Raw genomic sequence first — 56,369 nt, 5'->3', positions numbered from 1 at the left:
ACCGGGCGGGTGCGCGCGACGCCGACCTGATCATCGCCGCAACCCATTCGGACGAGGTGAACATGGTCACCTGCCAGGTCGCCCATTCCGTCTTCCAGGTGCCGCGCAAGATCGCGCGCCTGCGCAGCTCGGCCTATCTGGACGCGATCTATTCCGATCTCTACCGCACCGATCACCTGCCGATCGACGTGGTCATCAGCCCCGAGCGCGAGGTGGCGCGGGCGGCGATGCAGCGGCTTTCGGCACCCTCGACCTTCGATGCCGAGACGTTTCTGGAAGGGCGGCTGCATCTTTTGGGGATCTCGCTGGAATCCGACAGCCCGGTACTGAACACGCCGCTGCGCCAGCTCAACGACATGTTCATCAGCCTCAGCGCCATCGTGGCCGGGGTGCGGCGCGGCGGCAAGCTGTTCGCACCCGAGCCGGGGGATCAGCTGTTCGAGGGTGACCAGGTCTATGTCTTCACCCTGACCGAGGACGTGCCGCGGACGCTGGAGATCTTTGGCAAACCGATGGCCAAGCAGGAAAGCGTGGTCATCATCGGCGCCGGCAATGTGGGCCTTGCCGTCGCGCAATCGCTGGAGGCGCGGCCCGAACGGATTCGCGTCAAGTTGATCGAGCGCAGCCGTGCCCGGGCCGAGGATGCGGCCGACGCGCTGAACCGCACCATCGTGCTCAATGGCGACGGGCTATCGGCCGAACTGCTGGAGGAGGCCGCCGTGCCGCGCGCCGATGCGGTTCTGGCCATCACCGACGACGACAAGACCAACATCCTGGCCGCGGTGCGGGCCAAGCAGGCCGGGGCGAAGCTGGCGATCTCGCTGGTCAACGACCCGACCCTGATGTCGCTGATGGAGCCCCTGGACATCGACGCTTTCATCAACCCGCGCGCCAGCACCGTCTCGACCATCCTGCGCCACATCCGGCACGGGCGGGTGCGCGACATCTATTCCATCGGCGATGCCGAGGCCGAGGTGATCGAGGCGCAGGTGCTTTCGACCTCGCCCATCGCCGGCCGGGCGGTGCGCGACATCGACTTTCCCGAAGGCGCGCTGATGGGCGCCGTCCGCAAGGGCGGGCGGGTGGTCAAGCCGACGGGCGACCTGCGCATCGAGGAGGGCGATATCGTGGTGATCTTCGCGCTGGTCTCCGACATTCCCGAGGTCGAGCGCCTGCTTCAGGTCTCGATCGACTTCTTCTGAGGCCGGGGATGAAGCTGCTGCTGCGCCTGCCGCTGATCGTGATCCTGGGGGGGATCGGCGCGCTGGCGATGGTGCTGCCGGGGCTTTATGCCCATGCGCTGGAGAGCCACAAGATCGGCTCGATCTTCCTGGGGGCGGCGGGGCTGTTCGTGATCCTGGCGGCAATCCTGGGCCTCGCCACCGCCGGCCGGCCCGAGGGGCCGCGGGCGCGCAGCGTGCTGCTGACCATGCTGGGCACCATGGCGCTGTTGCCGGCCATGCTGGCCGCGCCCTTTGCCATGGCCCTGCCCGATACCGGCTTCTTCAACGCCTGGTGGGAGATGATCTCCTGCCTGACCACCACCGGGGCCTCGCTCTATTCGGCCGATCTGCTGCCGGCGCCGCTGCATCTGTGGCGGTCCATCGTCGGCTGGCTGGGCGGGCTCTTCATGCTGGTCGCGGCCATCGCGCTGCTCGCGCCCCTGCGGGTGGGGGGCTTCGAAATCATGTCCTCGCCCTATGGCCGCAGCGAGCGGTTCGAGCGGCTGCCGCGCTCGGCCGACGGGCTGCGCGGCGCCGGCTATCTGTCGCATCCCGCCTTCCAGACCGAACTGGCCGATCCGGCCCACCGGGTGGTGCGGGCTGGGCGGGTGGTGCTGCCGGTCTATGCCGGGCTGACGCTGTTGATGTGGATGCTGCTGCTGATGCTGGGCGAGACCGGGCTGGTGGCGCTGACCCGTGCCATGGGCACGCTGTCGACCAGCGGCATCAGCCCGGTCGACGGCCCGGCCGGGCAGGGCAGCGGCATCGCCGGCGAGGTGGTGATCTTCCTGTTCCTGATCCCGGCGCTGTCGCGCCGCTTCTGGCCGGGCGGCGGCGAGCTGAAGGCCAGCGAAAGCTGGATCGAGGATCCCGAGCTGCGCATGGCCGCCGGCGTGGTGCTGCTGGTCTCGGTCGTGCTGTTCGCGCGGCATTTCGCCGGCGCCATCGGCGTCTCTCCGACCGGGGCCAAGGGTGTGCTGGACACGCTGGACAGTGCCGCCTCGGCCGCCTGGGGCGGGATCTTCAACGGGCTCAGCTATCTGACCACCACCGGCTGGAACTCGGTCGAATGGCAGGGGGCACGCAACTGGTCGGGGCTCAGCTCTCCGGGCCTGATGCTGGCGGGGCTGGCGATGATGGGCGGCGGCGTCGCCACCGCCGCGGGCGGGGTCAAGCTGCTCCGGGTCTATGCGCTCGCGCGCCATTCCGAGCGCGAGCTGGAGCGGATCGTGCATCCCAGCTCGGTCGGGGGCGGCGGGCTGATGGCGCGGCGGCTGCGGCGCGAGGGGGCCTATCTCGCCTTCATCTTCTTCATGCTTTTCGCCAGTTCCATCGCCGTGACGGTGATGTTGATCTCCCTGCAACGGATCGAGTTCGATTCGGCCACCATCCTGTCGATCGCGGCGCTGACCAATACCGGCCAGCTGGCGGGCGCGATTCCGCTGACGCCGACCTTTCAGGGCTCGGCCGGCATGGCGGGGGCACCCTGGGCCGGCTGGGCCGGGCTGCCGGGGCTGACAAAAGCCGTGCTGGCCGGCGCGATGATCGTCGGCCGGATCGAGACGCTGGCGCTTCTGGCGCTGCTCTCGCCCGAATACTGGCGGCGTTAGGGCGGACACATGCTTGCAAGCCGCTGCCCGCTCGCCTAAGTCTTGAAAACCAGCGATAAGAACAAGGTGCCCCGAATGGCCGGCGACAAACAGAACCTCCAGGACGCTTTTCTGAACCATGTGCGCAAGGGCAAGGTCCCGGTCACGATTTTCCTTATCAACGGTGTGAAATTGCAGGGTGTCATCACCTGGTTCGACAATTTCTGCGTGCTCCTGCGCCGTGACGGCCAGTCGCAGCTGGTCTACAAGCACGCCATTTCGACCATCATGCCGGGGCAGCCGATCAGCCTCTATGACGGCGAGGACTGATTGGCCGAGCCGTCGGAAACCCGCGAGCGGCCGACCCGGGCCTATGTGATCCATCCCGATCTGGGCAATTCGCGCACCCGCCGCTCGCCCGAGCTGGCGCTGGAGGAGGCGGTGGCCCTGGCCCATGCCCTGCCCGCCATCGAGGTGGCCGGGGCCGAAGTGGCGCGGCTGCGCAATCCCGATCCGGGGATGCTGTTCTCCAAGGGCAAGCGCGAGGAGATCGGCCAGCACCTCAAGGCCGCCGCCGAGGGCGAGGGGGCCGAGCTGGTGCTGATCGACGGGCCGGTGACTCCGGTCCAGCAGCGCAACCTGGAAAAGGAATGGGGCGTCAAGATCCTGGACCGCACCGGGCTGATTCTCGAGATCTTCGCGGATCGCGCCCAGACGCGCGAGGGCGTGTTGCAGGTGGAACTGGCGGCGCTGGCCTATCAGCGCACCCGTCTGGTGCGGGCCTGGACGCACCTGGAACGCCAGCGCGGCGGCTTGGGCTTCGTCGGCGGTCCCGGCGAGACCCAGATCGAGGCCGACCGCCGCGCCATCGACGAGCAGGTGGTGCGCCTGCGCCGCCAGCTTGAGCGCGTGGTCAAGACCCGCGAGCTGCATCGCAAGGCCCGCGCCAAGGTGCCCTATCCGATCGTGGCGCTGGTCGGCTATACCAATGCCGGAAAATCGACGCTGTTCAATCGTCTGACCGGGGCCGAGGTGCTGGCGCAGGACCAGCTTTTCGCCACGCTGGACCCGACCATGCGGCAGATGGTGCTGCCGGGCGGGCGCCGGGTGATCCTGTCGGATACGGTGGGCTTCATCAGCGACCTGCCGCATGAACTGGTCGCCGCCTTCCGCGCCACGCTGGAGGAGGTGCTGGCCGCCGACCTGATCCTGCATGTGCGCGACATCAGCCATCCCGAGACCGAGGAGCAGGCGGGCGACGTGGGCGAGATCCTCGATTCGCTGGGCGTCGAGGAGGACGTGCCGCTGATCGAGGTCTGGAACAAGATCGACGCGCTCTCGCCCGAGACCCGCGCGGCCTTGCTGCGCACCGATGCGCGGACCGAGGGCGTGCAGGCGATCTCGGCATTGACGGGCGAGGGGCTGGACGCGCTGCTCGCCGCGATCGAGGCGCGGCTGGCCGAGGCGCTGGATGAGCCACGCCGCGCGGCGGAACTGGTGCTGCCGCATTCGGACGGCCGCCGCCGGGCTTGGCTGCACGAGCAGGGAGTGGTCACCGCCGAGGACGTGGCCGAGGACGGCGTGCGGTTGCGCCTGCGCTGGACGGATCGGCAGAGGGCGGCCTTCGAGGCGCTTTGAACGGCTGCCTCCCGTCGGTAGCGCAGGGGGATGCGGGCCATGGGATCGATCCGGACGATCTCCCTCCGGGGCGGATAGCTTGCCCGATTTCGCGCCGCTTGGCGCCGACCATGATGCGCAGCAGCCAAGCGGGCCGATTTGTGGTAAAGGCCTTTGCAGCCGCCCGCCGCTGTGGGCATGGGCGCTCCTGCGCCCGTCGTGCCTGGTCCGCTTCGCCGCCCGCGCGTCCCGTTCCGTCGGCAGCGTCGTTCCCGCCGTAGTGTCCTGCCTACCGTTCACCCTGCCATTTTTTTCAGCCGCTGCCCGCCATGCGAAGCAACGCCATTGTAGGTTTCTGGCATAAATAATTAATTTGATGGATATCTTGAATTTCCGCTACGCAGGACGTCGCGGCGATGGCGGAAGCGGTGGGATTCGAACCCACGGTGGGGTCTCCCCCACGCTGGTTTTCAAGACCAGAGCCTTAAACCACTCGGCCACGCTTCCAAGCCGGGCCGGGATAGGCTGGCGCGCGATGCGAGGCAAGGGGAATCTAGCCGCGCCGTGCAGCCGCCGCGGCCGGCAGTCGCAGGCCCGCCCCCAGTCCACCCAAGGCCGCCCGATCCAGCGTCAGCTCCCCGCCATGCAGCGCGGCCAGATCGGCGACGATGGCAAGGCCAAGGCCGGTGCCCGGAGGGCCGGCCTCGTCGAGCCGCGCGCCGCGGGTCAGCGCCAGGGCGTGATCCTGGTCCGACATGCCGGGGCCGTCGTCCTCGATCAGGATGCGCAGCTGGTCGCCTTCGACCCGGGCGGTGATGCGGAGCGCGGCCGAGGCCCATTTCACCGCGTTCTCGACCAGATTGCCGATCATCTCCTCGAGATCCTGGCGCTCGCCGGCGAAGGCGGGTTCGGCATCGGCGCGGACCTCGACGTGCAGGCCCGCCTCACGGATCGGGCCGCCCAGCACCAGCAGGATGTCCTGGATCACCGGCGCGACCGGCGTGCGCTGGCCCAGAAGTCGCGGCGCGGCCGAACTGCGGGCGCGCCGCAGATGCCAGCCGATCTGGCGGTCCATGCGGGCGATCAGCCCGTGGCCCGGATGCTCGGCCGGAAGCGCATTGTCCAGCGCAGCCAACGGCGTCTTCAGTGAATGCGCCAGATTGCCGACATGCTCGCGCGCGCGGGCCAGCACGGCGCGGTTCTGCTCCAGCAGTGCGTTGATCTCGGTGGCCATGGGGCGCAGTTCGGCTACGGCGGGCAGGGGCAGAGCGTCGGCCTGGCCGGTGCGGATGCGGCGCAGGTCGCGGCCGAGCCGGTCGAGGCTGCGCAGACCCGCCGCCACTTGCAGCAGGCTGGCCGCCGCCAAGGCCAGTCCCAAAACGACGAGCGAGACCGCCAACGGCCGGCGCAGCCGTGCCATGGCGGCGTCGATCTCGGCCCGGGGCGCGGTCACGGTCACGGCCAGGGCCGAGGCGGAATCGGGCAGGGTGAAGGCATGGCCCGTCACCCGCAGCGGCTCCGCCGCCGGGCCCAGGCCGGGGCCGCCCTGGAAATCCGCCTCGGGCGGGTTCAGCACATTGTCGAAAAGCGAAGGCGATTTCGCCATCACCCTACCGTCCTGCGTCAATTGCCAGAACCAGCCCGAAAGCGGCATCTGGAAACGCGGATCGGCCGGGGCGGGGCCGGCGGCCAGCTTGCCCTCGGCGTCGATGGTGGCGCCGGCAATCAGCGCATCGGCCACCGCCTCGGTCTCGGCGTCGAAGCGGCCGGTGATGAAATCCTCCAGGATCGCGGCGATGGCGAGATAGCCCGCGACCAGCGCCACGCCGGTCAGCAGCGCCGCCAGCCCGATCAGCCGCGCGCGGATCGAATCGCGCGGCGGGATCAAGCGGCGGTCCTCAGCACATAGCCTTCGCCGCGCCGGGTCTCGATCAGGCCCTCGCCGATCTTCTTGCGCAGCCGGCCGATCACCACCTCGATGGACTTGAAGTCGCGGTCGGCGGCGGAGTCGTAGAGGTGGTCGGACAGTTCGCTGCGGCTGACGATGCGGTTCTGGTGGTGGATCAGATAGGCGAGGATGCGGGTCTCGAACGCGGTCAGCTTCAGCGCCAGCCCGTTGCGGGTGATGACGCCCAGCTGGGTGTCGAGCCGCAGCGGCCCGGCCTTGATGACCGCCTGGGCATGGCCGGCGGCGCGGCGCACCAGCGTCTGGGCGCGGATCACCACCTCTTCCAGGCGAAAGGGCTTGACGGCATAGTCGTCGGCCCCGGCACGAAAGCCGGCCACCTTGTCGGTCCAGTCGCCGCGCGCGGTCAGGATCAGCACCGGCATGGTCACGCCGCCCTCGCGCCAGCGCGTCAGCACCTCGATCCCCGGCAGTCCGGGCAGGCCGAGGTCGAGGATCGCCAGGTCATAGGTCTCGGTCGAACCGAGGAATTCGCCCTGGGTGCCGTCGGCGGCGATGTCGCAGGCAAAGCCGCCGTCGCGCAGGGCTGCGGCCAGTTGCGAGGACAGCATCGGATCATCCTCGACGATCAGGCATTTCATGGCTTGGGACCCTTCTTGCGGGCATCGGTCAGCCCGGCGCCCGCCACTTCCAGAAAATCGCCACTATGTGCGTCCAGGCGGATCAGCAGCACGTCGCGCTTTGGCGTCAGCAGGCGCAGCTCATGCACCAGGATCACGCCGCGCGCGCGTTCCTCTGCGGTGGGCGGCACGATGCGGGCCGCGATCAGCCGGCCGCGGAACCGTTCGCCGACGATCTCGACGGCGCGGTTGAGCGGCAGGATCCGGAAGTCGTGCCGCCCAAGGCTGTCGAATTCGGGCGCCCAGTCTTCGGGCCAGGGCGGGCCGTGGCCGCGCTTGCGCTCGTCGCCAAATGTGGCGGGGGCCAGCGCAAGCGCAGCAAGAAGCGGCAGGGATATGATGCGCAAGCGGTTCATCGGCTCTATGTAATGGGCGAAATCCAAACGAAAGCCAAACGGGTCGTTGGTCTTTGGTTGGCCGGGCAGGGGCTATCACCCGATTCGTCCGGGGCCGCTAAGGATGTCCCGATAAGGAAGGAACCAGAGATGAGCAGAAAACTCTCGACCTCGATCGCGCTTTCGGCCCTGCTGGCGGTGCTTGGGGCGCCGGTGCTGGCGCAAGAGACGCCCGCCGTCCCGCCGCCGCCTGCGGCCGAGGCCCAGGCACCGCTGGTGCTGCCCAAGGTGTTGCAGGACGCCGGGCTGAGCGAGGTTGTCAGCAAGCGCGGCCCGCGCGGCTCCACCCGGATCGAGGGCAAGCTGCCCGACGGCACGCAGATCGACGCCATGCTGGACGACAAGGGCCAGTTGCGCGGGATGCGCGCCAGGGGCGATGCGGCCCTGCCGCAGGCGCTGGTCGATCAACTGGTGCCGCAAGCGGTGCGTGACAACGCGATCTTTGGCGAGCTGGGCACGCTGAAGGCGGTGTTCTCCGGCGAGCGCGGCGTGATGCTGGCCGGGCAGGACGGTGAAGAGAACACGCTCCGCGCCGCCTTTGCCCAGGACGGCACGCTGCTGCGCTTTGGCCGGGGCGATGCGGGTCGCGACGGCTGGCACGACAAGCGGGCGCATGACCGCCGCGACAAGGGCCGCGACGACCATCGCGGGCATGACCGGCGGGACGGCCATCGCGACGGCCACCATGGGCCGCGCGGGGACCGGGGCTGGGATCGCGGAGACCGGGCGGCGCCGGGGCGCGACATGCCGCCGCCGCCCGCCGGCACCGCGCCCGAGGCCCCTGCCGCGGACGCACCGCAGCGCCAGGGCGCGCTGTCGCCCGTCCAGATCGACCGGGGCGAGGTGCGCATGGCGCTGACCTCGGCCGGCTATAGCCGCATCGGCGAGATCATGCAGGACGGGCCGCGCGTCGTGGCGCAGGCCGTGAACCCAGAAGGCGAGCCGGTCGCGGTCGAGCTGAATCCCCAAGGGCAGGTCATGCGGGAAATCAACCGCTGAGGCAGGTTACAGGCGCTTCGGGCCGCGCGGGCTTTCCAGCCGGCGCGGCCCTTTCGCGCGGCGATTTCGATCAACTCTCGGCAAGAGCCTGCCTTCCGGCGCGAAAAGGCTTGCCTGATCTGCGCGGCAATGCGAAATCCCCACGGAATTTCCGGGCTTTCCTGCCCGAAACATGGGGTCGGTCGATGCGTCGTCGCGAATTTGTCATCTCTGCCGGAGCGGCCATGACGGCCGTCAGCGCGCTGTCATCCTCGCTGGGGGCGGCCTTGGCGCAGGAAAGCCCCGAAGCCCAGCCGGAAGCCGCCGCCGAACCGGCCGAGCAGGCCGCGCCCAGGCCCTTCGGCTTCGAGGACGTGGCGGAAATGGCCAGGGAGCTGGCCGCGAACCCCTATGAATATCGCGATGCCGAACTGGTCGGCACCTTCGCCAACCTGACCTATGACCAGTATCGCGGCATCCGCTTTCGCCGCGACCGCGACCCCTGGGCCGGCGGCCGCGATTTCGCGCTGGACCTGCTGCCGCCCGGCGCGATCTTCCATGAGCCTGTCGATATCAGCCTGGTCGATGACGGCGTGGTGATCCCGGTCCGGTTCGACCCGCATATGTTCGATTTCGACCCGGTGCAATTTCCCGACGGCGTCGATTACGAGACGCTGGGCGACATGGGCTGGTCGGGGTTCCGCATCCGGGCACCGCTGAACCGGCCCGATGTCATGGACGAGATCGCGGTCTTCCAGGGCGCCAGCTATTTCCGCGCCGTTGCTCGCGGCACGCTTTACGGGCTGTCGGCGCGTGGCCTTGCCATCGGCACCGGCAGCGCCGAGGGCGAGGAGTTTCCGCTGTTCCGCGGCTTCTGGATCCACAAGCCCGGCCCGCAGGACCGCTCGGTGCTGGTCCATGCGCTGCTGGACAGCCGCTCGGTCTCGGGCGCCTTCGAGTTCCGGATCACGCCGGGCGCCGAGACGGTCTTCGATACTCGCGTCTCGCTGTTCCCGCGTCAGGACATGCGCAATGCCGGCATCGCGCCCCTGACCTCGATGTATTGGTTCGGGCCGACCGACCGGTCGCGCGTCGACGATTACCGCCCTGCCGTCCATGACAGCGACGGGTTGCAGATGCTGACCGGCAGCGAGCAGCGGCTGTGGCGGGTGCTGTCGGGACACAGCACCTTGCAGGTCTCGGCCTTCATGGACAACGATCCGCTGGGCTTCGGCCTGGCGCAGCGGGCGCGGGACTTCGAATCCTACAAGGATGCCGAGGCGCGCTATGAAAAGCGCCCCTCGGCCTGGATCGCGCCGCAGGACGACTGGGGCAAGGGCACCGTCACCCTGATCGAGATCCCGGTCGAGAACGAGTTCAACGACAATATCGTCTCGTTCTGGCAGCCGGCCGACGCGCTGGTGAAAGGCAATCGCTACGACTTCAACTATATTCTGGCTTTTGCGGCGGAAGTCCCTGACAGTGCGCCGATTTCCCGTGTAATCGAAACCATGTCGGGCAGGGCGATCAACAATCCCAACGGCCGCACCTATATCGTCGACTTCGATCTGGGGCTGTTCGGCTCCGAGGATCCGGTGCCGCAGCTGCGCGCCTCGGCCGGGCGGATCGGGCACAGCTACCTGCTGCGCCTGCCGGAACAGGGCCGGATGCGGCTGGCCTTCGAATACCTGCCCGAAGGCGCCAAGCTGGCCGATCTCTCGGCGGTGCTGAACGGTCCGAACGGCCCGCTCAGCGAGACCTGGATCGCCCGCTGGACACGCGAGTGAGCGACGTGAGCACCAGAAGCGGCCAGCCGGGCCCGTTCCCGGCCAGCGAGACCCGCACCCTGCCGCTTTCCGCCGAGGAAAGCTGGGAGGTGCTGGACCTGCCACAGCCTGGTGGGCCGGCCACGCCGCCCGAGGCGCCGCTGGACATGCCCGAGCAGGATTTCCGCGGCCGCCCGCCGCTGGGGCCGGACAGCCGCTGGCCCTCGCTTGGCACTATCGCGGCGCGACTGGTCGCCTTTGGCGGGGCCGCGGCGATCGCCTGGGCGGGCTGGCGGCAGATGGTCCTGACCTTCGGCTCGAACATGACCTGGCTGCAATCGGTGCTGCTGGTGCTGTTCGCGCTGACCTTCACCTGGGTCGGGTTCTCCTTCACCTCGATGGTCTCGGGGCTTTTCGCCCGCCGCTTGCGCACCCCGGACGGCCCGAACGAGGCAAAGGTCGCCGTGGTCATGCCGGTCTATCACGAGAACGCGGCTGCCACGGCGGGGCTGCTGGCTGCCTTGGCGCGCGACCTCTATCGCGTGGGGCTGGGCAACAGGGCCGAGATCTTCGTGCTGTCCGACAGCCGCGAGCCGCGCGCCGTCTTCGAGGAGATGGCAGCGATCAGCCGGTTGCGCGACATCTCTCCGGTGCCGGTCTGGTATCGGCGCCGCAGCTCCAACAAGGGCCGCAAGGCCGGCAATGTCGGGGAATTCGTGCGCCGCTGGGGCGGGCGCTATGACCAGATGGTAGTGCTGGACGCCGACAGCGTGGTCGGTGCGGCCACGATCAAGGCGCTGTCGGCGCGGATGAATGCCGATCCGGCGGTGGGGTTGATCCAGACCATGCCGATGCTGGTCGGCGGCCAGACCATCTTCGCCCGGCTGACGCAATTCGCCGGCCGCATCTATGGCCCGGCCATTGCCCGCGGTGTCGCGGCCTGGTCGGGCGACAGCGGCAACTTCTGGGGCCATAACGCGATCATCCGCGTCGGCGCCTTTGCGCAATGCTGCGGGTTGCCGGAACTGCCGGGCAAGCCGCCCTTCGGCGGCACCATCCTGAGCCATGACTTCGTCGAGGCCGCGCTGCTGCGCCGCGCCGGCTGGAAGGTGCGGCTGGACCACGATCTGCGCCAGAGCTTCGAGGGCTGCCCGCCCACGCTGCTGGACATGGCCGTGCGCGAGCGCCGCTGGGCGCAGGGCAACCTGCAACATGCGCGGCTGATCTTTTCGCGCGGCTTCGCCTGGATCAGCCGGGTGCATTTCGTCATCGGCATGCTGGGCTTTCTGATGTCGCCGATCTGGCTGGCGATGATCCTGGTCGGGTTGGCGCTGTCGGCCAATGTGCTGCTGTCGCGGCCGGATTACTTCCCGCAGACCTATCAGCTGTTCCCGACCTGGCCGACCTTCGATCCGGTGCGGATGCTGTGGCTGTTCATCGCCGCCATGTCCTTCCTGCTGGTGCCGAAGTTCATCGCCATCTTCCGCGCCTGGCTACGGCCGCTGGCCAAGGATTCGGGCGGCAACGTGCGGCTGCTCGCCTCGGCCATGTTCGAGATCGTGCTTTCGGCGCTGATCGCGCCGGTGCAGATGCTGATCCAGACCCGGCAGATCATCGAGATCCTGCGCGGCCGCGATTCCGGCTGGGAGGCGCAGGTCCGCGCCGGCCAGATGCCGCCCTGGCATGTCGTGCTGCGCCGCCATGCGCTGCATGTCGCGCTGGGGATCGCCACGCTGGTCGTGCTGGCCTTCCTGTCGCCCTGGCAACTGGTCTGGCTGTCGCCGATCCTGGCCGGGCTGATCCTGTCGCCGCTGACCTCGCGCTGGTCGGCCAGCCCGGTCTTCGGCCGCTGGGCGCGCCGGCAGGGCCTGCTGGTCACCCCTGAGGAGCGCGAGCCGCCCGAGGTGCTGACCGCCGCCAATGCGCTGGATTTCCGCATCGCCGGCATGCTGCCGCGCGGCGGCCTGGAGAGCCTGGGCCGCGATGCCGCGCTGCGCGCGCGCATCCTGGCGCTTTTGCCCGACAGCCCACGCGGGCCGGTCGAGGAGCGGCTGGATGCCATTTCGGCCGAGGCCAAGATCGGCCATGCCGCCTCGCAGGCGCAGGCACTAGGCTTTCTCGGTCCGGCCGAGCAGCTGGCGCTGCTCGAGAACCGTGCGCTGATCGAAGTCTTTTCGAAGTTGCCGCAATGAATCGTATCGTCGCCCTGGACATGCTGCGCGGCTATGCGCTGGTCTGCATCATGCTGGACCACATGCCGATCGGCGTGCTGCGTAACCTGACGCTGACCAATTTCGCCGTCTTCGACGCCGCCGAGCTGTTCGTGCTGCTGTCGGGCTTTCTGGTCGGCATGGTCTGGGTCAAGGTCGAGGCGCGCGAGGGCCGGCGGGCCGCGCAGATCCGCTTCCTGCGCCGTGCCGCGCAGGTCTGGCTGGCGCTGATCGCCGGGGCGATCCTGCTGGCGCTGTTCTCGGCGCTGCTGTTCAAGCTGCACATGAACCATACCGCGGTCTGGTTCCAATATGCGCGCTGGATCGTCGAACATCCCATCGGCTATGTCGCCACCGTCGCGCTGATGTGGATGCAGCCGAACCTGCTGGACGTGCTGGCGCTTTACGTGCTGCTGATCGCGACCGTGCCCCTGACGGTGCCCTTCATGCTGCGCTGGCCCTGGCTCGCGATGGCGGTGTCGGTGGTGGTCTGGATCTTTGCCCAGCCCCTGAACGCGCTGATCCCGAACCAGCGCCCGGGGCCGGGATTGCTGTTCAACCCCTTCGGCTGGCAGATGCTGTTCTTTGCCGGCGTCGCCATGGGCGCCTTCCGCGAGCGGATCATGCCGGTGCTGCGGCGGCATTCGGCGCTGCTGACCTGGGTTTCGGTCGGCGTGCTGCTGTTCGGCCTGACCATCGTGATCGCCTGGAAGATCGGCGCGCCGGCCAAGCCGGTCAGCCAGTTCCTGCGCCAGATCACCGGCGGCATCGACAAATGGTCGCTGGATTTCATGCGCTTCATCGCCATCCTGGCGGCAAGCTGGATCGTGGCGGTGCCGCTGGCGCGGCCTTTCGCCTGGATGGCCGCCACGGTTCCGGGCGAGGCGCTGGCCGAGATCGGGCGCGGCGGGCTGTTTTCCTTCGTCGTCTGCGTGATGCTGTCGATCTGGGGCGATGCGCTGGATATGACGGTGCCGCCGGGCGCGGCGAATCTGTGGCTGCGGCTGGCCATCGACCTTTGGCTGGTGACCGCCTTCTGGGCCATCGCGGCGGTCTATATGCGGCGCGAGAGCTGGCTGCCACCATTGCGGGCACGCCTCGGGCTGGGCTAGGGCGTGCCGTGGGGCTTGCCTTGGCCGGCCCCAGCCGCTCAACTGTCCGCCGCAGACCGAGGAGGGATCATGAAATCGGATATCCAGATCGCCCGCGAGGCGCAGAAGCTGCCCATCGCGCAGATCGCCGGCCGGTTGGGGCTGGGTGAGGCCGATTTCCTGCCCTATGGCCATGACAAGGCCAAGATCGCGCATGACGCCATCGCCGGGCTTGCCGGGCGCCCGCAGGGCCGGCTGATCCTGGTCACCGCGATCAACCCCACGCCGGCGGGCGAGGGCAAGACCACGACCACGGTCGGCCTGGGCGACGGGCTGAACCGGATCGGCAAGCGGGCGACGGTCTGTATCCGCGAGGCCTCGCTGGGGCCGAATTTCGGCATGAAGGGCGGCGCGGCCGGGGGCGGCCATGCGCAGATCGTGCCGATGGAAGACATGAACCTGCATTTCACCGGCGATTTCCATGCCGTCACCAGCGCGCATAACCTGCTGGCGGCGATGATCGACAACCATATCCACTGGGGCAACGCGCTGCGCATCGACCCGCGCCGGGTGACCTGGCGGCGGGTCATGGACATGAACGACCGGGTGCTGCGCCAGGTGGTGGTGGCGCTTGGCGGTCCGGCCAACGGCGTGCCGCGCGAATGCGGCTTTGACATCACCGTCGCCTCCGAGGTGATGGCGATCCTGTGCCTGGCCTCGGATCTGGCCGATTTGCAGGCACGGCTGGGCCGTATCGTCATCGGCCAGACCTTCGAGCGCAGGCCGGTGACGGCGCGCGATCTGGGCGCCGAGGGCGCGATGACGGTGCTGCTGCGCGACGCCTTGCAGCCGAACCTGGTGCAGACGCTGGAGAACAACCCGGCGCTGGTGCATGGCGGACCCTTTGCCAATATCGCGCATGGCTGCAACTCGGTCATGGCGACGCGCACGGCGCTGGCGCTGTCGGATTACGTCGTGACCGAGGCCGGCTTCGGCGCCGATCTGGGGGCCGAGAAGTTCCTCAACATCAAGTGCCGGCTGGCGGGGCTGCAACCTGCCGCCGCCGTGCTGGTGGCCACGGTGCGGGCGCTGAAGATGAACGGCGGCGTCGCCCGCGCCGATCTGGGGGCCGAGAACGTCGCGGCGTTGCGGGCGGGCTGCGCCAATCTGGGCCGCCATATCGAGAACCTGCACCGCTTCGGTCTGCCGGTGGTGGTGGCGATCAACCATTTCGCCGGCGATACCGAAGCCGAGATCGCCGCGCTGACCGGCTATTGCCAAGGGCGCGGCGTGCAGGCCGTGCTGTGCCGGCATTGGGCCGAGGGCGGCAAGGGCGCCGAGGATCTGGCCCGTGCCGTGGTCGCGCTGGCCGAGGGCGGCGCGGATTTCACGCCGCTCTATCCCGACGACATGCCGCTGGCCGAGAAGATCGAGACCGTCTGCCGCCAGATCTATCGCGCCGATCAGGTCGAGTTCCTGCCCCATATCGTCGAGCGGCTGGAGGAATGGCAGCGGGCGGGGCATGGCCATTTGCCGGTCTGCATGGCCAAGACGCAATATTCCTTTTCCGCCAATCCGGCGGCGCTTGGCGCGCCCGAGGGCTTCACCATCCCGGTGCGCGAGGTGCGGCTGTCGGCGGGCGCGGGTTTCGTGGTGGCGATTTGCGGCGACATCATGACCATGCCGGGCCTGCCGCGCGAACCCTCGGCCCTGCGGGTGGGGATCGATGCGGACGGCCATGTGCAGGGCCTGTTCTAGGGGATGCGGGCGGGGTTTCCCATCGCACGGCCGGGCATGACGGTCGGCCTGCTGGGCGGGTCCTTCGATCCCGCGCATGAAGGCCATGTGCATATCACCGACGAGGCGCTGCGCCGCTTCGGCCTCGACCGGATCTGGTGGCTGGTCAGCCCCGGCAACCCGCTGAAGCCGCACGGCCCGGCGCCGCTGGACCAGCGTATCGCGCGGGCGCGGCGGGTCATGCGCGATCCCAGGGTCGAGATCACCGGCATCGAGGCGCGGCTGGGCACCCGCATGACCCGGGACACCATCGCCGCCCTTCAGCGGCTTTACCCGGGCGTGCGCTTCGTCTGGCTGATGGGGGCCGACAATCTGGTGCAGTTCGACCGCTGGGACCGCTGGCGGGACATTGCCGCCCGGGTGCCGATCGGCGTGATCGCCCGGCCCGGCTGGCGAATGCCGGCGCGATTTTCGCGCACGGCGCGGCTGTTGTGGCGCGCCCGACTGCCCGAGTCGCGGGCCCGTGAACTCGCTCGCGCTAGGCCTCCGGCCTGGGTGATGATAAACCTGCCGCTGAACAAGCTGAGCTCCACCGCGATCCGTGCGCTGGGGCCGAAAGGACGTGTATGAACGGATGGACGCGGCGCGGTTTCATGGCGGGGCTGGGGCTTCTGGCCCTGGCGCCCGGCATGGCACCGGCGCAGCAAAGGCCGGCCGCGCGGCCCACGGGCTTCGACCCCGAGGCGCTGATTGCCGGCGCGAGCCTGGGCGGGGCGGTGGCCTATGCGGTGATCGACCCGGTCTCGGGCCAGGTGCTGGCCCAGCGTGGGGCCGACCAGCCCATGGCCCCGGCGAGCACGCTGAAGGCGGTGACGGCGCTTTACGCGCTGGATCGGCTGGGCGAGGGGCACCGTTTTGCGACCCGCGTGATCCGGGCCGGCAATACGCTGATCCTGGCGGGCGGCGGCGATCCGGTGCTGGACACCGATGCGCTGGACGAGCTGGCCGCCGCGACCGTTGCGGATGAACAGGCCGCCGGCCGCACGGCGCCGACCGCATTCGCCGTCTGGGGCGGGGCGCTGCCGCGCATCGGCCGGCTAGACCCGGCGCAGGACGAGCATCTGCCCTACAACCCCTCGATCTCGGGGATGATCCTGAACTTCAATCGGGTGCATCTGGACTGGCGGCGCGGCGACAAGGGCTATCAGCTTTCGTTGCAGGCACGGGGCCGCAGGCTGTCGCCCAGGGCCTATACGACCGCCATCGCGGCGGTGGACCGGGGGCTGCCGCTCTTTACCTATGAGGCGGGCAAGCTGGAAAGCTGGACCATCGCGCGGCGCAGCCTGGGCAAGTCCGGCAGCCGCTGGCTGCCCGTGCGCCGCCCCGAACTTTATGCGGGCGACGTATTCCAGACCCTGTGCCGAGCCCGCGGCCTGGCGCTGCCCAATCCCGAGGTGATCGAGATCCTGCCCGAGGGAACCGAGATCGCGCGCCACGAAAGTCCGGACCTGCGCCGGATCGTGCGGGACATGATGGAATATTCGACCAACCTGACCGCCGAGGTGATCGGGTTGGCGGCCAGCCGGGCGGGCGACGTGGCGGCCTCGGCCGCGGCCATGGCGGACTGGCTGCGCGGGCAGGGGATCGGCGGCGATTTCGCCTTTCACGATCACTCCGGCCTGTCGCCCTCGAATCGGGTCGGCGCGGGCATGCTGGCGACGCTGATGGCGGGGCCGGGGCAGGCGCGAGACCTGCGCGGGCTGATGAAGCTGATCCCGCTGAAGGACGCACGCGGCAAGCGCAAGGACAGCGACATCCGCATCGAGGCCAAGACCGGCACGCTGAACTTCGTGTCGAACCTGGCGGGCTATGCGCAGGCGCCCGAGGGGCGGGCGCTGGCCTTCGCCATCCTGACCGGTGACGAGCCGCGCCGCGCCGCGAGCGAGGGCCAGGAACTGCCCGAGGGCGTGATGGGCTGGACCAAACGCTCCAAGGCGCTGCAACAGGCGCTGATCGAGGGCTGGCTGGAGGAATACGGCCTTCCCGCCCCCGTCGCCGCGGCGCAGGGGGCGACGCTTTAAAGCAGGCGGTGGCGGGCCCGGGCGGCCAGTTCGATGGCGGCCGCGTGCAGGCGGTCGATGTCGAGCTGGTCGCGGATCTCGGCCAGCATCTCGGCCTCGATCTCGCCCAGCCGGCCGTCCGAGGCCGCCACGTCGCAGGCCAGCACATAGGCGGTGTCGAACAGCTTTTCCGGCAGCGCCGCGCGCACCAGGCCGAACAGCGCATCCAGCCCGTCCTCCTCCTCGAACAGCGTCACCACGGTCTGCGACACGGCACGGATGCGGTCGATGTCGTAATCGGCGAAGACGGGCGTGTGGTTCACCGCGCGCTCGATGGCGACCAGCTCGGCCGTGCGCGGGTTCTGGTCCGAGGCCGAGACCGCCACCATGACCGCGACCAGCGCGTCGCAGGGCGAGAACGAGGGCAGGCTGTCGGGCATGGCAATTCTCCTTGCGTTTCCGGGGGTAATTATTGACCATCCGCCAGCGTTTCAATACGGGGAAGTTTCGAGCCAATGGAGACCCGAAAATGACCGCCCTGCGTGACGCCGCGATGAAATCCAAGGCCTGGCCTTTCGAAGAGGCCCGCCGCGTGCTGAAACGCTATGAGAAGAAGGACCCCGAAAAGGGCTATGTGCTGTTCGAGACCGGCTATGGCCCCTCGGGCCTGCCGCATATCGGCACCTTCGGCGAGGTGGCGCGCACGACCATGATCCGCCGCGCCTTCGAGATCATCTCGGACATCCCGACGCGGCTGTTCTGCTTTTCCGACGACATGGACGGCATGCGCAAGGTGCCCGACAACGTGCCCCAGCAGGAGATGCTGCGCCAGCACCTGCAAGAGCCGCTGACCACGGTGCCCGACCCGTTCGGCGAATATGACAGCTTCGGCGCCCATAACAACGCCATGCTGCGCCGGTTCCTGGACACTTTCGGTTTCGAATACGAATTCATCAGCGCGACCGAGTTCTACAAGTCCGGCCAGTTCGACGAGACGCTGCTGAAGGCGGCCGAGAAATACGACGCCATCATGGCGGTGATGCTGGCCAGCCTGCGCGAGGAGCGCCAGCAGACCTATTCCTGCTTCCTGCCGATCAGCCCCAAGTCGGGCAAGGTGCTTTACGTGCCGATCAAGCATGTCGATGCCAAGGCCGGCACGATCACCTTCGACGACGAGGATGGCGAGGAGCTGACGCTGCCCGTCACCGGCGGCCAGGTCAAGCTGCAATGGAAGCCGGATTTCGGCGCCCGCTGGGCGGCGCTGGACGTCGACTTCGAGATGTACGGCAAGGATCACTCGACCAACACGCCGATCTATGACGGCATCTGCGAGATCCTGGGCGGGCGGGCACCCGAGCATTTCACCTATGAGCTGTTCCTGGACCAGCACGGTCAGAAGATCAGCAAGTCCAAGGGCAACGGCCTGTCCATCGACGAATGGCTGACCTATGCGGCGACCGAGAGCCTGAGCTATTTCATGTTCCAGAAGCCCAAGACCGCGAAGCGGATGTATTTCGACGTCATCCCCAAGGCGGTGGACGAATATCACCAGCAGCTGCGCGCCTATCCCGGCCAGACGGTCGAGCAGCAGCTGGCCAACCCGGTCTGGCACATCCATGGCGGCGAGGTGCCGGAATCGGACATGGTGGTGCCGTTCCAGATGCTCTTGAACCTTGCTTCGGTCGCCGGGGCCAAGGACAAGACCGGGCTTTGGGGGTTCATCCGCCGCTATGCGCCCGAGGCCAGCCCCGCGACCAACCCGGCGCTGGATCAGGCGGCCGAGTTCGCCGTGCGCTATTTCAACGATTTCGTCGCCCCGACTCGGACTTACCGCGCGCCGACCGAGGTCGAGCGGCGGGCGCTGGAGGATCTGGCCGGGCGGCTGGCGGCATGGGAGCAGCCGGCGGATGCCGAGGCCTTGCAGACCATGGTCTTCGCCATCGGCCGCGAGCACGGGTTCGAGCCGATGAAGGACTGGTTCCAGGCGCTCTATCAGGTGCTCTTGGGCGCCGATCAGGGGCCGCGCTTCGGCGGCTTCATCGCGCTTTACGGCGTGGACGAGACCCGGGCGCTGATCGAGCGGGCGCTGGCCGGTGAACTGGTGGCCGAGCCAACCGCCTGATCCGGTGCAGGAATTTCATGTTGCGCGCGGTGGCGTTGCCGCGCGCGCATGGTTAACGACCGGTTAACGCGTCATTGCCAAATTCTTACCGGACCGCGCGGGCATCCGCCTCGCATGATCTGGAATAGGGAGAAATTGGCATGACCATTGCGATTATCGGCAACCAGTCGTTGATGCCGCGCGCCTTCCGGCTGGGCCTAAATCAGTGGTCCCAGACTGATGGCCGGGCGGGGTCTCCGACCTGGGCGGGGGCGGCGAATGCGGCCATCGTACCGGCGGACGAGGATTTCGGCAGCTGCCTCGAGATCCTCAAGCAGGACGCCGTGACCTCGATCCGCTACATGCAGCGCACGCCGATCAACCCGGGCAGCTACCTGCGCATCTCGGCCCGGCTGAAGGCCATCGCCGGCAACCTGCCGCAGGTGCGCATCGCGGCCTTTGCCGGCAATGCCGCCGGCAACAACGTGTCTGGCGTGCCACAGACCGGGCCTTCGGTCGCGCTTCCGGGCTATGGGCAGGTGGTCGAGGTCTCGGCCATCGTCGGCACCGGCCGGCGCGAGGGCGTGGACATGCCCTGGGGGCGCAATGCCACCTTCGGCCATTTCGGCTTGGACCTGACCGGCGACAACAACGGCTCGATCCGCATCGAGAGCCTGGTGATCGAGGATGTGACGGCGGCCTTCGTGCCGGGGATGCTGGATTGGGTCGATGTGCGCGATTTCGGCGCCATCGGCAACGGCACGGCCGATGATCGCGGCGCCTTCATCGCCGCCGATCAGGCCGCCGCCGGCCGTCAGGTGCTGGTGCCCGAGGGCAATTATGTCATCGGCTCGGATCTCAGCATGTCCTCGCCTGTCCGCTTCGTTGGTACCCTGAGCATGCCGCGCGCGGCACGGCTGGCGCTGACGCGCAGCTTCGACTATCCGACCTATGCCGCCGCCTTCGGCGACGAGACCGAGGGGATGAAGCGGGCGTTGCAGGCGCTTCTGGGCTTTACCGACCATTCGGTGCTGGATCTTTGCGGGCGCAACGTGCACCTGGTCGAGCCGATCACCATTGCCGGCGCGGCGCCGGGCATGACCAGCTTTGCCAACCGCCGGGTGATCGCGAACGGCCAGATCAGCATTGTCCCGGGTTCGGCCTGGGACACGCGGGTGGTGACCTCGGCCGCGACCTACAATCCGGCGCAGTCGATGACCCTGTCGGCGGTCGGCAACATCGCCAATATCGAGGTCGGCGCCCGCGTGACCGGCAACGGCGTCGGGCGCGAGGTCTATGTCACCGCCAAGAATGTCGCGGCCGGCACGCTGACGCTGTCGCAGCCGCTTTATGGCGGGCCGGGGACGCGCAGCTACAGCTTCACCCGCTATCGCTATGCCTTTGATTTCTCGGAGATGGAGCATCTCAGCCGCTTCAATTTCGACGATATCGAATTCCTGCTGGAGGGCAGCGCCAGCGGTGTCATGCTGGCCAAGACCGGCAACATGAACTGTTTCCGCGATTGCTATTTCACCCGGCCCAGGGATCGCGGCATCACCTCGATCGGTTCGGCCTGCCAGGGGATGCTGGTCGATCGCTGCGAGTTCCTGTCGAATGAGATGGGCGATCTGGCGCAGAACCGCACCACCGTCGCGTTGAACGTGAACAACAACGACAGCAAGATCCGCCACAGCCGCTTCATCCGCTTCGCGCATTTCGCGGTGATGAACGGCGGCGGCCATATGATCGAGGGCAATCACTGGTTCCAGGGCGACAATGCCCAGAACGGCGTGCGCTTCGGCGGGCTGGTGCTGACCCAGACCAACGTGCAGGCGACGGTGACCGGGAACTATATCGACAATTGCTCGATCGAGTGGACGAACGAGCACGATCCCTATCCGAATTTCGACGGCGAGGAATACTCCTTCGGCGGGCTGACGATCACCGGCAACACCTTCCTGGCCTCGAACACGACGCTGGGCTTCAACTGGCTGGTGGTCAAGCCCTATGGCACCGGCCATTTCATCCATGGCCTGACGGTGATGGGCAATGTGTTCAAGTCGCTGTTCAACAAGATCGCCCGCATCGAAAAGGTGGACACCACATTCGCCGACCTGAACTACCAGCGCATGCGCAACATCCAGTTCCAGGGCAACATGTTCAACGGCGTGAACACCTATGTCGCCAATCCGGTGGATGTGGCGCATAGTCAGGCCACCGCCTCGAACCGCTGGCTGCTGACGGTGGACCAGGTGCTGCCCTTCAACGGCTGGGTGCGCAATGTGCAGTCGATCATCGCCACCAGCCAGATCACCAATGCCGCCAATGCCCGCGTGTCCGAGATGCCTTGGGTGCAGGCCGGGCTTGGCCCGTCGCGGCAGCAGGTGGCGCTGAACTGGGGCACGGCGGTCCGCGGCTCGGTCAGCCTGCGCCTGCGCATGGACAACCCGGACTGAAGCCGCCCTTATGCCGGCTTTCGCCCTCGGCGGATCATTCCGCCGGGGGTTTCAGCATGTCCGGCGGCAGCAGCCGGAACGCTTGGCCGAATCCGGCATTCAAGAGGCCCGAGAGCGGCTCGATGCGCCAGAAGCGGAAATCCGGCAGGTCGAGATAGACCCTGGCCTTGGGGTCGTGCTCCAGCCAGCGAGCCCGGCGCCCGTCGTCCGGCTCGGCCGGCACGGCGCGGCCCAGGATCGACAGGCGCGCATGGGTCATGGCGTCGCCCTTGGCCGCATCGGCGGTGACCAGCAGCCCGGCGCGCGGGTCGGTGGCCAGCGCGCGCGTATGCGCCGCCAGTCCCGAGAGCAGGGCAAGCGGCGCGCCATCCGCATCGGTCTGCAAGGCGATGCGGGTGACAAGGGGCACGCCCGTCTCGGGGTCGAGCGTGCCAAGGCTGGCATGGCGCGCGCCCTCCAGCAATTGCCGGGCCAGGGCGCGGGCCTCGTCGGTGGTTTCGCGAATCGGGTCCATCTTCATGCCCGCATGCTGCGCCGGTTCCGATGTGTCCGGCAACGGTATTTTGACAGAAACAGTCAGGCGTTTGTCGCCAGTTCCTCGGGGCGCAGCGCGCCGGGGAAATGGCAGGCGGTCAGATGCGCGCCGCCCTCCAGCGCCGGCCGCTCGGTCGCGCAGAGGCCTTGCGCGCGCGGGCAGCGGGTGCGGAAGACGCAGCCCGAGGGCGGGTTCATCGGCGAGGGCAGCTCGCCCCGCAGCGGGATCATCCGCTTGTCGCGTTCCAGCTGCGGGTTAGGGATCGGCACGGCCGACAGCAGCGCCTGCGTATAGGGATGGCGCGGCTCGGCATAGAGCGCCTGCGATCCGGCCAGCTCCATCACCCGGCCCAGATACATCACCAGCACCCGGTCGCTGATATGCTTCACCACCGAGAGGTCATGGGCGATGAAGATCAGCGCCAGGCCCAGGTCGCGCTGCAACTCGTCCAGCAGGTTGATGACCTGCGCCTGGATCGACACGTCCAGCGCCGAGACCGGCTCGTCGCAGATCACCAGCTTCGGCTCCACGATCAGCGCCCGGGCGATGCCGATGCGCTGGCACTGGCCGCCGCTGAACTCGTGCGGATAGCGGTTGATCTGGTTCGGCAGCAGGCCGACGCGGTCCATCATGTCCTTGACGCGGCGCTTGACCTCGTCGCGGCCCAGGCCCTTGTGATGGGTGGTCAGCGGCTCGGCGATGATCTGGCCGACGGTCATGCGCGGGTTCAGGCTGGCCAGCGGGTCCTGGAACACCATCTGGATCTGGCTGCGGTATTTCAGCATCCGGCGCGGCGACAGGCCGATCAGGTTGGTGCCGTCCTGCCAGATTGCCCGGCCAGTCGCCGGGACCAGGCCGGTCAGCGCCCGGGCCAGCGTCGATTTGCCCGAGCCGGATTCGCCGACGATGCCCAGCGTCTCGCCCGGCATCAGGGTGAAATCCACCCCGCCGACGGCATGCAGCAGGCGCGGCTTCGACCAGGGCAGGGCGCCTTGCGCGGGAAGCTGGAAGGTGACGCGCAGGTCGCGCGCCTCGATCAGCGGCTTGACGGTCATGGCTTGGCCTCATGAAGCAGCCCGGCCGGCGCCTCGTCCAGATCGGCGGCGGCGGGCTCGGGCAGGTCGGGCTGCGGGGCATGGCCGGCGCGCACCGTGGCAAGGCCGGCATGGCAGGCCCGCTCGCGCCCCGGCGCGAAGGGGTCGAGCGGCGGCATGGTCTCGCAGACCGGCATGGCATAGGCGCAGCGCGGCGCGAAGGGACAGCCGGGCGGCGGGTTGGTCATGTTGGGCGGGCTGCCGGGAATGGCGGTCAACCGCTCGCCCTTCTGGTCCACGCGCGGGATCGCCGCCAGCAGGCCCTGGGTATAGGGATGCGCGGGGTCGGCGAAGATCGGCCCGACCGGCGCGCGCTCCATCACCCTGCCGCCATACATGACCATCACCCGTTCGCAGGCGCCGGCGACCACGCCGAGGTCATGGGTGATCAGGATCATCGCCATGCCGAATTCGCGGCGCAGATCGGCCAGCAGTTCCATGATCTGCGCCTGCACGGTCACGTCCAGCGCCGTGGTCGGCTCGTCCGCGATCAGCAGGTCCGGACGGCAGAGCAGCGCCATGGCGATCATCACCCGCTGGCGCATGCCGCCGGAAAACTCGTGCGGATAAAGCCGGATGCGGCCGCGCGCGTCGGGGATCTTCACCGCGTCCAGCATGCGCGTTGCCTCGGTCACGGCCTCGCGCTTGCCCAGGCCCTTGTGCAGCATCAGGACCTCGGCCATCTGGTCCGAGACGCGCATATAGGGGTTCAGGCTGGTCATCGGGTCCTGGAACACCATGGCGATGCCACGGGCGCGGATGCGGTTCAGGACCTTGGGCGGGGCGTTCAGGATCTCGGCGCCGTCGAAGCGGACCGAGCCCGAGGCGCGGCCGTTCCTGGCCAGCAGGCCCATGATCGAGAACGCCAGTTGCGACTTGCCCGAGCCGCTTTCGCCGACGATGCCCAGGGTCTGGCCGCGTTCCACATCCAGGTCGATGCCGTTCACGGCCGAGACCTCGCCGTCGGTGGTGGCGAAGCGCACGGTCAGGTCGCGGATCTCCAGCAGCGCCATGTCAGCGATCCTTCGGGTCCAGCGCATCGCGCAAGCCGTCGCCGACAAAGAAGAAGGCAAACAGCGTGACGCAGAAGAAGAACAGCGGGAAGGCGAGCTGCCACAGCGTGCCGTAGTTCATCGTCCCCGCACCCTCGGAGATCAGCGCCCCCCAGGAGGTCAGCGGCTCCTGCACGCCGAGGCCGAGGAAGCTGATGAAGCTTTCCGACAGGATCATCAGCGGCACCAGCAGCGTCGCATAGACCGCGACCACGCCCATCAGGTTCGGCACGATATGGCGCAGGATGATCCGCCATGCCGGGACGCCGGTGGCGCGGGCGGCCTCGATGAATTCGCGGTTCTTCAGGCTCAGGGTCTGGCCGCGCACGATGCGGGACATGTCCAGCCAGGAAATCAGGCCGATGCCCAGGAACAGCATGGACATCGAGCGGCCAAAGACCACCAGCAGCAGGATCAGCACGAACATGTAGGGGATCGACATCAGCACATCGACGGCGCGCATCATCACCGCATCGGTGCGGCCGCCGACATAGCCGGCCGTCGCGCCGTAAAGCGTGCCGACGACGACCGCGATGCCCGCGCCGATCAGCCCGACCAGCAGGCTGACCTGCGTGCCCTGCACGGTGCGCGAGAACAGGTCGCGGCCCAGGTCGTCGGTGCCGAAGTAATGCCCGTTCGCCCAGCTGGGTGCGCCGAGCTGCGCGGCCTGGCCCATGATCGAGAAATCCATTTCCTCGTTCGACCAGGCGGCAAGCTGGTTGCCCAGCAGCGCGAACAGCCCGACCAGGATCAGCACCACCAGGCTGACCATGGCGGCCTTGTTGCGGCGAAAGCGGCGGCGGGCGTCGGCCCAGGGGCTGCGGCCCTTGACCTCGGGTTCGGCAAGCCGCGCGGCCAGCGATTGCATCTGACGGGCATCGATCATGGCTCAATACCGGATCTTCGGGTCGATCCAGGCGTAGAGCACATCGACCACGAGGCTGAAAAGGATGGTCAGCGCCCCGACGAGGATGGTGATCCCCATCATCACCGCATAGTCGCGGTTCAGCGCCGAATCGACGAAGCTGCGGCCGATGCCGCCGGTCGAGAAATACATGTCGATCACCACCGAGCCGGTGATCATGGTGACGAAGGCCGGGCCAAGGTAGCTGATGACCGGCAGCATGGCAGGCTTGAGCGCATGGCGCAGGATCACCGCGCGTTCCGGCAGGCCCTTGGCGCGGGCGGTGCGGATATGGTTCGAGCCCAGCACCTCAAGCATCGAGGACCGCGTGATGCGCGCGATCGAGGCCATGAAGCTGGTGGAGAGCGCCACGACCGGCATGATCCAGTAGATCGGCCCGCCCCAGCCGCCGCCCGGCAGCCAGCCCAGCCACAGCGTGAAGACCAGCACCAGGATCGGCGCCATGACGAAATTCGGCAGCACCTGCGCGCCGATCGAGATGCCGACGGCGAGGTAGTCCATCCAGCTGTTCTGCCGGATCGCCGCCGCGACGCCCAGGGCCACGCCGACCGCCACCGCCGCGACGAAGGCGATGCCGCCATAGGTCAGCGTCACCGGAAAGCCGGCGGCGATGATCTGGTTCACCGAACGGTCGGGATAGACGAAGCTGGGGCCGAAGTCGAAATGCGCCACGATCCCCCAGACATAGTTGACGATCTGGCGCCACAGCGGCTCGTCCAGACCGTATTTCGCGTTCAGGTTGGCCAGCACCTGCGGCGGCAGGGCGCGTTCCTGCGTGAAGGGGCCGCCGGGCGCGGCATGCATCAGCAGGAAGGAGACGACGATCAGCAGCAGCAGCGTCGGAATGGCGACCGCAAGCCGCCGCAGGATGAAGCCGAACATGCGCAGGTTCCCGATGACAGGTGCCGGACAGGATCGGAGGGGCGGCGCACGGGCCGCCCCCGATGCTTATTTCTGGATGCGGTAGATGTCCTTGGCATACCAGTCGTTCATCACGTTCTCGGTCGGCAGGCCCTTGATGTCGTCGCGGATCATGTCGACCTTGGAATACTGATAGACCGGCACCAGCGGCATGTCCTCGGCCAGGATCTTCTCGGCCGCGGTATATTGGACGTTCGGGTCTTCCGAGGTCTTGGACTGGTCCATCAGCCGGTCGAATTCCGGGTTGGAATACTTACCGTAGTTCATGCCGGTGCTGCGGAAATAGTCGAGGAAGGTCGAAGCCTCGTTATAGTCGGCGCACCAGGCATAGCGGGCCATCTCGAAATCCTGCGATTGCATGCGGTCGGTATGCACCTTCCATTCCACGTTGTTCAGGGTCAACTCGACGCCGATCTGCTTGTAGAACTGCTGCGCGGCGACGGCGATCTTCTTGTGGTTCTCGTCGGTATTGTATTGCAGGGTCAGCTTCAGCGGCTTGTCGGGGCCGTAGCCGGCCTCGGCCAGCAGGGCCTTGGCCTTTTCCAGCCGCTCGGCCTGGGACCAGGAGGCATAGTCGATCTCGGGCATCTGGAAGCCCTCGATGGCCCAATGCGTCCAGTTATAGGCGGGCTTCTGGCCGCCTTGCAGGATCTGGTTCACCACCACGTCGCGCTGCATGGCATAGCTGAGCGCCTTGCGCACCCGCACGTCCTTCAGCGCCTCGGGGCCTTTCTCGCTGACGTTCAGCAGATAGGCATAGGTGCAGGAATAGGGGATCGAGACCGCCTGGTCGGGGAATTGCTCCTTGAGCCGCGGATATTGCCCGGCGGGGATCTGCACCCGGTCCAGCTCGCCCGCCTGATAGCGGGTCAGGGCGACGTTGTTGTCGTTCACCGTCAGGCCCTTGATCCGCTCCATGACGACATTGCCGGCGTCCCAGTATTCCGGGTTCTTCTCCATGCTGATCTGCACGCCGAGGTCGTGGCTTTTCAGCACATAGGCGCCGTTGCCGACCAGCTTGCCGGGCTGGGTCCAGTTGTCGCCCTCGGCCTCGACCACCTTCTGGTTGACCGGGAAGGTCGAGCCATGCGTGACCATCTTGGGGAAATAGGGCGTGGGCGCGGTCAGCCTGACCTCCAGCGTGTGATCGTCCAGCGCCTTGACGCCCAGTTCCCCGGGCTGCTTCTCGCCCTTGACCACGGCGCTGGCGTTCTCGACGTTCATCAACTCCATGAACCAGGCATATTCCGAGGCGGTCTCGGGGTTGGCGAGCCGCTGCCAGCTATAGACGAAGTCATGCGCGGTGACCGGATCGCCGTTCGACCATTTCGCCTCGGGGCGCAGGTGGAAGGTATAGGTCAGCTTGTCGTCCGAGACGTCGAAGCCGGTCGCGACGCCGGGAATCGGCGCGCCCTTCTCGTCTTCGTTCAACAGGCCCTCGAACAGCTGGCGGATGATGTCCGACCCCTCGACATCGGTGTTCTTCTGCGGGTCGGCGGTCTTGATCGCGTCCAGCAGCCAGAAGGTATAGGACTGGTTTTCGGCGAGTTTCTCGCCCTCGGCAGGCTGGACGGCCAGCGCGGGCAGGGCCATGCCTGCAACCAGCGCGGTGGTCAGGAACAGACGGGTCATGGGGCACCTCTCTGATGGTTCGTGGCGCGGTTCTTGCTGTCTCTGCCGCGCGGATGATCGAAATTGAGCGCAAAACCTGTAAGACAGCAAGAGAGATTTCTGGCTTTCGCAGCGCCCGCCCATGTGAAACAAGACCGATATGAGCACCGATCCGCGCATCACCATGGTCACCGGCGGCGCCCGTTCGGGCAAATCCGCGCTGGCCGAATCCCTTGCAGCACGCCATCAGGGCGCGCGGATCTACATCGCCACGGCCGAGGCTTGGGATGACGAAATGACGCAGCGCATCGGGCTGCACCGCACCCGGCGCGGCGGCGACTGGCAGACGGTCGAGGAGTCGCGCGATCTGGCGGGTGCGCTGGCGCGCACGGACGGGCAGGGCGTGCGGTTGGTCGATTGCCTGACCCTATGGCTGTCGAACCTGATGGCCGATGAGGATGAGCCCGGCCCGCAGGTCGCGGCGCTGTGCCGGGTGCTGGGCGCGCAGCAAAGCCCGGTGGTGCTGGTGACCAACGAACTGGGTCTGGGCATCGTGCCCGAAAATGCGCTTGCCCGCCGCTTCCGGGACGAGCATGGCTGGATGAACCAGGCCGTGGCCGGGGTTGCCGACGAGGTCTGGATGGCCGTCAGCGGCATGCCCCTGCGCCTGAAACCGCAAAGAGGGACATCGTGAAAGAGTTCGACCAAACCGCCGCCGCCGCCGCCCGCGACCGCCAGGACCAGTTGACCAAACCCCCGGGATCGCTGGGCCGGCTCGAGGAACTGGCCGTGTTCATGGCCGGCTGGCAGGGGCGCGAGCGTCCGCGGATCGAGCGCGCGCAGGCGCTGGTCTTTGCCGGCAATCACGGCATCGTGGCGCAGGGCGTGAACCCGTTCCCGGCCGAGGTCACCGCCCAGATGGTCGAGAACTTCCGCAAGGGCGGCGCGGCGATCAACCAGCTTTGCCGGCTCTCCGGCGCCGAGTTGCAGGTGATCGCGCTGGATCTGGACCGGCCGACCGGCGATTTCACCCAAGGCATGGCGATGGAGGTCGACGACCTGGTCGCCGCCATCCAGACCGGCAAGAACGCCGTGGACCCGCAGGCCGACGTGATCCTGCTGGGCGAGATGGGGATCGGCAATTCCACCGTCGCGGCGGCCCTGGCGGCCGCGACCTTCGGCGGCACGGCCGAGGATTGGGTCGGGCGCGGCACCGGCGCCGATGACGCGATCATGGCCAATAAGCTGCGCGCCGTCGCGGCCGGGCTCAAGCGCCACAAGGGCGCGGCCACGGCGGCCTCGATCCTGGGCTCCTATGGCGGGCGCGAGCAGGCGGCGATCTGCGGCGCGGTGATCCGCGCGCGCGAGCTGGGAATCCCGGTGATCCTGGACGGGTTCATCTGCTCGGCGGCGGCGGGCGTTTTGCTGGTCAACGACCGCAACGCGCTGGACCATTGCCTGATCGGCCATGAAAGCGCCGAGCCGGGCCACCGCCGCCTGATCGCGGTGATGCAGAAAAAACCGGTGGTGACGCTGGACATGCGGCTGGGCGAAGGCTCGGGTGCGGCGGTGGCGCTGATGATCCTGCGCGCGGCCCTGGAATGCCACAACGGCATGGCCACTTTCGCCGAGGCCGGGATTGGCTAGGCTTCTGGCCGAGGCGGCGCTGGCGCTGGTCTGGCTGACCCGGCTGCCCGTGGGGCGGCTCTTGCCCGCCACGCTGCCGGCGCTGGCGCAGGCCGCCTGGGCCTTTCCGCTCGTGGGGCTGGCGGTCGGCCTGATCGGTGCCGCCGTGCTGGCCCTGGCCGCCGTCGCCGGGCTGCCTGCCATGGTCGCGGCGCTGCTGGCGGTCGGCGCCATGATCCTTGCCACCGGCGCGCTGCACGAGGACGGGCTGGCCGATTGCGCCGATGGCGGCGGCGGCGCCACGCGCGAACGGCGGCTGGAGATCATGCGCGATTCCCGCATCGGCAGCTATGGCGTGCTGGCGCTGGTGCTGATCGTCGGGCTGCGCGTGGCGGCGATCGCGGCGCTGTTCGGAGAGCCGTGGCTGGCGGCTGCGGCGCTGGTGGGGCTGGCGGCGGCCTCGCGGGCCGGCATGGCGGCGGGGCTGGGGCTGATGCCGCCGGCGCGGCCGGACGGGCTGGGCCATGCCGCGGGGCGGCCGACGCGCGGCGCGGTCATGGCCGCACTGGCCCTGGGTGCCGCGGCGCTGCTGCTTCCGGCGCTCTGCCTGTCGCATCCGGTTCCCGGCTGGGTGGCGCTGCTCGTGGCGGTGGCGGCGGCGCAGCTTTGGCTGGCGCGCCGGGCCATGCGGGCGCTTGGCGGCCAGACGGGCGACGTGCTGGGCGCCATGCAGCAGATGGGCGAGGCGGCCGGCTTGGTCGCGCTGACCACCCTGGCGTGAGCGCCGTTACGTCGCGTCGCCTTTTTCTTGACGGGTTTTAGTGGTTCACTCATACCAAACGGCTACATGAAGAGGTCGGGACAACCCGCCGCCCGGGACAGCAAGAGGCGGCCATAGATATAGGGAGGTTGCATAGATGGGCGCCCTGCTGGGGCTTTCTCGCGGCATCGACCGCGTCAATTCGGCCATCGGCCGAAGCGTAAGCTGGCTGATCCTGGCCGCCGTGCTGCTCAGCGCCGGGAATGCGGTCATCCGCAAGGCGCTGAACACCTCGTCCAACGCCTGGCTCGAACTGCAATGGTATCTGTTCGGCGCTGCCTTCCTGGGCGCCGCGGCCTATACGCTCAAGGAAAACGAGCATATCCGCATCGACATCATCTATGGCATCTGGAGCCGCCGCCGGCAGCACTGGATCGACCTGATCGGGCATGTCTTCTTCCTGATGCCCTTCGTCACGCTGATGATCTGGTATCTCTACCCCTGGGCGATGCGCTCCTATTACCGGGGCGAGGTCTCGACCAATGCCGGGGGGCTGGTGCTGTGGCCGGCCAAGATGCTGCTGCTGGCCGGCTTCATCATGCTGTTCTTCCAGGGCATTTCCGAGATCATCAAGAAGATCGCCATCATGCGCGGCGTCATCGAGGATCCCAACCCCTTCGTTTCCGCCCATGAGGCCGCCGCCATGGAGGGCGACATCATGGTGCGCGAGATGCAGGCCGCGCTCGAAGAAGACACCCAGGACGGGGAGACCCGCAAATGATGGTCTTCATCGCGCAGAACATGGCGCCGATCATGTTCGCCTCACTGGTGATCTTCCTGCTTTTCGGCTATCCGGTGGCCTTCGCGCTGGCGGCGAACGGGCTTTTGTTCTTCGTCATCGGCGTCGAGCTGGCGCCGCTGTCGGGCGGCAACATCAACCTCAGCTGGCCCTTGCTGAACGCCATGCCCGAGCGGTTATGGGGGGTGATGTCGAACGAGACATTGCTGGCCATTCCATTCTTCACCTTCATGGGCATCGTGCTGGAGAAATCCGGCATGGCCGAGGATCTGCTGGACACGGTGGGCCAGCTTTTCGGCCCGATCCGCGGCGGCCTGGCCTATGCGGTCATCATCGTCGGGGCGCTGCTGGCGGCGACGACCGGCGTGGTCGCCGCCTCGGTCATCGCCATGGGGCTGATCTCGCTGCCGATCATGCTGCGCTATGGCTATGACCGGCGCATCGCCTCGGGCACCATCGCCGCCTCGGGGACGCTGGCGCAGATCATCCCGCCCTCGCTGGTGCTGATCGTGCTGGCCGACCAGCTCGGCCGGTCGGTGGGCGACATGTACAAGGGCGCGCTGATCCCCGGCCTGGTGCTGACCGGGATCTACATGCTCTATATCTTCGTGATGTCGATCATCCGGCCGAACAGCCTGCCGGCCCTGCCGAAAGAGGCGCGGACGCTGGGTTCGGGGGTCACCTCGCTGCTGGTGGCGCTGGCGCTGACGGTGGGCATGGCCTGGCTGGCCTTCCGCTGGCTCTATCCGACGCAGGGCAGGGATGCCGACATCCTGGCCCCGGCGCTGGCGGTGATCGTGATCTATGTGCTGGCGCTCCTGGACCGGGCGCTCAAGATCAACCTGATGTCGCGGCTGGCGCAGCAGGTCATCATCGTGCTGATCCCGCCGCTGGCGCTGATCTTCCTGGTGCTGGGCACGATCTTCCTCGGCATCGCCACGCCCACCGAGGGCGGCGCCATGGGCGCGGTCGGCGCATTGCTGCTGGCCGGGGTCAAGAACCGGCTCAGCTATGACGTGATCCGCCAGGCGCTGCTGGCCACGACGCGGCTGTCGGCCTTCGTCATGTTCATCCTGATCGGGGCGCGGGTGTTCTCGCTGACCTTCTATGGCGTGAACGGGCATATCTGGGTCGAGCATCTGCTGACCTCGCTGCCCGGCGGCGAATACGGCTTCCTGATCGCGGTCTCGGTGCTGGTCTTCCTGCTGGCCTTCTTCCTCGACTTCTTCGAGCTGGCCTTCATCATCGTGCCGCTGCTGGCGCCGGCGGCCGAGGCGATGGGCATCGACCTGATCTGGTTCGGTGTGCTCTTGGGGGTGAACATGCAGACCAGCTTCATGCATCCGCCCTTCGGCTTCTCGCTGTTCTTCCTGCGCTCGGTGGCGCCGAAAACGCCCTATGTCGACAAGGTGACCGGCCAGAGAATGCAGCCGGTGACCACCGGGCAGATCTATTGGGGCGCCGTCCCCTATGTCTGCATCCAGCTGGTGATGGTGGGCATCGTCATGGCCTTCCCGGGGCTGGTCATGCATTACAAGGGCGCACCGATCGACACCTCGAATGTCAGGATCGAGATCCCCTCTGCCGGTGGCGGCTTGGGTGGTCTGGGCGGCCTCGGTGGGTTGGGCGACCCCTTCGGTCAGCCGGCTGCGCCGGGAACCAGCGCGCCGGCCGCGCCCGGAGGCATTCCCGCGCCGGGCGGGCTGGATGGTCCGCCGAATTTCGGCGCGCCCGCGGCCCCTGCCACCCCGGCGCCGGCGGATGGCACCTCGGCCCCGGCAGTTCCGGCCCCCGCCGCGCCCGAGGGCGGGCTGTCCGGTCCGCCGCCGGGCCTGATCGCCCCGCAGCAACCGGCGGGGAACTGACGGCAAAGGCGGCCTTCGGGCCGCCTTTTCCTTGTCGCTGCCCGCAATGACAAGGGCCGCCGCGATCCCCTCGCGGCGGCCCCCTTGCAATCCGGCACCGGCTCAGAGCGTGCCGTTGCGCTGCTGGATCATCATGAAGGTGTCATAGGTGTATTCCGAGGTCTGGTTGTAGAGATACCAGTCGCCCCGGGCCACCTTGATCGATTCCCAGATCTTCTTGAAGGGCTCGTTCGATGCCTCCAGCTCGGCATAGACCTCGTTCGCGGCCTTGTAGCAGGCGTCGAGGATCTCGGCGCTGAACGGACGCAGCTGCGCCCCCGAGGACACCAGCTCCTTCAGCGCCGTCGGGTTCAGATGATCGTATTTTTGCAGCATGTCGGCATCGACCGCCCGGCAGGCGGTGTGCAGCAGCGACTTGTAGTTCTCGGGCAGCGATTCGTATTTCTCCTTGGCGAAGAAGAAATGCACGGTCGGGCCGCCTTCCCACCAGCCGGGATAATAGTAGTAGGGCGCCACCTTGTAGAAGCCCAGCTTCAGGTCGTCATAGGGGCCGACCCATTCCGAGGCGTCGATGGTGCCCTTTTCCAGCGCCGGATAGATGTCGCCGCCGGCGATCTGCTGCGGCACCGCGCCCAGCCGCTCCAGCACCCGGCCGGCAAAGCCGCCGACGCGGATCTTGAGGCCCTGGAGATCGGCCACGGTGTTGATTTCCTTGCGGAACCAGCCGCCCATCTGCACGCCGGTATTGCCGCCCGGCAGGCCGAAGATGTTATGGGTGGCCAGGAACTCGTTATAAAGGTCGATGCCGCCGCCGTGATATTGCCAGGCGTTCATGGCCCGCGCCGACAGCGCGAAGGGCACGGCCGAACCCAGCGCGAAGGTCGGGTCCTTGCCCCAGCTGTAATAGCCGACGGTGTGGCAAGCCTCGACCGTGCCGTCGGTGACGGCGTCCTGGGCCTGCAATCCGGGCACGATCTCGCCGCCGGCGAAGACCTGGATCTGGAACTTGCCGCCCGTCGCCTCGGACAAGTATTTCGACAGCACCTCGGCGCCGCCATAAATCGTATCCAGCGACTTGGGGAAGGCCGAGGTCAGGCGCCATTTCACCTCGGGCATCTCCTGCGCGATGGCGGGCGCGGCCAGCGCCGCACCGGCCGCCGCCGTGGCGCCGCCGACCGTGGCGCGAGTCAGGAAAGCGCGCCGGTCGAACTGGTTGGTTTTTTTCATGAGTTCCTCCGCATTGATCGGCCGTTTCCTGGCGGCCGACCGGAGGAATGTTGCATGGCCCCGCCAACCTGTCGAGACGCCAGTGCCGGATTCGCATCCGATCCCGCCCCTGCGCCCCGGTGCCGTTACGTCATCCCCCGGCCTTCGCATGGCCGATCTTGTGGCGGCATCATCGGGCTACCCAAGCGATGAGGGCTTGCCTATACTGGCGGGGGTCCGGGGCTTTGGGGGAACAAGGGATGCGCTGTCCTTTCTGTGGAAATGTCGATACGCAGGTCAAGGATTCGCGTCCGGCCGAGGATAACGTGGCCATCCGCCGCCGCCGCTTCTGCCCGGCCTGCGGGGGTCGATTCACCACATACGAGCGCGTGCAGCTGCGCGATCTGGTCGTGGTCAAGTCCAGCGGCCGGCGCGAGGATTTCGACCGCACCAAGCTGGAGCGTTCGATCCGCATCGCCATGCAGAAGCGCCCGATCGAGCCCGAGCGCATCGACCAGATGATCTCGGGCATCGTGCGCCGGCTGGAAAGCATGGGCGATACCGACATCCCCTCGAAGGTCATCGGCGAGATCGTGATGGAGACGCTGGCCCGGATTGATACCGTGGCCTATGTGCGTTTCGCCAGCGTCTACAAGAACTTCCAGGCCGCGGACGATTTCGACAAGTTCGTGTCCGAGCTGCGCCCGCACGCCGTCGAGGAGTGAGCGACCGGCGCCACATGCGGCACGCGCTGGCGCTGGCGCGGCGCGGGTTGGGCAATGTCTGGCCCAACCCGGCGGTCGGCTGCGTGCTGGTCCGCGACGGCGTGGTGGTCGGGCGCGGCTGGACCCAGCCCGGCGGGCGCCCCCATGCCGAGGCGATGGCGCTGGCCCAGGCCGGCGCGGCGGCGGGCGGCGCCACCGCCTATGTCACGCTGGAACCCTGCGCCCATCACGGCAAGACCCCGCCCTGCGCCGAGGCGCTGGTGCGTTCGGGCGTTACCCGCGTCGTCACCGCGCTGACCGATCCCGATCCGCGCGTGGCCGGGCGCGGCCATGCCATCCTGCGCGCCGCCGGGATCGAGGTCGCCGAAGGCATCTGCGAGGCCGAGGCGCGCGAGGTGCAATGCGGCTTCCTGAGCCGCGTGCAGCGCGGCCGGCCGATGCTGACGCTGAAACTGGCCAGCAGCTTCGACGGCCGCATCGCCACCGCTTCGGGTGAAAGCCAGTGGATCACCGGCGCATCGGCCCGGCGCCATGTCCACGCCCTGCGCCTGACCCATGACGCGGTGATGGTCGGGGGCGAGACCGTGCGCGCCGACCGGCCGGGGCTGAACGTGCGCGGCTTCGGCCCGGTGCGGCAGCCGGTGCGGATCGTCGTCTCGTCGCGTCCCTTGCCCGACCTGCCCGGCGAGGGGCCGGAGCATGGCCCGCTGTGGCAGGTCGCCGGCCGGCCCGAGGACTTCATGGCCGAATTGGCCGGGCGGGGTCTGACCCGCATCTTCTGCGAGGGCGGCGGGGTGCTGGCGGCGAGCCTGTTGCGCGCGGGGCTGGTGGATCAGCTGATCGGCTACAGCGCCGGGGTGGTGCTGGGCGGCGACGGTCGGGCCGGGATCGCCGCGCTGGGGCTGGAGCACCTGGCCGAGGCGCCGCGCTTCCGGCTGGCCGAGACGCGCCGGATCGGATCCGACGTCATGCATCGCTGGCTGCGCGACGAAGCAATTGACTGTTAATCAATTGGTCGTGGTCTAGCGCCGCCAGATCCAGGCATGGCCGGCCAGCAGGCCTTGGGCCTTGGCCAGCAGGCGCAACCCGGGACCACCCCTGCCGAAACCCGGATCGCGCAGCCGTTCCACGGCGACCTCGGCCGGGCAGGGCAGGCGGCTCATCGGGTCGAAATAGCGCGGATAGGCGATCAGCGCGCAATGGATCAGCATCGCCAGATCGGCCTGCACCTGCCGCCGTTCCGGCACGGGATCCAGGTCGCGCGTCAGCCCCCAGCCGGCATAGAAGGGCGCGCCCAGCGTGGTGACGGGCAGGCCGCGCAGCAATGCCTCGAAGCCCAGGGTCGAGGTCATGGTCCAGACCTCGTCGACCTGGCCCATCAGCGCGTCGGCGGCGGTGTTGCGGGCGACGACATCCGCCAGCCGCAGCATCTCGGCCTCGGGGATCAGGCCGGGTCGCAGGCCGGCCTCGACATCGGGATGCGGCTTATAGACCAGCACCGCATCGGGGTTTTCGGCGCGGGCGCGCTCCAGCAGGGCGAGGTTCGTGCGCACCTCCCCGGCGCCGAGGCGGATCGAGGCGTCGTCCTCGACCTGGCCCGGCACCAGGATGCGGCGGCCAGGAGGCAGGTCGGGCGGCGGGCCCGAAAGGTTGTATTTGGTGATGCCGGCCTCGACCAGCATGCGGCCAAGCCGCAACGCGCGCGCGCGTCCGCCCGGGGGCAGCGGTTCGGCCATCAGCCGCTCGAACCGGCTTTCGCGGCCGGGGTCGTAATAGATGCCCAGATCATCGGCGACCAGCGACAGGGGCGGCACCAGCGCCGCGCCCAGCCCGCGCGAGCGGATGAAGCCGTCCTCGATGCGCAGCACGCCTTGGCTGTCCCCGGCGCGGTTGGCCCAGGCCATGGTCACGCCCGGCCCGGGTTTTGCGGTGAAGCGCACCCCGCCGCCGCTGCCGAAGAACCGCGCCATGAAGGGCCGTTTCCACAGCCGGATGCCATGGGCCAGATGTCCGGCATGGTCCTGGCGCCAGGCGCGGGCCTCGGCCTCGATCTGGCGCAGCGCGCCCTCGAAATCGGTCAGCCGGTCGCGGCAGGGATCATACCAGACCGGCGCCAGCAGGTGGCTGGCGGCAAAGAGCTGCTCGATGCTGGCCGGGCTGCGCCGCGGGATGGCATGCTGGTCATCGGACAGGCCCCAACCGGCATAGAAGGGGTGACCGAAGACGCGGGGCCGGTGGCCGGCCAGCATCGCCTCGTAGCCGAGCTGCGAGGACAGCGCATAGACCCGCGCCGCGCCGCGCAGCAGCGCCCAGGGCGAGACGGCGCTGTCGCAGAACATCTCGCCCGGGCGCAGGTCCCCCGGGGTGAGGTGGCCGGGGCGCAGGCCCGAGGCGGTCTCGGGATGGCTGCGGATCACCAGGGGCAGGCCGGGGTTTTCCTCCCGCGCGGCGGCCAGCATGTCCAGGAAATCCGCCCGGCCCGCGCCCAGCAGCGAGGCATCGCCCCGGGTCTGGTCGATGACCAGCACATAGCCCGGCGCGGGCGGTTCGACCTGCGGCAGATGCGCGTTGTATTTCGACAGATCCGCCGCGATCAGCCGTGCGATGCCTTGCCGCGCCTCGGCCTGACGCGCCCGGGACTGCGGCGCGTGCACCAGGCTTTCGATCAGCGAAGGCGCCTCGGGGTCGAAATGCAGCCCGACCGGGTCGATCAGCAGGCCGATGGGGCCGCGCCGCGCCACCGGGCCGCGCGCCCGTCCCGGCAGGACCGAGCGCAGAAAGGCATCCTCGACCCGCACCAGCCGGGCGCCGCGCCGGGCGGCAAGGGCCTTGCCGCGCCAGGCGGTCGGGCTGTCGCCCCAGATGCCGACATCGTCGCCGGGACCGGGCAGGCCGATGCAGGGCGACCAGCCGGCCAGTTGCAGGATGCGGCGCAGGCGCGGCCGGGTCAGGAACCCGCCGTTGCATATGAAAAGCCGCCGGGAAACCCCGGCGGCCTCGTGATTCGGACCCATGTCCTTCACTCGAAGGCGCTGTTGACCGTGCCGACCTCGGTGGCGGTGCCCAGGATGGATTGCAAGGTCTTGCGCCATTGCACGAAGGGTGCCTCGGTCACATAGACGGTATCGCCGTCGCGGATGACGAAGTCGCGCGCCAGGAACATGCCGTCGGGCTTGGTCAGGTCCAGCACATAGGCGACGCGCTGGTTGCCATAGATGTCGCCGCGGCCCAGCACGGCGCGGGCGACGGTCTGCGGCTCGTCGCGCAGCACGAAGACGCCCTTGGGGTCGGCCAGCGAGGTGCTGAGGCCGCCGACCATGGCCACCGCCTCGATGGCGTTGATCTGTTCGTTGCCCAGCGGAACCTTGGTCTGGCCGCCGAGCGCGCCGAGCGCGGTAAAGCTGCGCTCGTCCTCCTCGACCAGGATCACGTCGCCGGGGCGCAGGGCGATGTCGTTGCGGGCGTTGGAATACAGGTCGCGCAGCCAGACCTTGCCGCTGGAATTGCCGCGCTTGACGGTGACCACGGCGATCTCGGGCTCGATCGAGACGCCGCCCGAGCGCGACAGCATGGCCGAGAGGGTGCGGGTCGGCCGCTCGATCGGATAGACGCCCTGCGCGTTCACCTTGCCCATGACCGAGACAGTGGCGCCGTCGCCGGCGACGCGGGTGACCATGACCTGCGGGTCTGGGGTCTGGGTTTCCAGCTTCTGGGTGATGATGCGGCGCAGTTCCTCGGGGCTGTTGCCCGCCGCCAGCACCCGGCCGGCATAGGGCACGAAGATGTAGCCCTGGCTGTCCACCTGCAATTCGGTGAGTTGGGTCGAGCTTGACCCCATCGAGGCCAGAAGCCCGTCATCGACGTTTTCCCAGATCGACAGCCCCAGCACGTCGCCGGGACGGATATCATCGGCAGCGACGGTGCTGGCGGAGCGGAAATCGGCCGAGAAACCATAGGCGGGGGTATAGTTCGCGGCCCGGTTCACCCGGTCGTCGACATTCACGATATGGGTGCTGCCGCCTTTCTCGACCGCACCGGAAAGGATCTGGCCCTTGGTGGGACCGGAGCGCGGCAGACCGCAGGCCGAGACCAGAAGCATCCCCCCCAGAATCGCGATCCGCGTCAGGCGTGCGGCCAGGTTGCGCGTGCGAAATGGCGCCGTCCCGGATCGAAGGGGCGAAAAAATTGCTTGCGTCAAACTGTTACTCCTGTCCTCTCGCGCGATTCCCGGATCGCGGGTCGCATTTTTCCCGCACGTTAACGCAGCATTCCGGGGTTTTCCATATTTTTGCCCCGCTCAATCGTCCTTGCCGCCCATCTGTTGCCGATATTTGCCACGTCCGGCGAAAAGCGCCTGATAGGGATCCTCGGGCGCCAGGATCATGTCCACGACGATGCGGAGCGCATGGGCGCGCGAGCGTGCGGCGTAGAAGCCGCCCGGCACCTGGCTGCTTTCCAACAGGAAATCGCGATAGCGGCGATAGGCCAGCGCCTGCGGCGGGCGCGGATCGCGCAGAAACTCCTCGAGGCTCTGGTCCGAAACGAGGCCGGGCTTGTCGAAGACCGCGCACCCCATGGCCTTGACCGGCAGCCCGCGCCACAGCGCCTGCTGGGCGGCGGTGGAGTTCACCGTCACCGCCGCATGGGCCTGGTTCAGCAGCCCCGCCAGCTTGCCGCCGCGCACGAAATGCACCCGATGCTCGATCCCCAGCTCGCGGGCCTTGGCCAGGATGGCCTGGCGGATGCCGCCGCGCCCGTCCTCAAGCGGATGGGCCTTGAACACGATGCGGTGATGGCAGGGCGCGGCGCCGGCAAAGGACTCCAGCACCTCGTCGGTGAATTCCGACATGCGGCGATAGGGCGAATGGGCGACGAAGTTGGAGTCGTGCTCCAGCTGCATCAGCACCAGCACATAGGGAAAGCCGCCGCGACGCACCGCGCCAGCCTCGCGCATCCGCGCCAGCGCGTCGAAGGGCGTCAGCAGGAAGCGGCGCAGGTTCAGCCGGAACTCCTCGAACACGCCGATCTGGCGATGGGTGCGATAGCCCGGGTAACGGCCGTTCGCCACCAGCACCAGGAAATGATAGAGCGCGCCATAGAACTTGTGCTGGCGCATGTCGCCCCAGCGCGCCGGCGGGCGGTGCATCTCGGCGATGCGGTTGCGCAGCGCGTTGCGCATCTCGCCCACCGGGATGCGCATCAGCGCCGAATGCCCGTTCGAGCCGCCGCGCTCATAGGTGATCCAGAACGGGCGCAGATAGCCTTCCTCGAAGACATGCAGCACCAGGTCGTGGCGCTGTGCCGCCTCGCGTGCGGCGGCATGGACCGGGCGCACGTCGCCGTAAAGCACGATGTCGGTCACGCCCTTTTCGGTGATGATGCGGTCGAGATGGTCGGGCCAGTCCTCGGGCCCGCTGCCATGGCGGATGAACCGGGCCTTGTCGGACCAGAAGAACTCGTCGCCCGCGTTGAAGCCGACGCGCCAGACCTGGGCCCCGGTATCGCGCAGCAGCCGCCCGACCCGGTCGAAGAACGGGCCATGTGGCCCTTGCAGCATCAAAAACACCCGTTGCGCGGCCGGCAGGCCGGCCGTGGCGGCCACCGGCGCCAGCCGGCGCATGACGAGGGGCAGCGGCGCGGCCGCCGTCGGCGACGGCAACACGGCGCCAGAATCACGAAAATAACGAATTCCGGTCTTGGGTCGTTGCATGGGAGCCTTGGGGTCGGGGTTTTGCAGGATTTGGGCTTTTCGCTACAGGCGGGGCCCTACCACCGAGGTCATGCCCAATCTAATTGCACGAAAGTTCCGCCCCTGTCACGGGCTTTCCCAAGCATTTGCCCTAAAGGACAGATTCGACCGTTGCAGCTTTGCTTGAAGATCACGCGCCGAGGCTCTAGTTCTCGGGCAGCCAAAGGAAGGGGGCGCCATGTTTACCGGCATCATCACCGATATCGGCGAGGTTTCCCGCGTCGAGATGCGCGGCGACATGCGGGCGCGGATCTCCTGCCATTACGAGATGGCGGGGGTCGATCTGGGCGCCTCGATCGCCTGCGACGGCATCTGCCTGACCGTGGTCGAGAGGGGATCGGACTGGTTCGACGTGGACATCTCGGCCGAGACCATCTCCAAGACCAATATCGGCGCCAATGGCTGGGCGCCCGGCAAGCGGCTGAACCTGGAGCGCGCCCTGCGCGTCGGCGACGAGCTGGGCGGGCATATCGTCTCGGGCCATGTCGACGGCGTCGCGGTGATCGAGGAGATGCGCGACGAGGGCGACAGCACCCGTATCACCCTGCGCGCGCCCAAGGCGCTGGCGCGCTTCATCGCACCCAAGGGCTCGGTGGCGCTGAACGGCACCTCGCTGACGGTGAACGAGGTCGAGGGCGACCGCTTCGGCGTGAACGTCATCCCGCATACCCAGGCGGTGACCACCTGGGGCGAGGTGCAGGCGGGCGACGAGGTGAACCTGGAAATCGACACGCTGGCGCGCTATGTCGCGCGGCTGGCCGAGGCGGGCTGATGGCCGGGATCGGCCATAATCGCGGCCCGGCGCTGGCCGCGCTGGCGGGTCACGGCTTTCGCGCCCATTGCTGGTCCGTGGCGCGGCGCGAACTGCTGGGCGCGCGACTGCCGGTCGAGGTGGTGCGCATGCAGGTCCGCCGGGCGAAGGAGCTGGGGCTGGACTACAAGACCTATGCCGGGGTGCGGGCGACGACGGGCCGCGACCTGGTGGCCTTTCTCTATTCGACGAACGCGCTGGGAGTGTTCCGCGACCACCAGCCGGTCGGCGCGGCCGAGCGCAGGCGCATCGCGCAAAGTGCCGCCGCGCCGCATCTGGGCTGCGCGCCGGGGCTTGCGCCGGATGTGATCGCGGTGCAGATCGGGGCGGTCTCGGCCGAACGCCTGCCGCCCTTTGGCGACAGCTGGTCGGCGATGCGGGACAGGATGAAGGGCTGGCTGAAGGCTCAGGGCCTGCCCGGCGATACGGTGCTGATGATCGGCGAGACCGGGCATGAGCGGGAAATGATGATGGCGGGCGGGCTGGCGGGTTTCGTCACCGGCCAGAAGTTCTTTGCAGGAGCGGCGGATGCACTATGACAAGCCGGGACCGGTCGAGCGTGACTGGTCCGACGCGATCTCTCCCACCGAGGAGATCATCAACGAGGCCCGCAACGGCCGCATGTTCATCCTGGTCGATCACGAGGACCGCGAGAACGAGGGCGATCTGGTCATCCCGGCACAGATGGCCACGCCCGAGGCGATCAACTTCATGGCCACGCATGGCCGCGGGCTGATCTGCCTGGCCATGCCGGCGGCGCGAATCGACGCGCTCGGCCTGCAACTGATGAGCCCCAAGAATTCCAGCCGGCACGAAACCGCCTTCACCATGTCGATCGAGGCGCGCGAGGGCGTGACCACCGGCATCTCGGCCCATGACCGCGCCCATACCGTGGCGGTGGCCATCGACCCGAGCAAGGGCGCGGCCGACATCGCCACTCCCGGCCATGTCTTTCCGCTGCGCGCCCGCGACGGCGGCGTGCTGGTGCGCGCCGGCCATACCGAGGCGGCGGTGGACGTGGCGCGGCTGGCGGGGCTGAATGCCTCGGGCGTGATCTGCGAGATCATGAACGAGGACGGCTCGATGGCGCGGCTGCCGGACCTGATCGCCTTTGCCCAGAAACACGGGCTGAAGATCGGCACCATCAGCGACCTGATCGCCTATCGCCGCCGCCACGACAACCTGATCGCCGAGCGCGGCCAGCGCGCTGTGCATTCGATCTTTGGCGGCGACTGGATGATGCGCATCTTTGCCGACGAGACCTCGGGCGCCGAGCATATCGTGCTGACCAAGGGCGACCTGACCGCACCCGGCCCGGTCCCGGTGCGCATGCACGTGCTGGACCCGCTGCATGACGTGCTGGGCATCGGGCGCGAGAATGCCGGCACCCTCGGCGCCGCGATGCGCATCATCGCCGAGGAGGGCAGGGGGGTGGTGGTGCTGTTCCGCGATCTGGAGCCGCGCCTGCCGCGCCAGGACGAGGTGTCCTCGCATGTGCTGCGGCAATACGGGCTTGGCGCGCAGATCCTGTCCGCGCTCGGCCTGTCGGAGCTGGTGGTGCTGACCAATTCGGCGCCGGTCAAGGTGGTCGGGCTTGACGCCTACGGGCTTTCGATCCATTCCACCCGTTCGATTCCCAACGAGTGACCCCATGGCCGCCAGCATCGAACATCATCAATTGCCGCTGCCCCGGATCGAGGGCGGCGCGCGCCTGCTGATCGTGGTCGCGCCCTATTACCGCCAGATCGCCGACGGGATGATCGCCGGCGCGCGCGCCGTGGCGGAAGCCGCCGGCGCCGCGGTCGATCTGGTCGAGGTGCCCGGCGCGCTGGAGATCCCCAGCGCCATTGCCCTGGCCGCCAGCCGCAATCTCTATGACGGCTACGTGGCGCTGGGTTGCGTGATCCGGGGCGAGACGACGCATTACGACACCGTCTGCAACGACAGCTCGCGCGGGCTGACGCTGCTGGGCCTGCAAGGGCATTGCATCGGCAACGGCATCCTGACGGTCGAGAATTACGAGCAGGCCGAGGTCCGCGCCGATCCGCAGGGCCAGAACAAGGGCGGCGGCGCGGCGGCGGCGGCGCTGCACCTGGTCGCGCTCAAGCGCGGCTGGGCGGCGCAATCGCCGCGCGGTGACGCCGCGGCGCCGCGCGACGTCATCAAGCTGGCCGGCGAAATCGACGGGCCCGGCAGCGCATGAGCGGGTCGGGCGACAAGACGCGCCGCGAAGGCGACCGGCAGGTGCGGCAGGCCCGCGCCGCGGCCGCGCGGCTTTATGCGGTGCAGGCGCTGTTCCAGATGGAGGCGGCGGGCCAGTCGGCCGACCGCGTGCAGCGCGAATTCCTGACTTGGCGCATCGGCCGCGAGGACGAGGACGAGGATATCGTCTCGGCCGAGGCGGATCAGGCACTGTTCACCCGCATCGTGGACGATGCCGTCACCTGGCAGTCCAAGATCGACCAGATGACCGACCGCGCCCTGGTGGCGAAATGGCCGATCGGCCGCATCGACCCGGTGCTGCGCTCGGTTTTCCGGGCCGCGGGGGCGGAGTTGGTGACGCCCAAGACGCCGCCCAAGGTGGTCATTACCGAATATGTCCGGCTGGCGCAGACCTTCTTCGCCGAGGGCCGCGAGTCGAAATTCGTCAATGCCGTGCTGGACCATATGGCGCGCGAGGCCCGGCCCGACGCATTCTGACGCGGCCCGCAGGCGGCATTTTCCCCTCGGGCTTTGCCGCAATCCGCGCTAGAATGGTTTGGTCCAGCAGCTTCCGGGAAAGAACATGCCGCAACTGATCCGGCTGTATATCGTCAGTATCGCCATCGGCTTCGTGCTGGCGCTGGTGTTCACCGCGCTGCTGCTGGCGCTGGACGTGGCCACGCTGCGGCATTTGGTGACCGCGACGCGTGGCGGCTGGATCGCCGTGCTGATGCTGGTGTTTTTCCATACCATCCTGTTTTCCGGCGTGCAGTTCGGCATTCGCGTCATGTTGATGGCACGCCGGGACGGCCCGCGCGGCGGGCTGCGGCAGCGGATTCGCCGCCGGCCCGCACCGGCTCTGGCCCCCGCCGCTGCGCGCCCGCGCTGACCGGGTTTGCGCCGCTGCATTTTTGCGGCGCCACTGTGGGCCTTTCGCAACAATTTTACCTTGCCGGCAGCCCCTCGCGGCTGCCCTTTTTTTGTGCAGGCAGGGCCCGTCCCGCGCATGTTACCGGAACGTCGTCTTTCGTGAGCGATGTGGTGCCCTATTACCAACTGACGTCGCTGTGGAAATTGTCATGCAACCATGCGGCGAATTGGTTTCATCACAATTTTGCATGATCCATTTTCCGCCGACGTGCCGGTTCCCAGGGAATTTCACGTTTTTGAGAGTCGGTCCGCAATTTTCCGGCCCCCTTTATCAGCCGGCGGCGCGGTTCTACCTCTGGGCCAGCAGAGATGCTCGTGGCCCCGGAAGGCCGGTACCACGGACACGAAACGGTTCGGAAAAGGACTGACACAATGAAGACGCTTGCTTACCTCGCCGGTGCCACCGCCCTGGCCGCCGCGTTCTCGGCCCCCGCTTTCGCGCAATCCGAAATCGCCACGGGCGCCGATGCCACCGGCATCACGGAAGTCAACGAACAGATGCGGGACGTCGAGGAGGCGGTCCGCGACGATTTCGACCGCTCGTCCGACGCCTATCGCTTCGGCAATCCCGAGCGCCGCCAAGGCACCTTCGGTTCGGTCGCGCTGACCTATGCCGGCCGCACCGGCAACAACGAAAACCAGGACTTCAGCCTGGCCGGCCGCCTGTCGCACAACCAGGGCGCCTTCTCGCAATCGGTCGGCATCCTGCTTGAATATGGCGAAGACGACGACGGCGACAAGGATACCGAAAAGACCTATGTCATCTATGACGGTCTCTACAACATCAACGAGCGCTTCTATGCCTTCGCCCTGGGCCGCCTGGCGACCGACGGCCTGGCTGGCGACTTCGAGGGCCTGACCGCCGAGGAGATCGCCGATCAGCAGGGCCGGCTCAAGCGTGACGCCTTCCTCGGCGTGGGTCCGGGCTATCGCGTGATCAACACCGACACGACCGCTTGGCGCGTGCAGGCCGGTGTCGGCGTGCGCTACACCAAGAAGGTGGAACTGGAAGACGCCGATCCCCGCACCTACACCTCGGACACGGAAGTCGGCTACATCCTGTCGTCGCGGTTCTATCACCGCATCAACGACAACTTCTTCCTGACCAACGATACTGACTACCTGACCTCGGACAGCAACGACACGGCCACCAACGAACTGGGCCTGAACTTCAAGATGTCCGACGCCTTGGCGACCCGCGTGTCCTACAAAACCGAATATGTCTCGGACCGCGCGATCCGCACCGACAACACGCTGGGCGTGTCGCTGGTCTACGGCTTCTGATCGAGCAGAAAGAAGATCCCTCCTCTCTCTCCATGGGCGGCCTTCGGGCCGCCCTTTTTTCATGGGCGGAGGAAAGGGAAAGCGGTGGCGGGAACCGCAGCGACCGTGGCGGCGCAGGTTTCCCCGAAAGCCTGGATGTCCAGGTGGGCGCCGGATAACGGGACCAGGGCCCCGACAGAGCCAGCCCCCTCGGTGAAATTATAGGCCAGTGAGAAAAATGGCCGCGCACGAGAAGAGCAGAAACCCGCCAGCCCCAAAGATAGGACGGCCGCCCACGGGCTGCAAGGGCGACGCGGGCTTGCGAAATGTTTCCCTTTCGTTCATGGTGGGCGCATGAGCAGCGCCGCCGATCCGACCGCCGATCTTCTGCCCGCCCTGCCGGGGCAGCGGCTGACGCGCGGGGTGGCGCGGCTGCTGACCGGGCTTGGCCATGCCGCGCTGCCGGAGTTCGTGCCGACGGGCGGGCTGCGGGTCGACGTGATCTCGGTCTCGCCCAAGGGAGAAATCTGGGTCGTCGAATGCAAGAGCTGCCGGGCCGATTTCGTCTCGGACCGGAAATGGCGGGGCTATCTGCAGTTCTGCGACCGCTTCTTCTGGGCAGTGGATGCCGATTTCCCCGAGGAGTTGCTGCCCGAGGACTCGGGCCTGATCCGCGCCGATCCCTGGGGTGCCGAGCTGATCCGCATGGGTCCCGAATCGCGGCTGGCGGGGGCACGGCGCAGCCGGCTTCTGCGCGACATCGCCCGGGTCTCGACGGCGCGGCTGCTGGCGCTGACCGATCCGATGGGGATCAGCGGCGCGGCTTCTTGACGCCCTTGCCCGGCTTGCCGGGACCGCCGATGCTGCGCGCGGCCTCGGCGGCGGCCAGCAGCTCCTCGGCGATTTCCTCAGCCTCCTCGGGGTCGAAATCCAGCGGCAGGTCGATGTTCTCGGCCTCGACATAGATCCGGACCATCCCGTGGTCGGTGGGGCCGATCTGAAGATTGGCGGCGATGTCGCTTTGGCTGTTGATGCTCATGCTGGTTCTCCTGGCGCCTGGCCGGTGGATCTGGGGATTTTCCTTAACCCGCATGCGAAAAACCGGCAAGACGGGCTTGCACCGGCGCCGTGCTGGGGCTAGATACCCGCCTGTGCCGCCTTAGCTCAGTTGGTTAGAGCGCTAGATTGTGGATCTAGAGGTCCCCCGTTCGAGCCGGGGAGGCGGTACCACCGCAATAAGGCAGTCGGAACCCATGACCACGGTCCAGAACAATGGCATCGCGGATGCGGCCCGGCTTTCCGTTGCGCCGATGATGGATAAGGTGGATTGTTGTTGTGAATCAAATGCTTGATGGGTTATGTGTGCAGTATTTGCACACGAGTTTTCGTGCTTTGTTTCCTTCTCATTCGCGCGATACGTCGCGATTCAGCCGCCGTAGCCGCGATCTTCATGCAACCCGCGCAGGCTGAATGAATTTCGTCTGAATGGAGTGTCCGTCCCGCCATTAGGTTGGACAGATTGTCACTGCCGATATGGCTTGCCGATCCATGATCACCAACTGGGGCTGGTCCGGAAATTCCCGACTTCGGTCGCCCGGTCACCCGACCAGAATGGCCGTCATCGTCCGGACATGGGCGTCGATGCGCTCCAGGACCGCGCCGGGTACGACGGCGCGTTCGGGCAGATTCCACCAATGCGCGTCGACCGCCTGAACGGTTTCGGCAACCGCCTTCAAAACGGCGGGTTCGGGGAGCTTGGCGCGGTTGGCGAAAGTCTTCCAGCGCGCCGAGGTCAGTGCTTTGAAGGCGCGCTCGCCGCCGAGCGACAGGGCCAGGTCGTCCGCAGGAAGATAGGGGATGGTCGAGAGCAGGTCGTAGACGGGCGCGAGGGCAGGGGCGTTGCCGTCCCCGGGGTAGATCAGCGACCAGTTTTTCAGGTGCATGTCGCCATTGCCCATGATCACCGAGAGCGCGAGACGCCGGACAAACTCCAGCGCCGCCAACGGAGAAATGGCGATGCTGAGCGCTGATGCGATATCGTGATAGGCTGCGCCTTCGTATTTGCGCGCGGGGGGGATACCGAACACCTGGGCGAAATCCTCGATATGGATGCGCTGGCCGCCCGGCCCGCGATCGAAGCGGCGCAGCAGCAGGACCCGCCCCTCGGTCATGGTCTCGAATTCCGCTGGGATGCCGTCGAACTGGTCACGAGTGACCAGCTCGCGCTCGGGCACCTCCATGCCGATCGCTTCGGCCAGTGCGAGGTTGGCAAATTCGTTTTCCGACACCGCCGGAAAAGCTGTGGAGGGGAACTTGGCGATATATTGTCCGTCGCCGTCGCCGAGCGGCACGGTCAGCCCGCCGCCCTTGCCGGTGTTCTTCATCACCGAGAGTTTCATCTGGACGCCGGCCAGAGAGAAGCGAGCTTTCGGCGCCGTCTGCGTGGGCTTCGCCGGGGCCAGGGCAGGGCCGTCGCCCGGAAGGGCGCGCACTGCGCCGGGCAAGTCGGCCCCGAGCGCCGCGAGCAGGTCGAAGTCATTGCCGGGACGGACGCGCCCGGCGTGATGCTTTTCCATCGCATCGCGCAGCTTGTCCTCGGGAAGCAGGTTGGCGAAGAAGGCCGGCAGGGCACCTGCGATCGGCCGCGGATCCTTGCGCAGCCCGCCATTCGCCGCCCGGAAGGAGAGACTGAGGATGGGGTATCCACCTGTCGCACGATAGGCAGCATCGAAGCTGAAAGCGTTGAAATCGCCCGGGGTTCGGACTATGGTGCCGACCTTGTGCTGGTTCAGGAAGATATCCAGCGCCTGAACATTGGCGGCGGTTGGTTCAGCGCTCATCGTCAGGCTCCGGCTGCGGTGCGAAAGCCGGGGCATCCTCCCCAGCCTCGGGGCTGAGCAGGGTGCCGACCGCGGGCACCAGGAATTGCGGGATCAACATCATCTCGAGCCCGAGCGCGCGTGCGACATTCATCAGAGTAGTGGCGCGCGCGGCGGCAGCGCCCGTCTCGATGTCGCGGTAGCGCGGGCGGGAAATGCCAGCCAACTCGGCGACCTGTTCCTGGGTCAACCCGGCGGCCAGCCGCGCCCGGCGAAGCTGTGCGCCGATCGTGTGAAGAGAGGTTGTTTCGGGCACCAAGGATACCTTTGCGATTCATGTGATCGATATTGATCTGAAAACATATCATCATCCCGCTAAAACAGCAAGAATATGATCTGTATCCATATCTTCATGTTGTCTGAAGAGACGTATAGGTAACATTGATGTGGGAGCCAAGGAACGACGGCAAGACGCGCAATCCGGTCGCACATAAGGAGCGTATCTGATGGGGGGCGACCTTCAGACGTAGGCGACGATCTGTTTTACGATGGGATGCATCCAGGCGGGCACAGAGGCGATGCCAGAAATCTGAACAGCTGGGAGGAGGGTCATCCTGGCCCGCGGCACCGCCTTGAGGGCCGAGCCCTCTGCGCTCACCGACCAGAAGGCTTTGGCTTGGGCTGATGCAGGCGTCGGCTGGTGTTCTTGCGGAAGGTGTTGCGCAGATCCTTGTTGATCAGGTCGATGTCGAACCAGTCCGGATGGAAATGCCCGCCGGCCCAGCGAAGGTTGGAACTGTGGTCCTCATGGTTCGGATCGCGGATGGTCTCGAGGAAATCGGCATAGGACCAGGGGCCGCCGACATCCTCGGGCGGCCGGGCACGGGCACCTTCGGTGCATTCTGCGTGGCGGGGCAGGGGATCGAGGGATAGCCACTCCTCGATCCGGATCACATGGGTCCAGTCATCGCCAAAGTCGTAGAGATAAGTGAAGGTCAGATCCTGGCCGGTGAAATCCGCCAGCCTGACCTCAGTGTAGTCGAAGGTCTGCGGGCCCCCGAAACCATCCTCAAGCTGATCGGGGTCGCCATAGCGCAGCCCGCCGATCCGGAACTCATGCAGATGGCTGTCGGTCCAGCTGAACGCGGCCTGCAGCACCAAGTGCAGCCTGTCGAGCGTCCAGTCCGACGGCACGACAAGTCGCCGCCAGATCGGCGGGTCAATCTCCGCCAGAGAGACATGCAGGCGGACGGCATTCGCGGGCTGGTACAAGGCAGGTCTCCCCGATCAGATCGCAAAATCCTCGAGCGATTTTCCCGAAGCCAGCGCCTCGGCGATCCATGCCGGTTTGCGCCCACGGCCGGACCAGGTGATTTCGGCGTTTTCCGGATGGCGGTACTTGGGCGCAGACGGCGCCCGTTTCCGGGTGGGAGCCGCTTCCGCAAGCTCGTCGAAACTGAAACCGAGTTCGCGGGCCAAGTCGTCAACCTTGGCGCGGGCCTCGGCCTTGCGACGGTCCTCGAAACTGGCGATGGCCTTCGCAACATTCTTTTGCAACTGCTTCAGTTCGGGAAGCGACAAGGCGTTAAGATCGATATCCGTCATTTGGTCCTCTTTTATTGCCCGTTGGCTTTGAGTCCGAGCTCGCGGGAAGGAAGGCGTCTGGCGCTGGAAAGCAGGCACCGCGATTGCGTGTCAGATAAGCGCAGATATCCTGGGGATTACAACACGTCGGGGATTGGCGGCTCGCGGTTGGTGGCTTTTGCCTTTTTATGCCTGCCTCGGCTGAATACGAGGATTGTCTGGGGGAAAGCCTTCCCCCTCGTCGCCACTGGCGTTGCCGACGCACCCCCATCAGCGGGGAGACCCCGCAACGCCCCCTGAGAGTGAGAGTGCGGGCCGTTCGGCCGTGGCGGGTTGAGGGCTGGAGGAGAGGCCTCCGGCGCCCGTCGCGGAGATCATTCCGATGGCCAGAGAGCATCGCGCGGCCCGCAAGAGCGGCCCGGGCACGAACCTTTATGACGACATCACCGACAAGATCATCGCCGAGTTGGAGGGAGGCCGGCTGCCCTGGGTCCAGCCCTGGGGGACGGCGGCGGCGCAAGCGCCGCTCGCCATGCCGCGCAACGCCAGCACGGGTCGGCAGTATTCCGGGATCAATGTCCTGATCCTCTGGGGAGCCGTGATCCAGCAGGGCTATCCAACCCAGCATTGGTTGACCTTCCGCCAGGCGCTGTCGCTCGGCGGTAATGTCCGCAAGGGCGAGCGCGGCACAACCGTCGTTTATGCCGACCGGTTCACGCCTGACGACGAGAAGCGCCGCGCGCGGGAGACCGGAGAAGATGCAAACAGCATCCCGTTCCTGAAGCGCTTTACCGTGTTCAACGCGGCGCAATGCGAGGGTCTGCCCGACGACATCGCCGTCGAGGCACCGCCACCGCCGCCCGGGCTGATCGAGCCGCGGGTCGAGGCACTGATCGCCGCGACTGGTATCGACTTCCGGATCGGTGGCAACCGCGCCTTCTATGTTCCCGCGCTCGATTACGTGCAGGTGCCCCCTCCGCAGGCCTATTTCGAGCCGATCAACTGGCACCGCACGGCACTGCACGAGATGGGGCACGCGACAGGACATGCCTCACGGTTGGGGCGGGACTTCTCGGGGAATTTCGGCACGAAGACATACGCTTTCGAGGAACTGATCGCCGAGATTTCGAGTGCGTTTTGTTGCGCCTCGCTCGGGATCGTGCCGACCGTGCGCCACGCCGATTACGTGGGCGCGTGGCTGGAGGTGATGCGCGAGGATTCGCGGGCCATCGTGCGTGCCGCCTCGCAGGCCAGCAAGGCGGCCGACTGGCTGCTGGCCCATCTGCCCGACGACAGCACCGATGTTGAGCGGCAGCCCCCGACGGAAGGGAGGGCTGCGGCATGATCCTCCTGACCGACACACAGCGTGACCGTTTGCTGGCGAATGGCCGCGATCGCGATCAGGATCACATTCCGGTCGTGAAGTTCTTCAATCCCTTTGGCGCCGGTGTCTGGCTTGCGACCGAGCTCGATGAGGACGGCGACATCATGTTTGGCCTGGCCGACATTGGCTACCCCGAACTTGGCTCCTGGAGCCTCAACGAACTGCGCTCCATTCGGCTGCCCTTCGGCATGGGTATCGAGAGGGATCTGCTGTTCACGGGGGATTTCCCGATCTCGGTTTGGACCGAGGCCGCCCGGGATGCCGGCAGCATTCGCGATGCCGAGCGCCTGCTTTATCGCTCGGGCCGTCTGCCAGGCGGAACACGCCCCGATGCGGAGCCCCCGCGTTCTTGAGGGGTTCTGCAGCTTCGGCGCCGCTCGCTTCGCAGGAAGAGGGCGGCGCTTCTCCTCGTGACGCGGTGAAAGTTCGGCGCCCGGCCGGCTGCCCGTCGGAGAACAGGACCATGACACGAAACACGAGAATATCCGCCATCGAAGCGCAACCGCTCCGCTTCTCGGCCCAGGAGCAGACGGTGGTCTACGAGGCCCGGCAGATCCTGCTGCGCCACCTCAATCAGAACCCTGTCCTGACGTCCTGGCAGGCGGTGCTCGACTATTGCGCCCTCACCATCAGGGGCGATGTGGAGCGTTTCCATGTCCTCTATCTCGATCGCAGGAACCGGCTGATCTCTGACGAATGCCTGGCCATCGGCTCGGTCGATCATGTCCCGGTCTATCCCCGGGAGGTGCTGCGGCGCTGCCTGGCGCTCAATGCCTCGGCGCTGATCATCGTCCACAATCATCCGGCCGGCGATCCCGAGCCCTCGGCGGCCGACCTCGCGATGACCAAGGAAATCCGAAACGCCTGTGCGTCCCTGGGGGTGATACTGCACGACCACATCATCACCGGTGCTGGCCGGGAGACCAGCCTGCGTGCCCGCGGTGAGCTCTGATGCGTATGCGCATTCATCCGCGGCTCGGCCATGAGAGGGAAAGGAGTGGGGGGAGCTTCGTGACGGGCTGGTTGCCGGAGAGAGAGGCTCCCCGGCGTCCGTCATGGAGACCCTGACATGGCCACTGCCATTCAGAAGATCACCCTGTCGTCCTCGCGCGACATCCCCTTCAACAAGCTGGTGCTCAGCCAGTCCAATGTCCGGCGGGTGAAAGCCGGGATCTCGGTCGAGGAACTGGCCGAGTCCATCGCCCGCCGCGGGCTGATCCAGTCCCTGCATGTCCGCCCCGAGCTCGACGCCGAAGGGCAGGAAACCGGCCTCTTCGAAGTGCCGGCTGGCGGCCGCCGCTACCGGGCGCTGGAGTTTCTGGTCAAACAGAAGCGCCTCAACAAGACCGCGCCGGTGCCCTGTATCGTCTCGGACGCCGGAGACGACATCCTGATCGACGAGGTCTCGCTGGCCGAGAATATCGAGCGCGCGCCGCTGCATCCGCTCGACCAGTTCCGCGCCTTCCAGGTCCTTCGTGAGAAGGGCATGAGCGAGGAGGAAATCGCCGCCGCTTTCTTCGTCGACGCCAAGGTGGTGAAGCAGCGCCTGCGCCTGGTCTCGGTCTCGCCGGCGCTGCTCGAGACCTATGCCGAGGACGGCATGACGCTGGAACAGCTCATGGCCTTCACCGTCTCCGACGACCATGCGCGGCAGGAACAGGTCTGGGAGGCGATCAAGGATAGTTGGCAGAAGGAGCCTTACACCATCCGTCGCATGCTGACCGAGACCACGGTGCGGGCTTCCGACAAGCGGGCGCTCTTCGTCGGCATCGAGGCTTACGAGGCGGCGGGCGGCTATGTGCTGCGCGATCTCTTCCAGCAGGACGATGGCGGCTGGCTTCAGGACCCGGTGCTGCTCGACCGGCTGGCCGGCGAGAAGCTGAAGGCCGAAGCGGAGACCATCGCCGCCGAAGGCTGGAAGTGGATCGAGGTCGCGGCGGACTTCCCCTATGGCCATACCAATGGCATGCGCCGTCTGGCCGGCACCACCATCGACCTGACTGACGACGAACGTGCCGAGCGTGAGAAGCTGCGGGACGAGTTCGACGCGCTGGAGGCGGAATATGCCGAGGCTGACGAGTTCCCCAACGAGGTGGACGCGCGGCTCGGCGAGATCGAGGAGGCGCTGGAGGCCTTCGAGGCCCGGCCGATGCGGTATGACGCGGACCAGATGGCGAGGGCCGGTGTCTTCGTCAGCATCCGCCATGACGGCCAGCTCTCCGTCGAGCGCGGCTATGTCCGTGCCGACGACGAGGCGATGGAAGGTCAGGAAGGGCAGGGTGCTGATGGGTGTTCTCCCGAGGGAGGCGAGTCCGGTGGTGTGCAGCGCGCGGTCATCATGGTGGGTGGCACGGCGACCGAACACGAGGAGGACGATGAGGTCGAATCCATCCGGCCTCTGCCCGACCGCCTGGTCAGCGAGCTGACCGCGCATCGCACGCTGGCGCTCCGCGATGCCGTGGCGGCGAACCCGCATGTCGCCATGACGGCGCTGCTGCATCGGCTGGTCACCGATTGCTTCCTGCCGCATTCCACCAAGGGGTGTCTGGAGGCCCATGTCCGGGAGGTTCATTTCCCGGCGCAGGCCGACGACATCGGCGAAAGCGTCTCGGCGCGCGCCATCGCCGAGCGGCACGAACACTGGGGCGATCACATCCCTGCCGACGATGCTGCGCTTTGGGACTGGCTCTCCGGTCAGGACGACGACACCCGGATGGAGTTGCTCGCCCATTGCGTCAGTTTCGGCGTCAACGCCTTGCACGAGAAGCCCAACCCCTATGGCGGTATGGGCGTCAGCCAGCACGGGCTCGACGTGCGCCTGTCCCAGGCCGACCGGCTGGCGCGGGCAACGGGCCTCGACATGGTGGCGGTGGGCTGGCGCCCGACCGTCGCCAACTATCTCGGCCGTGTGACCAAGCCGCGGATCATCGAGGCGGTGCATGAGGGCGCCGGCGAGCGGGCGGCCCAGCTCATCGAGCACCTGAAGAAGGGTGACATGGCGAAGGAGGCCGAGCGCCTGCTGGCCGAAACCGGCTGGCTTCCGGAGCCGCTGCGCATGGTGGAGCGCGATGCCGAAGCCGACAGCGCCGTAGATGGCGCAGCGGATGCCGTCGATCTGCCTGACTTCCTCTCCGTGGACGATGAAGACGACGAAGCTACCGAGGAGGAAGACGTCCAGTCGATGGTCGCCGCTGAATGATGCTCAGGCGGGGTGGCCTTCGCTACCCCGTCCACCACTGCTCCGTTTCCCACATCGCCCGGTCCTCCTGACCGGGCTTTTCTTTCTGGTCTTTGCGGTGGACATCTCTGCCGCTCCGTGACTGGCTGCCAACTGAGAAGCTCGGCCCTCTCCGGACGTTCGCCCGCGATGAAGATGTTGCAACGCAGCTTCCTCATAACTGCCATTCAAGGGCTTTGCTTTTCGATCTAGCATCGACCCCGAGTATTTGCTCCAGGACATCCCTATGACCTCTAATGTTGCCTTTTTCCAAGAACGTCTGCACGAAGATCAGCCCAACCGTTCAAAAGATAAGCGGTCACCATTTCAGAGGGACCGCGCGCGCATAATGCATTCGGCGGCATTTCGGCGGCTGCAAGGTAAGACACAGGTGATGGGTACTGGCGAGGGTGATTTTCATCGAACTCGCCTGACACATTCCATCGAAGTGTCCCAGATCGGCTATGGTCTACTGGAAGCTCTGCAATTCAAGAAAGCCATCTTCCACAAGGATGCGCAAGATTGGCTGCCAGCGCGTGATCTGATTGAAGCCGCGTGCCTCGCTCACGATCTTGGGCATCCGCCCTTCGGGCACAAAGGAGAGCAAGCGCTGCACAAGGCCATGTTGCGCCATGGGGGATTCGAAGGAAACGGGCAGACCCTTCGCATTCTCACGAAACTTGAGAAGTACAAGGCGCGAGGGAAAGGGCTGTATCCGACGCGTCGTTTGGTTCTCGCAGTGTTGAAATATCCGCGTTCGATGAAGTCTTTCAACCTCGCTGACTATGTGAAGAAGCCGCCTAAGTCGTTCCACGAAGACGAGGAAAGTGTTGTGGAATGGGCGCTTGAGGGATTTTCCGTTGCCGATCAAAAGCAACTGATAACATCAGCCGACGGCAAAGGAGCCCATCATAGCCTTGACTGCAGTATTCTCGAACTCGCTGATGACATTGCCTATGGCATTCATGACATCGAAGACATTGTCGCGAGGGGTTTGGCGACTGAACGTGAAGTCAAAGAAGAGATAAGGAACCCCTGAAGAACCTCCCGGCTCTGGCGTGATCTGATAGACTGCGGGAACGCCTTTAAGGAGTTCCGCCGATGCCGAAGCAGCCCGCCATTCCCGGTCTTCGCGAAGCGATGAAGAAGAAGGTGACGCGGCGGGAGCAGTTCCTGGCGGAGATGGATGCCGTGGTGCCATGGGGCCGTCTCCTGGCGCTGATCGCGCCGCACTATCCGAAGGTGGGGCCGAAGGGTGGGCGGCCACCGATGCCGCTGGAGACGATGCTGCGGGTCTACTTCTTGCAGAACTGGTACGCGCTGAGCGACCCGATGGCCGAGGAGACGCTCTACGATAGCGAGGCAATGCGGCGGTTTGCCGGGATCGAGCTCGGCGACGACCGCATTCCCGACGAGACCACGATCCTCAACTTCCGGCATCTCCTGGAGCGGCACGGGTTGACCGAGGCGATCTTCGCCGAC

The 56,369-nt window shown here is 67.2% G+C and carries 53 protein-coding genes and 2 tRNA genes (1 of these 55 running past the window's edge); 35 read left to right on the top strand and 20 right to left on the bottom strand.

Going from position 1 to position 56,369, the window contains the following annotated elements:
* The 4 genes from trkA to hflX form a co-directional block, all read left to right on the top strand.
* On the top strand, positions 1-1,202 hold the 3' portion of the coding sequence (gene trkA / locus AQY21_RS22515) for a Trk system potassium transporter TrkA (protein WP_058099822.1). Its footprint begins 175 nt before the window's first position; 1,202 of the gene's 1,377 nt are visible here — the last part of the coding sequence; its start codon lies beyond the left edge, outside the window; its stop codon occupies positions 1,200-1,202.
* Positions 1,203-1,210: 8 nt separating this feature from the next.
* The gene (locus tag AQY21_RS22510; protein WP_058099821.1) at positions 1,211-2,833 is read left to right on the top strand and encodes a potassium transporter TrkG; all 1,623 of its coding nucleotides are present in this window, start codon (positions 1,211-1,213) and stop codon (positions 2,831-2,833) included.
* Between the two features lie 75 nt (positions 2,834-2,908).
* On the top strand, positions 2,909-3,142 hold the full coding sequence (gene hfq / locus AQY21_RS22505) for an RNA chaperone Hfq (protein ID WP_017999735.1): 234 nt from the start codon (positions 2,909-2,911) through the stop codon (positions 3,140-3,142).
* Positions 3,143-4,450: a GTPase HflX gene (gene hflX, locus AQY21_RS22500; protein WP_058099820.1), complete on the top strand. Its 1,308-nt coding sequence runs from the start codon at positions 3,143-3,145 to the stop codon at positions 4,448-4,450.
* Positions 4,451-4,846: 396 nt separating this feature from the next.
* On the opposite strand, the gene AQY21_RS22495 is transcribed toward hflX, so the two are convergent.
* From AQY21_RS22495 to AQY21_RS22480, 4 genes are all read right to left on the bottom strand, one after another.
* Positions 4,847-4,936, bottom strand: a tRNA-Ser gene (locus tag AQY21_RS22495).
* Between the two features lie 46 nt (positions 4,937-4,982).
* Positions 4,983-6,317: a HAMP domain-containing sensor histidine kinase gene (locus tag AQY21_RS22490; RefSeq protein WP_058099819.1), complete on the bottom strand. Its 1,335-nt coding sequence runs from the start codon at positions 6,315-6,317 to the stop codon at positions 4,983-4,985.
* Positions 6,314-6,976 (bottom strand): response regulator transcription factor, encoded by a 663-nt coding sequence (locus AQY21_RS22485; RefSeq protein ID WP_058099818.1) that lies wholly within the window; start codon positions 6,974-6,976, stop codon positions 6,314-6,316. Before AQY21_RS22485 ends, AQY21_RS22490 begins: the two co-directional genes overlap by 4 nt.
* Entirely contained in the window at positions 6,973-7,371 is a 399-nt protein-coding gene (locus AQY21_RS22480) for a hypothetical protein (protein WP_058099841.1), read from the bottom strand. The genes AQY21_RS22485 and AQY21_RS22480 overlap by 4 nt, the downstream gene beginning before the upstream one ends.
* A 129-nt stretch (positions 7,372-7,500) precedes the next feature.
* On the opposite strand from AQY21_RS22480, the gene AQY21_RS22475 reads away from it, so the two are divergent.
* The 7 genes from AQY21_RS22475 to AQY21_RS22445 all read left to right on the top strand — a co-directional run bounded on the left by AQY21_RS22475 (position 7,501) and on the right by AQY21_RS22445 (position 17,273).
* Positions 7,501-8,409, top strand: a complete 909-nt coding sequence (locus tag AQY21_RS22475; RefSeq protein ID WP_058099817.1) for a hypothetical protein — start codon at positions 7,501-7,503, stop codon at positions 8,407-8,409.
* A 224-nt stretch (positions 8,410-8,633) separates the two neighbouring features.
* Positions 8,634-10,175, top strand: coding sequence for a glucan biosynthesis protein (locus AQY21_RS22470; protein WP_238986882.1), 1,542 nt, complete (start codon positions 8,634-8,636; stop codon positions 10,173-10,175).
* Between the two features lie 5 nt (positions 10,176-10,180).
* Positions 10,181-12,346, top strand: a complete 2,166-nt coding sequence (mdoH, locus tag AQY21_RS22465; RefSeq protein WP_238986881.1) for a glucans biosynthesis glucosyltransferase MdoH — start codon at positions 10,181-10,183, stop codon at positions 12,344-12,346.
* The gene (locus AQY21_RS22460; RefSeq protein WP_058099814.1) at positions 12,343-13,476 is read left to right on the top strand and encodes an OpgC domain-containing protein; all 1,134 of its coding nucleotides are present in this window, start codon (positions 12,343-12,345) and stop codon (positions 13,474-13,476) included. Before mdoH ends, AQY21_RS22460 begins: the two co-directional genes overlap by 4 nt.
* Positions 13,477-13,545: 69 nt before the next feature.
* Positions 13,546-15,213, top strand: coding sequence for a formate--tetrahydrofolate ligase (locus tag AQY21_RS22455; protein WP_058099813.1), 1,668 nt, complete (start codon positions 13,546-13,548; stop codon positions 15,211-15,213).
* 3 nt (positions 15,214-15,216) lie between these two features.
* Positions 15,217-15,822: a nicotinate-nucleotide adenylyltransferase gene (locus AQY21_RS22450; RefSeq protein WP_058099812.1), complete on the top strand. Its 606-nt coding sequence runs from the start codon at positions 15,217-15,219 to the stop codon at positions 15,820-15,822.
* Complete coding sequence (locus tag AQY21_RS22445) at positions 15,819-17,273, top strand: D-alanyl-D-alanine carboxypeptidase/D-alanyl-D-alanine-endopeptidase (protein ID WP_058099811.1); 1,455 nt, start codon at positions 15,819-15,821, stop codon at positions 17,271-17,273. Before AQY21_RS22450 ends, AQY21_RS22445 begins: the two co-directional genes overlap by 4 nt.
* Here the strand turns inward: AQY21_RS22445 and AQY21_RS22440 are convergent.
* Positions 17,270-17,692: a tellurite resistance TerB family protein gene (locus tag AQY21_RS22440; protein WP_058099810.1), complete on the bottom strand. Its 423-nt coding sequence runs from the start codon at positions 17,690-17,692 to the stop codon at positions 17,270-17,272. The genes AQY21_RS22445 and AQY21_RS22440 overlap by 4 nt on opposite strands.
* Before the next feature lie 89 nt (positions 17,693-17,781).
* Here AQY21_RS22440 and AQY21_RS22435 point away from each other — a divergent pair, with 89 nt between their 5' ends.
* Positions 17,782-19,374: a lysine--tRNA ligase gene (locus tag AQY21_RS22435; RefSeq protein WP_058099809.1), complete on the top strand. Its 1,593-nt coding sequence runs from the start codon at positions 17,782-17,784 to the stop codon at positions 19,372-19,374.
* Between the two features lie 140 nt (positions 19,375-19,514).
* On the top strand, positions 19,515-21,809 hold the full coding sequence (locus tag AQY21_RS22430; RefSeq protein ID WP_058099808.1) for a glycosyl hydrolase family 28-related protein: 2,295 nt from the start codon (positions 19,515-19,517) through the stop codon (positions 21,807-21,809).
* Positions 21,810-21,843: 34 nt separating this feature from the next.
* Here AQY21_RS22430 and AQY21_RS22425 read toward each other — a convergent pair whose 3' ends face one another.
* The 6 genes from AQY21_RS22425 to AQY21_RS22400 form a co-directional block, all read right to left on the bottom strand.
* A complete protein-coding gene (locus AQY21_RS22425; RefSeq protein ID WP_058099807.1) occupies positions 21,844-22,329 on the bottom strand; it encodes a HugZ family protein in 486 nt (161 codons plus the stop codon).
* 56 nt (positions 22,330-22,385) lie between these two features.
* A complete protein-coding gene (locus AQY21_RS22420; protein ID WP_058099806.1) occupies positions 22,386-23,399 on the bottom strand; it encodes an oligopeptide/dipeptide ABC transporter ATP-binding protein in 1,014 nt (337 codons plus the stop codon).
* Positions 23,396-24,451: an oligopeptide/dipeptide ABC transporter ATP-binding protein gene (locus tag AQY21_RS22415; RefSeq protein ID WP_058099805.1), complete on the bottom strand. Its 1,056-nt coding sequence runs from the start codon at positions 24,449-24,451 to the stop codon at positions 23,396-23,398. Before AQY21_RS22415 ends, AQY21_RS22420 begins: the two co-directional genes overlap by 4 nt.
* A gap of 1 nt (position 24,452) precedes the next feature.
* Positions 24,453-25,376, bottom strand: coding sequence for an ABC transporter permease subunit (locus AQY21_RS22410; RefSeq protein ID WP_058099804.1), 924 nt, complete (start codon positions 25,374-25,376; stop codon positions 24,453-24,455).
* A 3-nt stretch (positions 25,377-25,379) separates the two neighbouring features.
* Complete coding sequence (oppB, locus tag AQY21_RS22405; protein ID WP_058099803.1) at positions 25,380-26,297, bottom strand: oligopeptide ABC transporter permease OppB; 918 nt, start codon at positions 26,295-26,297, stop codon at positions 25,380-25,382.
* A gap of 66 nt (positions 26,298-26,363) precedes the next feature.
* Complete coding sequence (locus tag AQY21_RS22400; protein ID WP_058099802.1) at positions 26,364-27,968, bottom strand: peptide ABC transporter substrate-binding protein; 1,605 nt, start codon at positions 27,966-27,968, stop codon at positions 26,364-26,366.
* A gap of 139 nt (positions 27,969-28,107) precedes the next feature.
* On the opposite strand from AQY21_RS22400, the gene cobU reads away from it, so the two are divergent.
* From cobU to AQY21_RS22375, 5 genes are all read left to right on the top strand, one after another.
* On the top strand, positions 28,108-28,641 hold the full coding sequence (gene cobU, locus AQY21_RS22395; RefSeq protein ID WP_058099801.1) for a bifunctional adenosylcobinamide kinase/adenosylcobinamide-phosphate guanylyltransferase: 534 nt from the start codon (positions 28,108-28,110) through the stop codon (positions 28,639-28,641).
* Positions 28,638-29,594, top strand: coding sequence for a nicotinate-nucleotide--dimethylbenzimidazole phosphoribosyltransferase (gene cobT / locus AQY21_RS22390; protein ID WP_082658238.1), 957 nt, complete (start codon positions 28,638-28,640; stop codon positions 29,592-29,594). Before cobU ends, cobT begins: the two co-directional genes overlap by 4 nt.
* A complete protein-coding gene (gene cobS / locus AQY21_RS22385) occupies positions 29,587-30,354 on the top strand; it encodes an adenosylcobinamide-GDP ribazoletransferase (protein WP_058099800.1) in 768 nt (255 codons plus the stop codon). The genes cobT and cobS overlap by 8 nt, the downstream gene beginning before the upstream one ends.
* A gap of 136 nt (positions 30,355-30,490) precedes the next feature.
* A complete protein-coding gene (locus AQY21_RS22380; protein WP_058099799.1) occupies positions 30,491-31,114 on the top strand; it encodes a TRAP transporter small permease subunit in 624 nt (207 codons plus the stop codon).
* The gene (locus tag AQY21_RS22375; protein ID WP_058099798.1) at positions 31,111-32,997 is read left to right on the top strand and encodes a TRAP transporter large permease subunit; all 1,887 of its coding nucleotides are present in this window, start codon (positions 31,111-31,113) and stop codon (positions 32,995-32,997) included. The genes AQY21_RS22380 and AQY21_RS22375 overlap by 4 nt, the downstream gene beginning before the upstream one ends.
* 102 nt (positions 32,998-33,099) lie before the next feature.
* Here the strand turns inward: AQY21_RS22375 and AQY21_RS22370 are convergent, their stop codons facing one another.
* A complete protein-coding gene (locus tag AQY21_RS22370; protein WP_058099797.1) occupies positions 33,100-34,224 on the bottom strand; it encodes a TRAP transporter substrate-binding protein in 1,125 nt (374 codons plus the stop codon).
* Positions 34,225-34,463: 239 nt separating this feature from the next.
* Between AQY21_RS22370 and nrdR the strand changes: the two genes are divergently transcribed.
* The gene (gene nrdR, locus AQY21_RS22365) at positions 34,464-34,928 is read left to right on the top strand and encodes a transcriptional regulator NrdR (RefSeq protein ID WP_028712088.1); all 465 of its coding nucleotides are present in this window, start codon (positions 34,464-34,466) and stop codon (positions 34,926-34,928) included.
* Between the two features lie 14 nt (positions 34,929-34,942).
* The gene (ribD, locus tag AQY21_RS22360) at positions 34,943-35,935 is read left to right on the top strand and encodes a bifunctional diaminohydroxyphosphoribosylaminopyrimidine deaminase/5-amino-6-(5-phosphoribosylamino)uracil reductase RibD (RefSeq protein WP_058099796.1); all 993 of its coding nucleotides are present in this window, start codon (positions 34,943-34,945) and stop codon (positions 35,933-35,935) included.
* A gap of 15 nt (positions 35,936-35,950) precedes the next feature.
* On the opposite strand, the gene AQY21_RS22355 is transcribed toward ribD, so the two are convergent.
* The 3 genes from AQY21_RS22355 to AQY21_RS22345 form a co-directional block, all read right to left on the bottom strand.
* Entirely contained in the window at positions 35,951-37,942 is a 1,992-nt protein-coding gene (locus tag AQY21_RS22355; protein WP_058099795.1) for a capsular polysaccharide biosynthesis protein, read from the bottom strand.
* A 5-nt stretch (positions 37,943-37,947) separates the two neighbouring features.
* On the bottom strand, positions 37,948-39,126 hold the full coding sequence (locus AQY21_RS22350; RefSeq protein WP_369807826.1) for a polysaccharide biosynthesis/export family protein: 1,179 nt from the start codon (positions 39,124-39,126) through the stop codon (positions 37,948-37,950).
* 99 nt (positions 39,127-39,225) lie between these two features.
* Entirely contained in the window at positions 39,226-40,548 is a 1,323-nt protein-coding gene (locus AQY21_RS22345; RefSeq protein ID WP_058099839.1) for a capsule biosynthesis protein, read from the bottom strand.
* A gap of 307 nt (positions 40,549-40,855) precedes the next feature.
* Between AQY21_RS22345 and AQY21_RS22340 the strand changes: the two genes are divergently transcribed.
* The 8 genes from AQY21_RS22340 (at position 40,856) to AQY21_RS22305 (ending at position 46,714) form a co-directional block, all read left to right on the top strand.
* Complete coding sequence (locus AQY21_RS22340; protein ID WP_058099793.1) at positions 40,856-41,449, top strand: riboflavin synthase; 594 nt, start codon at positions 40,856-40,858, stop codon at positions 41,447-41,449.
* Entirely contained in the window at positions 41,449-42,027 is a 579-nt protein-coding gene (locus AQY21_RS22335) for a hypothetical protein (RefSeq protein ID WP_058099792.1), read from the top strand. The genes AQY21_RS22340 and AQY21_RS22335 overlap by 1 nt, the downstream gene beginning before the upstream one ends.
* Positions 42,017-43,135, top strand: coding sequence for a 3,4-dihydroxy-2-butanone-4-phosphate synthase (ribB, locus tag AQY21_RS22330; RefSeq protein ID WP_058099791.1), 1,119 nt, complete (start codon positions 42,017-42,019; stop codon positions 43,133-43,135). Before AQY21_RS22335 ends, ribB begins: the two co-directional genes overlap by 11 nt.
* Before the next feature lie 4 nt (positions 43,136-43,139).
* Positions 43,140-43,691 carry a 6,7-dimethyl-8-ribityllumazine synthase gene (locus AQY21_RS22325; protein WP_058099790.1) on the top strand — a complete coding sequence of 184 codons (552 nt, stop codon included), beginning with the start codon at positions 43,140-43,142 and terminating at the stop codon, positions 43,689-43,691.
* Positions 43,688-44,188 carry a transcription antitermination factor NusB gene (nusB, locus tag AQY21_RS22320; protein ID WP_058099789.1) on the top strand — a complete coding sequence of 167 codons (501 nt, stop codon included), beginning with the start codon at positions 43,688-43,690 and terminating at the stop codon, positions 44,186-44,188. Before AQY21_RS22325 ends, nusB begins: the two co-directional genes overlap by 4 nt.
* A gap of 85 nt (positions 44,189-44,273) precedes the next feature.
* The gene (locus AQY21_RS22315) at positions 44,274-44,579 is read left to right on the top strand and encodes a hypothetical protein (protein ID WP_058099788.1); all 306 of its coding nucleotides are present in this window, start codon (positions 44,274-44,276) and stop codon (positions 44,577-44,579) included.
* A gap of 413 nt (positions 44,580-44,992) precedes the next feature.
* Positions 44,993-45,904: a YdiY family protein gene (locus AQY21_RS22310; protein WP_058099787.1), complete on the top strand. Its 912-nt coding sequence runs from the start codon at positions 44,993-44,995 to the stop codon at positions 45,902-45,904.
* 333 nt (positions 45,905-46,237) lie between these two features.
* Entirely contained in the window at positions 46,238-46,714 is a 477-nt protein-coding gene (locus AQY21_RS22305; RefSeq protein WP_058099786.1) for an MmcB family DNA repair protein, read from the top strand.
* Here the strand turns inward: AQY21_RS22305 and AQY21_RS22300 are convergent.
* Entirely contained in the window at positions 46,695-46,922 is a 228-nt protein-coding gene (locus AQY21_RS22300) for a DUF6324 family protein (protein ID WP_058099785.1), read from the bottom strand. The two genes, AQY21_RS22305 and AQY21_RS22300, sit on opposite strands and share 20 nt — an antisense overlap.
* A gap of 114 nt (positions 46,923-47,036) precedes the next feature.
* Between AQY21_RS22300 and AQY21_RS22295 the strand changes: the two genes are divergently transcribed.
* Positions 47,037-47,113 (top strand) — tRNA-His (locus tag AQY21_RS22295).
* A 368-nt stretch (positions 47,114-47,481) separates the two neighbouring features.
* Here AQY21_RS22295 and AQY21_RS22290 read toward each other — a convergent pair.
* The 4 genes from AQY21_RS22290 to AQY21_RS22275 all read right to left on the bottom strand — a co-directional run bounded on the left by AQY21_RS22290 (position 47,482) and on the right by AQY21_RS22275 (position 50,307).
* Positions 47,482-48,759 (bottom strand): type II toxin-antitoxin system HipA family toxin, encoded by a 1,278-nt coding sequence (locus AQY21_RS22290; RefSeq protein ID WP_238986880.1) that lies wholly within the window; start codon positions 48,757-48,759, stop codon positions 47,482-47,484.
* Positions 48,713-49,018, bottom strand: a complete 306-nt coding sequence (locus AQY21_RS22285) for a helix-turn-helix domain-containing protein (RefSeq protein WP_238986879.1) — start codon at positions 49,016-49,018, stop codon at positions 48,713-48,715. The genes AQY21_RS22290 and AQY21_RS22285 overlap by 47 nt, the downstream gene beginning before the upstream one ends.
* 338 nt (positions 49,019-49,356) lie before the next feature.
* On the bottom strand, positions 49,357-49,974 hold the full coding sequence (locus AQY21_RS22280) for a plasmid pRiA4b ORF-3 family protein (RefSeq protein ID WP_058099782.1): 618 nt from the start codon (positions 49,972-49,974) through the stop codon (positions 49,357-49,359).
* A 15-nt stretch (positions 49,975-49,989) separates the two neighbouring features.
* Positions 49,990-50,307, bottom strand: a complete 318-nt coding sequence (locus AQY21_RS22275) for an H-NS family nucleoid-associated regulatory protein (protein ID WP_058099781.1) — start codon at positions 50,305-50,307, stop codon at positions 49,990-49,992.
* Between the two features lie 361 nt (positions 50,308-50,668).
* Between AQY21_RS22275 and AQY21_RS22270 the strand changes: the two genes are divergently transcribed.
* The 6 genes from AQY21_RS22270 to AQY21_RS22245 all read left to right on the top strand — a co-directional run.
* The gene (locus tag AQY21_RS22270; protein WP_058099780.1) at positions 50,669-51,631 is read left to right on the top strand and encodes an ArdC family protein; all 963 of its coding nucleotides are present in this window, start codon (positions 50,669-50,671) and stop codon (positions 51,629-51,631) included.
* Positions 51,628-52,023, top strand: a complete 396-nt coding sequence (locus AQY21_RS22265; RefSeq protein ID WP_058099779.1) for a DUF2958 domain-containing protein — start codon at positions 51,628-51,630, stop codon at positions 52,021-52,023. The genes AQY21_RS22270 and AQY21_RS22265 overlap by 4 nt, the downstream gene beginning before the upstream one ends.
* 110 nt (positions 52,024-52,133) lie before the next feature.
* Positions 52,134-52,622 carry a RadC family protein gene (locus AQY21_RS22260; protein ID WP_058099778.1) on the top strand — a complete coding sequence of 163 codons (489 nt, stop codon included), beginning with the start codon at positions 52,134-52,136 and terminating at the stop codon, positions 52,620-52,622.
* A 117-nt stretch (positions 52,623-52,739) separates the two neighbouring features.
* Positions 52,740-54,869, top strand: a complete 2,130-nt coding sequence (locus AQY21_RS22255) for a ParB/RepB/Spo0J family partition protein (protein WP_058099777.1) — start codon at positions 52,740-52,742, stop codon at positions 54,867-54,869.
* Between the two features lie 265 nt (positions 54,870-55,134).
* On the top strand, positions 55,135-55,926 hold the full coding sequence (gene dgt / locus AQY21_RS28145; protein ID WP_082658237.1) for a dGTP triphosphohydrolase: 792 nt from the start codon (positions 55,135-55,137) through the stop codon (positions 55,924-55,926).
* Positions 55,927-55,988: 62 nt separating this feature from the next.
* A partial coding sequence (locus AQY21_RS22245; protein WP_161906095.1) for a transposase occupies positions 55,989-56,369 on the top strand: 381 nt, incomplete at its 3' end.

It is taken from the genome of Paracoccus sp. MKU1, from assembly GCF_001447385.1.
Classification (GTDB): domain Bacteria; phylum Pseudomonadota; class Alphaproteobacteria; order Rhodobacterales; family Rhodobacteraceae; genus Paracoccus.
This window is presented reverse-complemented; position numbering and strand designations above follow the sequence as displayed.

Excerpts from the sequence above, each read along its gene's own strand:
- AQY21_RS22510 (WP_058099821.1), top strand. The coding sequence starts at position 1,211 with ATGAAGCTGCTGCTGCGCCTGCCGCTGATCGTGATCCTGGGGGGGATC.
- hfq (WP_017999735.1), top strand. The coding sequence starts at position 2,909 with ATGGCCGGCGACAAACAGAACCTCCAGGACGCTTTTCTGAACCATGTG.
- AQY21_RS22485 (WP_058099818.1), bottom strand. The coding sequence starts at position 6,976 with ATGAAATGCCTGATCGTCGAGGATGATCCGATGCTGTCCTCGCAACTG.
- AQY21_RS22480 (WP_058099841.1), bottom strand. The coding sequence starts at position 7,371 with ATGAACCGCTTGCGCATCATATCCCTGCCGCTTCTTGCTGCGCTTGCG.
- AQY21_RS22475 (WP_058099817.1), top strand. The coding sequence starts at position 7,501 with ATGAGCAGAAAACTCTCGACCTCGATCGCGCTTTCGGCCCTGCTGGCG.
- AQY21_RS22470 (WP_238986882.1), top strand. The coding sequence starts at position 8,634 with ATGACGGCCGTCAGCGCGCTGTCATCCTCGCTGGGGGCGGCCTTGGCG.
- AQY21_RS22460 (WP_058099814.1), top strand. The coding sequence starts at position 12,343 with ATGAATCGTATCGTCGCCCTGGACATGCTGCGCGGCTATGCGCTGGTC.
- AQY21_RS22455 (WP_058099813.1), top strand. The coding sequence starts at position 13,546 with ATGAAATCGGATATCCAGATCGCCCGCGAGGCGCAGAAGCTGCCCATC.
- AQY21_RS22450 (WP_058099812.1), top strand. The coding sequence starts at position 15,217 with ATGCGGGCGGGGTTTCCCATCGCACGGCCGGGCATGACGGTCGGCCTG.
- AQY21_RS22445 (WP_058099811.1), top strand. The coding sequence starts at position 15,819 with ATGAACGGATGGACGCGGCGCGGTTTCATGGCGGGGCTGGGGCTTCTG.
- AQY21_RS22440 (WP_058099810.1), bottom strand. The coding sequence starts at position 17,692 with ATGCCCGACAGCCTGCCCTCGTTCTCGCCCTGCGACGCGCTGGTCGCG.
- AQY21_RS22435 (WP_058099809.1), top strand. The coding sequence starts at position 17,782 with ATGACCGCCCTGCGTGACGCCGCGATGAAATCCAAGGCCTGGCCTTTC.
- AQY21_RS22430 (WP_058099808.1), top strand. The coding sequence starts at position 19,515 with ATGACCATTGCGATTATCGGCAACCAGTCGTTGATGCCGCGCGCCTTC.
- AQY21_RS22425 (WP_058099807.1), bottom strand. The coding sequence starts at position 22,329 with ATGAAGATGGACCCGATTCGCGAAACCACCGACGAGGCCCGCGCCCTG.
- AQY21_RS22420 (WP_058099806.1), bottom strand. The coding sequence starts at position 23,399 with ATGACCGTCAAGCCGCTGATCGAGGCGCGCGACCTGCGCGTCACCTTC.
- AQY21_RS22415 (WP_058099805.1), bottom strand. The coding sequence starts at position 24,451 with ATGGCGCTGCTGGAGATCCGCGACCTGACCGTGCGCTTCGCCACCACC.
- AQY21_RS22410 (WP_058099804.1), bottom strand. The coding sequence starts at position 25,376 with ATGATCGATGCCCGTCAGATGCAATCGCTGGCCGCGCGGCTTGCCGAA.
- oppB (WP_058099803.1), bottom strand. The coding sequence starts at position 26,297 with ATGTTCGGCTTCATCCTGCGGCGGCTTGCGGTCGCCATTCCGACGCTG.
- AQY21_RS22400 (WP_058099802.1), bottom strand. The coding sequence starts at position 27,968 with ATGACCCGTCTGTTCCTGACCACCGCGCTGGTTGCAGGCATGGCCCTG.
- cobU (WP_058099801.1), top strand. The coding sequence starts at position 28,108 with ATGAGCACCGATCCGCGCATCACCATGGTCACCGGCGGCGCCCGTTCG.
- AQY21_RS22380 (WP_058099799.1), top strand. The coding sequence starts at position 30,491 with ATGGGCGCCCTGCTGGGGCTTTCTCGCGGCATCGACCGCGTCAATTCG.
- AQY21_RS22375 (WP_058099798.1), top strand. The coding sequence starts at position 31,111 with ATGATGGTCTTCATCGCGCAGAACATGGCGCCGATCATGTTCGCCTCA.
- AQY21_RS22370 (WP_058099797.1), bottom strand. The coding sequence starts at position 34,224 with ATGAAAAAAACCAACCAGTTCGACCGGCGCGCTTTCCTGACTCGCGCC.
- nrdR (WP_028712088.1), top strand. The coding sequence starts at position 34,464 with ATGCGCTGTCCTTTCTGTGGAAATGTCGATACGCAGGTCAAGGATTCG.
- ribD (WP_058099796.1), top strand. The coding sequence starts at position 34,943 with ATGCGGCACGCGCTGGCGCTGGCGCGGCGCGGGTTGGGCAATGTCTGG.
- AQY21_RS22355 (WP_058099795.1), bottom strand. The coding sequence starts at position 37,942 with ATGGGTCCGAATCACGAGGCCGCCGGGGTTTCCCGGCGGCTTTTCATA.
- AQY21_RS22345 (WP_058099839.1), bottom strand. The coding sequence starts at position 40,548 with ATGCGCCGGCTGGCGCCGGTGGCCGCCACGGCCGGCCTGCCGGCCGCG.
- AQY21_RS22340 (WP_058099793.1), top strand. The coding sequence starts at position 40,856 with ATGTTTACCGGCATCATCACCGATATCGGCGAGGTTTCCCGCGTCGAG.
- AQY21_RS22335 (WP_058099792.1), top strand. The coding sequence starts at position 41,449 with ATGGCCGGGATCGGCCATAATCGCGGCCCGGCGCTGGCCGCGCTGGCG.
- ribB (WP_058099791.1), top strand. The coding sequence starts at position 42,017 with ATGCACTATGACAAGCCGGGACCGGTCGAGCGTGACTGGTCCGACGCG.
- AQY21_RS22325 (WP_058099790.1), top strand. The coding sequence starts at position 43,140 with ATGGCCGCCAGCATCGAACATCATCAATTGCCGCTGCCCCGGATCGAG.
- nusB (WP_058099789.1), top strand. The coding sequence starts at position 43,688 with ATGAGCGGGTCGGGCGACAAGACGCGCCGCGAAGGCGACCGGCAGGTG.
- AQY21_RS22315 (WP_058099788.1), top strand. The coding sequence starts at position 44,274 with ATGCCGCAACTGATCCGGCTGTATATCGTCAGTATCGCCATCGGCTTC.
- AQY21_RS22310 (WP_058099787.1), top strand. The coding sequence starts at position 44,993 with ATGAAGACGCTTGCTTACCTCGCCGGTGCCACCGCCCTGGCCGCCGCG.
- AQY21_RS22305 (WP_058099786.1), top strand. The coding sequence starts at position 46,238 with ATGAGCAGCGCCGCCGATCCGACCGCCGATCTTCTGCCCGCCCTGCCG.
- AQY21_RS22300 (WP_058099785.1), bottom strand. The coding sequence starts at position 46,922 with ATGAGCATCAACAGCCAAAGCGACATCGCCGCCAATCTTCAGATCGGC.
- AQY21_RS22290 (WP_238986880.1), bottom strand. The coding sequence starts at position 48,759 with ATGCCCCGGCTTTCGCACCGCAGCCGGAGCCTGACGATGAGCGCTGAA.
- AQY21_RS22275 (WP_058099781.1), bottom strand. The coding sequence starts at position 50,307 with ATGACGGATATCGATCTTAACGCCTTGTCGCTTCCCGAACTGAAGCAG.
- AQY21_RS22270 (WP_058099780.1), top strand. The coding sequence starts at position 50,669 with ATGGCCAGAGAGCATCGCGCGGCCCGCAAGAGCGGCCCGGGCACGAAC.
- AQY21_RS22265 (WP_058099779.1), top strand. The coding sequence starts at position 51,628 with ATGATCCTCCTGACCGACACACAGCGTGACCGTTTGCTGGCGAATGGC.
- AQY21_RS22260 (WP_058099778.1), top strand. The coding sequence starts at position 52,134 with ATGACACGAAACACGAGAATATCCGCCATCGAAGCGCAACCGCTCCGC.
- AQY21_RS22255 (WP_058099777.1), top strand. The coding sequence starts at position 52,740 with ATGGCCACTGCCATTCAGAAGATCACCCTGTCGTCCTCGCGCGACATC.
- dgt (WP_082658237.1), top strand. The coding sequence starts at position 55,135 with ATGACCTCTAATGTTGCCTTTTTCCAAGAACGTCTGCACGAAGATCAG.